This is a genomic window from Rhodococcus sp. 15-725-2-2b, assembly GCF_002259075.1.
Taxonomy (GTDB): Bacteria; Actinomycetota; Actinomycetes; order Mycobacteriales; family Mycobacteriaceae; genus Rhodococcoides.
In genome coordinates this window covers 112,701-170,371 of record NZ_NPFL01000028.1, presented here as the reverse complement: position 1 = coordinate 170,371, position 57,671 = coordinate 112,701, and the positions used below count along the sequence as shown (strand labels likewise).

The following is a 57,671-nucleotide window of genomic DNA, read 5'->3' as shown; positions in this document are numbered from 1 at the left end:
CGGCACGGCCACCGTGGACATCGCGTTGCCGATCCAGGCGACTGCACGCGCAAGGACGAAGCGTCGAAAGGCGGTCACAGGCTCGGAGGCGGAGCGAGCAGCAGCGTGTTCGGATCGGTCGGGTCGCAATCGGGCGCGTGCCGCCGAGCGATGTCGCGCCATCGGGGTAGCCCGAAGTAGGGAAATGCGGCCGGGGCGTTGGGAATCAAGCCAGAGGCACAGACCCGGGCCACCCTCAGTGGCGTCGACGCCACGTCCGAGGTGGTGATGTCGCAGACGACCACCTCGTGGCCCGCTACCGCGAGCGCGCTCCGGATACCGTCGGCGGTGCCGCGAGGAAGCTCGTCTATCGATACCGTCTCCGCCGGATTCGTGAAGCGGGGAAGATACGCGGCCTGAGTACGGGGGTCGAGCCACACCTGGGCTTGTGCGCCCAGGTCGCGGACGTGTTCACTGCGCGCTCCGGCGGCATCGAGGTAGCTGCGATCGACGCGGTGGTCCAGGTAGAGACCCGGCGACAGCACCCCGGCGCGCATCGACCCGAACACCCAGCCGTCTGCCTCGACCAGCCCTCGGGTGAAGACCCAACTGTGGATCGCTTCGAGAACGGCCTTGCGTGCCGTCTCGACCGGGTCCAGCTTCGCCGAGAAGCCGCCTGCGACGATTCCGAGTTCGAGATCGTGAACAACGGCCGCTACCACCGGAACTCCGAAGTACGATGGCAGCTCGAGGAGATGACACCGCAGTCGTGAATCGCCGAGGTCTGCCGTGAGTCCAGGCACCGATGCCGGATCTATACCCCGCGCAGGCAGGTTCAAGTGCCACCACAGCGACAGCGAATCTCGCTCCACGAGCTCGAGCAGTCCACGTGTGGCCGCGTCGTCGAGCCCCTGTCCGGTGGCGATGCCGGCGTAGTTCAGATGATGAATCCACGGGTCCTTCCTGCGAGATCCGCCGCGCCAGTTGAGGTACACGTACGAGGCCGGAACTGCGACACACGCCCCGTCGTCCGATGTCCCGTCGACCCAGGCGACTCGTGAGTTCTCGGTGAAACGCTCGAACGGAAAGCCTTCAGAGTTCAGCTGCCAGGGCGCGAAGAACTCGAATGTCTCGATCCCCCAATGGCGAACACCCTCGGCGCGCAGTTCTGCGGGAGTTGCGTAGCGCAGCGTGTTCGGTACGTAGTTTCCGCAGTACCGTTCCACTGCCTCGCCGATCGCCGCAATACGGGCCCCTGCGGGATCCGCGAAGGTGGTACCGAGCGACACCAAGTCGCACGGCCACTGTCCGAGCGCACGGGTATCGGCGATCTCCGCCGTCAGTCCGACGTACCGTTCCGGCATCCCGTCGAGCCTCTCGACCGGATGCAGCGCACGGATCAATCCGGTGAAGGGGTCGACCAGATCGTCTACGCGGAAGGAGACATCGCTCATACAGGCATCTCCAACTCGATGCCGCGCACGGTACGTTGCATCGGCACCGCTCGGGTTCCGTACAGATGATCGTCGTCGGTGTGCAGATCGCGGGCATATCGCGGGAAGGCGTGGGCCGAGATCATCAGTGTCAGTTCCTCTCCCTCGTGAATGTGTGTGGACAGCGGCGCGAGATGCACGACGGAGTCGAGGGACATGCCGTGAGTCAGTTGCTCCACCTCGCCGCCGCGCCGGTGGGCGACGAGTATCGCGCCCCAGTGCCGGTCGCAGTCGCCGCTGTCGACGCGCACCACGGGAGTTCCGACAACGGCTCCGGCTCGCCACGGCACCGGACGGGCAAGGCAATCCGAGCGTGTCGCCAGTCCACGAACATCGGTGCCGGGTGTACAGGAAGGGAAGGGCTGCAGAGGATCTGCGACGAAGCTGCCACCGGGCAGCTCGATCGTCGCTCGGGCAGTGGGCCACGTCTCCAGCCGCAACGGACCACCGGGGTGTCCGTACAGCTGCGCTCCGGTCCACGGCCGACCGTCGAGCGCCGCACCCAGCCATGCGCTCATGCGCTCGGCGCGACCCGACCCCCGCATCGAGTGATCCCACGGTCCGAGGGCGAGTGCCGACGGGCCACCCCACGACGACCAGAGGTCGACGGTGTCCTGGCCGAACCAGTCCGCAGTCCCACCCTGCGCCAGCAGCGGACAGTGTAGTGCTGCGGCGTGGTTCCTGCGTTCCGCATCCGACCTGCTGGCCTCCAGGACCGAGAGCCACGAGGGTATCGGGGGGCTCGACGAGCCTCCGATGTCGGACACCGGCAGCGTCTCCAGCAGATCCGCCGATGCCGAACTCTCGCGAGAGTGGGCAGCATCGCCGTGCTCGCACCACCAGCCGAGGCGCGACTGCAGGTAGAAGGCCCGGTCTCGATTTCGCGCCGTCTCCCCCATCCCCAGAGCGGGCACGACGACCGATACGCCGGCAATTCCCTCGACTTCAGCTGCAGCGAGAGCCGTTTCGGTGGCACAGTGCGCTCCGTAGGACGTGCCGTAGAGGAACAGGAAGGGGGCCTGCGACCACCACGCTTGTGCGGTGATCCACTCGATGCAGGCCAAGCCGTCGGCCCCTTCACCGTGATACGGGTGAAACGACCCGGTGGAGCCGTATCGGCCGCGCACGTCCTGGACGACGGTGGTGAATCCGCGCGCGGCCCAGCCCGCAGCCTCGGCGAGGTGAGCTTCGCTGTTGTACGGAGTGCGAATCGACAGCACGGCACGCGGACTCCGCGCCTTCACGACGAAGGTACGAAGTCCCCCGATCATGTACTCGCGCCCCGTCATCGAGGCGGTTCCGGTACAGGCAGAATCGGGTGCCGAGTCACCCGGAGCGTACGGAGGTCGATCGCCGTCACGCAATGGTCGGCCGTGGGATCGATGACCTCCGCCAGAACCTGAGCCGCCACGAATTCGGCCGCCGCGTCGGACACCGGATGGATCGACGAGATCAGACGCAGCCCGCCGGCGCGAGGGGCGTAGCCGTCCTCGATTCGTTGCCTGTTCCGACGGGAGGCGGCGCGCCGCATCGTCACATCGGTCAGCCGGACCCCTTCGGGCACAACGACGTAACGATTACCGTCACGGAAACAAGAGATCGACCCACCGGACCCCAGAAACTCGACGCCGTCGTCACTCACGGAGATCGATCGAGTCGCCGCATGCCCTGTGGACTTACCGACGCGTCCCAGCATTCCCACCAGCGCAGCCGCGACAGAGCCGCAGCCGAGCACCGCAACCTCCTCGGTCGACGAATCGGGAACGACATGGCCTGCGGTGAGTAGCGCGGACAGCGCCGTCTTCGGTTTCGCGGACACCGGTGCCACGGAGCCGGCCAAAGCTTGTGCCAGTTGGTCGAATTCGTCGCGGTCGAGCGCAAGAGCGAAGTGTTCGTCGTCGGCGGTGCGGAGCACGAATCCCGAATCGGATTCGTACAGTTCGGTTCTGGGTGCAAGTTTCATGGCGACGGCCCGGCCGGGGCCCGCACATCGTGGTGTGCAGACCCCACCGAGATCAGTCCTCGGCTTCCTCGAAGGGATTCTCGACCAGGGCGTTGCTGTGGCCCGCGGAGTGCGTCGCCAGGGATACCGGTGACTGGATCGAACGGAACAGCTCGTTGTCGTTCATGGTTCTCCTTCTTCGATGGGCAAATCGGTTGCGGTGCAACCGATCCATGGACTCGACATCGTCGAGGTGTCCAACCCTACGTCAAGTGATAATGATTTTCAATAAGGACTACAAGCTTTCGAGCTCATCGGTCACAGTGGCGAGCACCATGCGCAACGAGATCGTTCCGCGCCCTGTCGCCCATACTCCGGCGTCCACCTCGATCACCCGATCGTTGCGGGCCGCCGCCACACCCGACCACAACGGATTGCTCGCCAGCCGGTCCGAGAGAGGCTCATTGTCGGAGCCCGATGAAAACGCCTGCGCGAACACCACATCTGGATCCACCGACGCGATCTGCTCCACCGATACCGTCGCGAAGGCATCGGTTCCCGCCTGCCACGGATAGTCACTGACCTCCGCGAGAAGCGAGCCGACGGGGGTGTCGACGGAATCGACTCCGAGACTGCCCGGTTCGCCGTACATCGACAGCGTCGTGAGGCCACTCCACTTCCCCGCGGCCGCGTCGACCTCGGCGGTGAACGCCTCTGCAGCGGCGTCCGCCTCCTGCTGCCGGTCCGTCACACGGCCTATGGTGCGAAGGAATTCGACCGAATCCCGCCAGGATGTCGGGTTCACCAGGTACATCGGTGCCACTTCCTCGACGGCACCGCGCAACCCGTCCTGCACTCCCCCGAGTCCGATGACGAGGTCCGGTTCCGAGAGCGCGATGTCCTCGACGCTCTCTTCACCGAATCCGCCCGTGATCTTGCGCATGTCGGCATCCGGGCCGGCATAGCGGGGATCGGCCGCGAGTTCCTCACGGTAGGCGACGGGGGTCATGCCCACCTCCTTCAACGCGTCGACACACATGAGCGTCAGACACGCGATTCGCTCGACGGGTGCATCGAGCTCGATCACCGTCCCGCTGTCGTCGGTGACCGTGACCGCAGATGCCGCGTCGACGTCGCCCGCATCGGCAGTACCGCAGGCTGCGAGCGCGAACACCGAGAGTGCGAGTGCGCCGAACGATCGAGAAGAGCCGGACAACTTGCGCATGGGAACTCCTTTGCAGAATGATGTGTCCGAAATGATAACCATTACCGATAAAGGGGTCCACGCTGCGGGCACCTGCGCCTGCGTCGCCGTGATGGTGCTGGCCCTGTGCCTGGGTGAGCCGACTCTCGATCCGGCGCGCGCGCTGCACGCCGTGCTCGACCCGTCGAATGCCCTCCATCGGCACGTTGCGCTCGTTCGACTGCCGCGTGTGCTGTTGGGCCTGGTGAGCGGTGCGGCCCTCGGCCTGGCTGGCGCATTGATGCAGGATGTACTGCGCAACAGGATTGCCGGTCCGGAGATTCTCGGCGTGTCCTCCGGTGCAGCTGTCGCGATGACGGCCGTTGCCGTGTTTGCCATTCCGTTGCCGCTCACAGCTCTTCCCTATCTGGCATTGTGCGGCGCAGCTGTCGCCGGCATCGCGGTGATCACCACCGTCGGACCGACCAGCGACCCGCACCGAGTGGTACTGCTCGGCGCTGCGGTCAGCGCTCTCGCGTCGGGACTGGTCATCGCGCTGGTCAGCCTGGGCACCGAAGGGAACCTGCCACTGCTCTTTCGGTATCTGCTCGGCAGTCTCGGTGAGCGGGGGTGGACCCATCTCGGTGTCGCGGCACCCTGGCTCGCCGTCTTCATCCCGCTCGCTCTGCTCATGCGGCATCGGGTCGCTGCCCTTGCACTCGGCGACGATGTGGCTGCGGGACTTGGCATCTCCGTGGTACCGACCCGGTTGATCGCACTGGTGTGTGCCGCTGCGCTCACCGCCGCAGTGGCATCGGTGTGCGGTCCGGTTGCCTACGTCGCGTTGCTGTCCCCACATCTGGCTCGGTGGGCTCTGCACACGAGCAGTTCTCGGCGGGTATTTCTGCTCACGCCCGTCATCGGCGCATTCCTGCTCGCTGCCGCCGATCTGGCGTCGCGAATCATGCTGTATCCGATCGAGATTCCCGTAGGCATCACGACGACTCTTCTCGGGGTTCCGGTACTGCTGATCGCTCTGCACAGACAGGCCGCCACGCGATGAAGGCTCGTCACCTCGTGGTGATCGCGATGACGTGCGTCGCCGGCCTGGTGATACTTCACCTCGTCTCGGGGCGCAGCGAACTCGGAGCGGCCGAGGTGATCAGAGTACTGACCGGCACGTCGGAGGTACGGGCACACGAGATCATCGTCCGGAACTACCGCCTTCCACGGGTGCTCGTCGGATTGGTCGCCGGCGCACTCCTGGCACTGGCCGGCGTGTTGCTGCAAGCGGTCATGCGCAATCCCCTGGCCGAACCGTCGACCACGGGCGTGGGATCCGGTGCGGCACTGGGCGTTGTGTTGTCGATTCTGGTGCTACCTGCCTCCGGTGCCGCGCCCCTGGCGTCACTACTCGGTGCCGCAGGCGCCGGACTGGCTCTGTACCTCCTGGGCCGACGCTCCCTGGCGGTCGCGGGAATCCTGATCGGCGCTGTCCTGTCCGCGGTGACGTCACTGCTGCTCGTCGTCGATGCCCAACCGATGGGGGTGGTCCTTCGCTGGCTGATCGGCTCTCTCAATGCCAGGACTATCGACGATTGGAATCGACTGTGGCCCTGGGCAATCGTTTTGATACCGGCCGGGCTTCTATGTGCGTCACTCGCCAATGCGCTCATGCTGGGCGACGCGACGTCCACCGGCCTCGGGATTCGCCCCCACAGGACTCGAATGTTGCTGCTCGCCATCGCGGTACTGGCAACGGCAACGGCCGTCACGGCCGCGGGTGCCGTCGCGTTCGTCGGTTTGATCGCGCCTCACGCCGCGCGGGCCGCGCTCGGCGGCGACCACAGAGTATTGATTCCGGTCAGCGCGATCGGCGGTGCCGTGTTGCTGTCCTCCGCAGACCTACTCGCCTTCAGCGCGTCGATCGACATCCCAGGCAGCGGACCGGATGTATCAGGGCTTCCGGTCGGGGCCGTGACGGCACTCGTAGGCGCTCCCTATCTCATCTGGCTGATCAGAAAGGACGCCCGATGACGGGCTACGTCACCACACCGATTCTCGAGGCCGTCGACCTCGGGCTCGGGTATCGCAATCGGACGGTCTCGGAGCACCTCGACATCGCTATCGAGAAGGGAACGGTCACCGCGTTGGTCGGCCCCAACGGATCGGGCAAGTCGACGTTGCTGATGGGGCCTTGGCCAGGGTCTTGGCTCCTCGGCACGGACAGATACGGCTGGACGGCACCCCTCTTCGTGATCGGTCGTCGATCGAGACAGCCCGACGACTCGCGATCCTGCCCCAGACCGCAATCGCACCGCAGGGGCTGCGTGTCCGAGAGCTCGTCGAACAGGGTCGATACCCGAGGCTCGGTGCCCTGTCGATGCTCAGACGGCACGACGACGAGGCCATGCACACAGCGATGTCCTCGACCGGAATCCTCCACCTCGCCGACCGAACTGTCGATTCGCTCTCCGGCGGGGAGCGTCAACGTACTTGGATAGCAATGGCTTTGGCGCAGGAAACCGAAGTACTGCTACTGGACGAACCCACCACGTACCTCGACGTGCGTCATCAGATCGATGTGATGGAGCTGGTCGTCGATCTGGTCGCGAATCGGGGGAAGACCGTCGTGATGGTGCTACACGATCTCAACCAAGCAGCGCGGTATTGCGATCGAATCGTGGCCATGCGCGATGGTGTCATCGTCGCCGACGGTCATCCGCGCGACATCGTGACACCGACGCTGCTCGAAGTCGTATTCGAGATCCGCGCCCGAGTGGTGGCCGACCCGGTTGTCGGTAGGCCGATGTTCATCGCCGAGTGAGCTGCGGGTCAGAGCTTTCCCACGACGGCGATGATCAACTCGGTCAATTCATCGGTCGCGTCCTCCGGTGCGAGAGTGCCGGATACCGCCGCCTGAGAGAGCGCCTCCGCTGCACCGAAGATAGCGGTGATCGACGGTGCCGAGATACCCCCGGATCCGCTGTACGGGTCGAGAATCGACCGGCATCGTTCGGAGTACGCCCGTTCGGCCGTTCTCTTGACCTGTTCGAGTTCGGGCGAGCCCTCCAGTGCCGCCAGCACACCTGTCAGCTCACGCCCTTGCGCCAACGCGCAGCCGACGTACGAGTCGGCGATGGCCTGTGCACGTCCGTTCAACGAGTCGGGCGCGGATCGGAGCGATTCCTCGAGCATGACCGTTTGTCGGTCGTCGAATTCTGTGAACAGTGCGGCCAACAGTTCTGCACGCGAGGCGAAGTGGCTGTACACCACGGGTTTTGCGACGCCGGCATGTTCGGCGAGTCGGCCGAGCGTCAAAGCGTCGGCCCCCTCCGCTCGCACGAGAGCCCAGGAGACCGCCACCAACTGGTCGTATCGGTCGGAGCGAGACAGTCGCGTCCGGGCCATCGGGCACCTCCTTGCGCTATGTACGAATAGTAACCTACTGTTGGTACATAGCCGTTTCGCCTCGCAGAAGGAACCAGCCATGACCGCACTCGTCGTAGTCTCCCATTCCGACCCCGACTCACTGACCCACCACGTCGTCCGATCCGTGACCGACGCAATCCGCACTGCAGGTGACGCCGTCGAGACGGCCGATCTCGCCGCGGAGAACTTCGACCCACGGTTCGCCGATGGCGACCTCGATCTGTTTCGGGGAAAGGGAAACACGCCCGCGGACGTGCGGGCCGAACAGGACAGAATCGACCGCGCCGATCACCTGGTTCTGGTCTTCCCGATGTACTGGTGGTCCATGCCTGCCCTGCTCAAAGGGTGGATCGATCGCGTCTTCGTCAGCGGATGGGCCTACGATCTCACTGCCGACTACGGCATCGTCAAGAAGCTGGATCGACTCACCGTCCACCTGGTCTCCCTTGCCGGCGACGACGCCGACAGCTTCGAGCGCCACGGCGTGTACGACGCATTCCGCACGCAGATCGAACGCGGTATCGTCGAATACTGCGGTGCCACAGTGGGGTCGACGACTTTCCTGCACGAAACCGATACCAAGACCCCCGACGCTCTCGCTGCGGAGGTCGCCGAACTCGCGACCTCCCTGGCGGCCCGGATTGCCGACCGCGAGAAGGCCCTCACCCACTGAGCAGGGCCGCGCCCGGAGAGCACCACCGACGTGCGGCGCAGTGCACCGTCAGCTCCGAACGATTCGATCCCGTCGAGTGACTCGAGGTCGTTCGGCGGGATCGATGCGCCCGATGCCGTGCCAATCCCAATAGATTCGATGTCTCGAGATGAGGGGTCCGTCGAGCTCCACGATCTCGACGAGATCGAGTTTGTCGCCGTTCGCCGTCTGACGCGGGTGTTCCCAGACCAGACGGTGCCCGTCGAACGTGTAGATGCCCACGCGGTCCGGCGACGGCGATTCGTTCTCGTCGGATCGCCGTCGGGTGGTCTCCTGCAGAAAGCTGTCGAGTGCGATTCGTCCTTCGACTATTCCGGATCGCAGATCGAACAGCACCGGAACCAAGGGGCTTTCGAGAACCGCACCTGCGGCGTACAACTCGGACAGAGCGGGCGCGTCACGATCCCCGATGCGCTTGTGCCACTCACGAAAGACATAGGAGGCTTGCTCCACGGTTGCGGCCACGTCGAATCCTTCTGTGTTGCAGTATTGTCCGCGACGATTTTTCGCGGGTCGACCGAGGGGAAGCACGCCGTCTGGTGCCGGTGCCGGTCACGTTCGGCAGATGATCATGTTTCGCGAGCTGTCGACGAACGGCGCAGACGCCTGCGACACGAACCGACGAAGAGCCGCCACTGTGGCGACACACGTGGTTCCCACGACAATGTGCATATCTCGTCCCCGTCGTCGAGCAGTGCAGTTCGACAAGCATTGTGCACCAACAGAAGCCATTCGGCACCTTCCGGTCCGACGGTCCCGAACCGATATCCGAAACCCGCGAAACCACGGTTATCGCGACAATTCCGGTGCCCCCGGGCATGCGCGGCAGCGGATCCGCTGCGCGGCGACACGGCGTCCACCGAGACCGGCACCCGGAATCAAGCGCAACCACACCGACTGTTCACCTGTAGGTCGACAAAGATTCCGCGGCCGTGAGCCTGTGCCGCGAGCGGACTGGGTCGAACCGAGCGCTTCGCGAGCGCGGCGATCGACATCAGCACCGCGCCCGCACCGGCGTGATCGAGTCAGGCCGGCGTCAACCGAAAGATCGGGAACCGACGACCCTCCGCCGTCTCGACGTATTTCGCGAAGCCCTCGGACGCGTCCAAGAACTTCTGCCAGTTCGCGTCCCACTCGTCGTCGGGGAGTTCCGACACGGTCACCGCGATGGTTCGGACGGCACCGTCGCCGGGAACCTCGACGTCGATGGCGGGGTGTGCACGCAGGTTGTGCACCCACGCAGGATGTTTCGGTGAGCCGGCTGCCGAGCCCACGATCAGCCAGCTGTCGTCCTCCGGAATCGCCATGAGTGGGTTCAACCGGATCTCACCGCTCTTGGCTCCGATGGAGTGCAGCACGACGAGCGCATCACCGAACCCTGCCGTCGACACGTGTCCGCCGTTGCTCCGGAACTCGTCGATGATCATCTGGTTGAAGTCGGCCATAGGACGAGTATGCCGCCCACCACGTCGTTTCGGACCCGATCGAATGCCACGATTTCCATCGGCGCAAGACAAAGGTTAGCCTGTGCTCACACATACCTCGGTGTGTGCCGCCGTCGGGCAATCCCCGGCGGCTCGTTGCTGTCTGAACCCGAAGGACATTCCACGTGCTCAACGTTCGTCGCCGCGCAGGCACCCTCGCTGCCGCCGCCGCCCTGATCGGATCGCTCGTCGCCTGCGGAGCATCCGAGGAGGTCTCCGACGCCACCGCGGAGACCACCGACGGAGGGACGTCGTATCCGCTGACGATCGAGAACTGCGGCGAGTCGGTCACCTTCGACTCCGCCCCGCAGCGAGTGGTGTCACTCGACCAGAACTCCACCGAAATCCTTCTCTCGCTCGGTGTGCAGGATCGGATGGTGGGCACCGCGTCCTGGACCGATCCGGTCCGCGAGAACCTCGCCGACGCGAACGCCTCGGTTCCTCGACTGGCCGACAACGCCCCCACCTACGAGGTCGTGGTCGATACCGAACCCGACCTCGTCACCGCCTCGTTCGGACGCCACTTCGAGCAGGGCGGCGTCGCGCAGCGTTCGCGCTTCACCGAAACCGGTGCCGCCACGTATCTTTCCCCCACCGACTGCGACGCCGGCCGCAGTGTCAACGGAGGCAACACCCGAACGACGCCACTCACGATGGAGTCGCTATACCAGGAGATCACCGAACTCGCGGCGATTTTCGACGTCAACGAGCGCGGTGCCGAATTCGTCGAAGAACTGAAGACCCGCATGGCCGACGCCACCGCGCGAACCGCAAATGCCGATGTGTCCGTGGCCTTCTGGTTCGCGGACACCAAGAGCCCCTACGTCGCAGGCACACGCGGTTCGGCCAACCTCCTGGCCGATTCCGTCGGCACGACAAACGTGTTCACGGAGATCGACGACGACTGGTCCGCAGTCGGGTGGGAAACCGTGGTCGACAAAGACCCGACGGTGCTCGTCCTCGGGGATCTGGCCCGCAACCGTTTTCCCGGTGACCTGCTCGCCGACAAGATCGCATTCCTCGAGTCCGACCCCGTCACCAGCACGATGGCCGCCGTCCGCGACAAGCGCTACATCTCGCTGCACGGCGCGGAGATGAACCCGTCGATCCGGGCCGTAGACGGCGTCGAAAAGGTGTCGGCCGGACTGCGCGACCTGGGACTGTCGTCCTGACCGCGACCATCACCCCGCGGCGGACCGCCCAGCGATCGCACACCGACCTGTGGCGTTGGGGGTTGGCTCTGCTGGGCGGTGTCGTGCTGTGTGTGGTGTCTGTTCTCGTCGCCATCACGCTCGGGCCCGCGAACATCTCGCTGGTCAACGTTCGCGATGTGGTGCTCAACCATCTCGGCGTCACCGATGTGCCGGTGAAAGTGTCGAAGAACGCGATCGTCTGGGAGGAACGGCTCCCCCGAGCACTCGTCGCTGCGGCCAGTGGCGTCGGGCTCGGGATCTGCGGCGTCATCATGCAGTCGCTTCTGCGCAATCCGTTGGCGGATCCATTCGTGCTCGGGGTGTCCTCGGGTGCGTCGACGGGAGCCGTGGTGGTCGGCGTTCTCGGTGTCGGCGGTGCCGCACTCGGTCTGTCGGGCGGCGCGTTCATCGGTGCGCTCGTTGCGTTCGGGCTGGTGCTCTTCCTTGCCCGCATGTCCGGTAGCGGAAACGACCGCGTCATCCTCGCCGGTGTCGCGACCACTCAATTGTTCTCGGCGCTGACATCTTTCGTGATCTTCGCGTTCGCGGACTCCGACGAGACCCGCGGCGTGATGTTTTGGCTCCTCGGATCGTTCGAGGGAGTCCGATGGAACGACGTCGTGCTCTGTGTGACCGTGGCCGGTATCGGCGCAGTGGTCTGTTGCTACTACGCGTACGTGCTCGACGCATTCGCGTTCGGAAACTCGGTGGCGTCCTCGCTCGGCTTCGACGTCAAGAAGGTGCGCCTGGCACTGCTCGTCGGAACCGCCCTGATCACTGCGACACTCGTCAGCGTGGCCGGTGCCATCGGTTTCGTCGGCCTCATTCTTCCGCACGCGGCGCGACTGTTGGTGGGGCCCAACCACAGCCGCCTCGTGCCCACCACTGCCGTCATCGGCGCGATCTTCATGGTGTGGGTCGACGCCGTCTCCCGAGTCGCCTTCGCCCCGACCCCACTGCCGGTCGGCGTCGGAACAGCACTGGTCGGTGTCCCTGCCTTCATCGCAATCATGGCTCGCAAGAGAGGAATTCGATGACACTGCACGCGTCGAACGTCTCCTGGAAGCGCGGCGGCGCACTCGTGGTCGACGGAGTGACGCTGCACCCGGCACCCGGCCGAACGGTGGGCCTGTTGGGGCCCAACGGTTCCGGTAAGTCCTCGCTGCTCCACCTGCTGGCCGGGGCCGCGTCGCCCACCTCAGGCGTCGTCGAGTTGGACGGTGCCGAGCTCGGTTCGCTCAAACGCAAGCACATCGCTCGCGCCGTCGCGGTCGTCGGACAGCACGCGCACACGGACGTCGACGTGACGGTCGGCGATGTCGTGCGTCTGGGACGGATCCCCCATCGCGGGGCGTTCGGCGGTAGCGACCGCGACGACGACGCAGTGGACGACGCGCTCGCGCAGACCGGACTCACCGACAAAGCGGATCGGTTGTGGCGCACGCTCTCCGGTGGTGAGCAGCAGCGGGCGCACATTGCACGCGCACTCGCCCAGCAGCCTCGCGAGATGTTGCTGGACGAGCCGACCAACCACCTCGACATCCATCACCAGCTCGAATTGCTGGCCCTCGTCGCCCGTCTGCCGATCACCAGCATCGTCGCGCTGCACGACCTGAATCTGGCCGCGATGTTCTGCGACGAGGTGCTCGTGCTCCAGTACGGCAAGGTCGTCGCAGGTGGCGCACCTGCGGACGTGCTGACCGAAGAACTCATCGCCGAGGTGTATCGAGTGCGGGCGCGGGTGTCGGTGGACGACGAGAACGGACGGGTTCACATCCGCTTCGATGCGGCGGCCGGGTACGAGACCGTCGATGGGAAGCAGGACACCAGCGTGACAGCGGTTTCTCGCCTCTGATCGGCATCGGATTGCAGTCCCCCGGGGATTGGGTGCCACGATTCGTGGTACCCCTGAACCATGAGCGAATCCATCAGGCCTGAAGTGTCGACCACGAGCCTGCCCGCATTCGGGTTCGAGTCGACGTTGGCCGACGAGGTTCCCGGCGTCACCCTGCCGTGGCAGGGGGCCCACGCACCTGACCCTCGCGTGCTGATTCTCAACGACGGCCTGGCCCGGTCACTCGCGCTCGACCCTGCGTCGCTGCGCACTCCGGACGGGGCCGGCGTGCTGTCCGGATCCGTTTCTCCGACCGAGACCGCCACCGTGGCGATGGCGTACGCGGGTCATCAGTTCGGCAACTACCAGCCCTTGCTGGGGGACGGCCGAGCGCTGCTGCTCGGTGAGCTTCGCGACGATCAGGGCCGTCGGGTCGATCTGCATCTCAAGGGTTCCGGTGCCACGCCGTTCTCGCGCGGTGGTGACGGGCGTGCGGTGGTGGCAGCCATGCTGCGCGAGTACCTGATCAGCGAGGCGATGCATGCGCTGCACATCCCCACCACCCGCTCACTCGCCGTCGTCACGACCGGAGAACAGGTGGTGCGAGAGGGAGGTCCGCAGCCCGGCGCGGTACTGGCCAGGGTCGCGTCGAGCCATCTGCGGGTGGGCACCTTCGAGTTCGCTGCCCGACGAGAGGGACTCGCGCAGACCCTCGCGGACTACGCGATCGCCCGCCACTACCCCGACTTCGTCGAGCGAGCACCCGAGGATCGCTACCTCGCATTCTTCGAGGCCGTCGTCGATGCTCAGGCGTCCCTTGTCGCACAATGGATGTCGGTCGGATTCGTGCACGGCGTCATGAACACCGACAACACGACGATTTCCGGCGAGACCATCGACTACGGGCCGTGTGCCTTTCTGGACGCCTACGATCCCGCCACGGTGTACAGCTCCATCGACCACGGTGGCCGCTACGCCTACGGCAACCAACCCGCCGTTCTCGGGTGGAATCTGGCGAGATTCGGCGAAACACTACTGCCACTGGTGAATTCGACTCCCGATCTCGCGATCACCGCCCTGACCGCGGTCCTGGACACCTACGGGGATCGCTACCGACAGCACTACGGCGCCGCGATGGCCGCCAAACTCGGCCTGGACGAGGGTGCAGTCGATGGCGCTCTCGTCGACGATCTGCATCGGTTGCTCACGGATCACCGCGCCGACTGGACCCTGACTTTCCGCGCCCTCGCCGAGAACCTACGCGGAAACTCGGTGCCGTTCGACTCCCTCGTCCCACCCGACGCCTCCAGGAGTTGGCTCGAGAGTTGGAGGACTGCGGTTTCGGCTCGGGGACAGGACTTTTCATCCGTCGCCGACGGTATGGACCGCGTCAACCCAGCATACATTCCCCGGAACCACCTGGTCGACGCTGCGCTCCAGGCTGCGACGACCGGCGATCTCGGGCCCTTCGAGCGTCTTCTCGAGGTCGTCACATCGCCGTTCGACCGACACGATGACCGGGCGGATTACGCCCTGCCTGCTCCTGAGAACTTCAGTGCCGGTTTTCGGACCTACTGCGGAACCTGACTTCCTGCGCGCACCTGCCTGATCGTCACCGCGGCGGCTCCATGAATTCGATGGTCTCTCCATTCGGGCCCACTGCGTACATGACTCGGGTGCCCACCTTGGTGCCGCCGGCAATCGGTTGTGGAGTTCCCTGCGCCGTCCACCCGAACTCCGCTATGCGCGTCAGGGCCGCATCGATGTCGTCGACCTCGAAAGCAAGGTGGGCGAAACCCGGATCGTAGGGTCGAGACGACCCAGACTCTCCGCGAATATCGCGGTACTCCAGCAGCTCGATCGTCTGACCCGCAACGGTGACCACCGCCATCCGAACTGCCGCTCCGTGTGCTCCGGTGACCTCTCCCAGAAATTCCCCGCCCATCTCCGCCGTCCGTTCGAGGGTTGCTCCGAGACCGTCGATCCAGAATCGAAGGGCGTCATCGAGCGACCCGACAGAGAATCCGACATGGTCGGAGCGAAGAATTCTGAAGGACGTGGCGTCAGTCATGGAAACCAGTATCCCTCCGAGCATTTCCATCGAGCCGAACCGCGCTTACGAGTTACGCTTCTGTTCGGCCCGGATCAGGCCGCCACCGACGATCAGTCGCTGAATTTCGCTCGTGCCCTCGTACAGGCGCAGCAGTCGCACATCCCGATAGATGCGCTCGACCGGAACCTCACGCATGTACCCCGCACCACCGTGGATCTGGACGGCGAGATCGGCCACCTTGCCCACCATCTCGGTGCAGAAGAGTTTCACCGCGGACGGCGCGATACGCCGATCGGTCTCCTGCACCCACGCCCGCGCAGCCTCACGGACCATGGCCCGGCCCGCCATCACACCGACCTGCTGATCGGCGATCATGGCCTGCACCAGTTGGAAGTTCCCGATCGGCTCACCGCCCTGCGTGGACGCCGCGGCATACGAGACCGATTCGTCCAGCGCACGCTGCGCCTGACCGACGGCCAGCGCCGCAATATGTACACGCCCCCGCGCCAACGACGTCATCGCCGCCTTGTAGCCGATATCGATCATGAGTCGTTCCGCAGGCTCCACTCCCGCATCGCTGTTGCCGCCAACCAAGGCGTCGGCCTCGACGCGTACGTCGGTGAAGTTCACGTCGGCCGTGCCGGATCCCTGCTGCCCCATCTTCGCGTCCTTGACACCGACCTCGATTCCCGCAGCGTCGGCGGGAACCAGGAATACCGCAATACCGTTGCCGCTCAGCGGTTTCGGGTCCAGTTTCGCGAAGACGACGAACATGTTCGCGATCGGCGCATTGGTGATGTACCGCTTGCTGCCGTTGATGACCCACCCGGAGCCGTCGACCGTCGCGGTGGTCTTCAGGCCCGCCGGATTGGATCCGGCCCCGTCCTCGGTCAGCGCGAAGGAGGCAACGACGTCACCGGACGCCATGCCCGGCAACCATTTCGCCTTCTGTTCCTCGGTGCCGAATCCCACCAGCACCTGCCCGGCAATTCCGTTGTTGGTGCCGAACATCGATCGCAACGCCAGCGAGGTGTACCCGAGCTCCATCGCGAACTCGACATCCTGAATCAGATTCAGGCCCAGCCCACCCCACTCCTGCGGAAGCGCATAGCCGAACAATCCCATCTCGGCAGCCTGCGTGCGCAGATCCTCCGGGATGGCATCGGTGTTCATGATCTCGAGTTCGCGCGGGACGACACGCGACCGCACGAACTGCGAGACCTGCTTCAACACGTCGGCGAAGACGTCGTCGGGTACATCGGGATTCAGCGTGTCCATCGGACCACTATCTGTCAGAGCAACGTGATTCGTCCACTGCCGTGCGAGGGATCGAACGACTGGAGGGCCCGACGGTCGGGACTACTTCGGCCTCGTCGCGTGCGTACATCGGAGTCCTCGTGACTCTGTTGTCCATCAACGGCTTCCCAGTGCCGGGCCCTCGGTGCGTCCGACGGCCCTGCGGTGGCCGAGTGTGGGAATGTCCAGCGGCTTGGGATGCCGCGTTCCGAAGTGGTCGGACCAGGATCGGTGGGGCCGATGCGGGCGAACGCCCTGAAATGCCAGGTACGCACCGATCGCCGGCGGCACGACATGCCGATGGCCTCGGGACGGCTCGGGCAATCGATGTATCGCACGCAGGTCTTCGGTGAACACCGACAGCAGAATGCCGTCGGCGAAGCGCTTCGTCCGACCGGGGAACCATCGCTCCTGCCAATCGACGAACAATTGATCGACGATCTTGCGGGCACCGTCGGTGTGCTCGTACCGAGACTCGTAGTCGAAGGTCCAGCGCAAGAAGCGCTCTCGCGTCTGCGGAACATCGAGGCCCATGTACTCCCCGACCTGACGCCAGAAGTGAAAACGCGCTTCACGCTCGTTGTCGGTGAAGACGCTCAACCCGAGATGTTCGACGATGCGGTCCGGCTCGAAGGCCAGCGAACCCAATGTGTACAGCTTGTCGTCGTCGGTGATACCGAACCGCGAGTGGATCTGCTCCATGCGGTCGATGATCGATCGGCCGTATTCGCTGGAATGCCCGTGATGGAGCATCTCGCCGAAGAAAAGCAGCGTGTCGTCGTTGCGTCTGCGCACGTCGTGCATCATGTCGCCGGTACCGGTCCGGTACAGAATTCGCGCGATCGACGGAACCGCCACCTGTCGAGCGAATGCCACGGTGTACGCGGCATGGGCGAAAATGGCGTCGCCATAACGCACTTCGAGGCTCAGATGCGTGGCTTCCTCGTTGCCCACAACCGGGTCGAGTTCCTCGATCCGGCGACCGACCGCCCGCCCCGTCACCCACTTCCGAGACATCAGTGCCGCGTTCGTTGCCATGACTTACCTCCACGTTCCGTCATCGGCACCAAACAGGAACGGCACCGTTCTCAGTTCACCATGCAACTAGGAACGTCTTCGTGTCAATATGTCACCGGAGATTTGCGCCTCCGGTGGCAATTCCCCCCGTTCGCGCGCTGTGGGTCAGGACGAGGGGCGACTTTCCTGGCCCGCGGAGCTCATTCGCGGCGAAGGGCCGCACATCGTCGGCGCAGATCCTGCGTGACCGGTCAACGACGGGTTGCGGCGAACACGTCGACCGGGTGCGGCACCCGAAGTCTGCCGTCGGTGCCCGGCACCGAGACCGCGTCGAGATAGGCCCGCACGGTGCCGTACAACTCGGGAGTCAGCCGGGCCTGCACTGCGAAGTCGAGTACCTCGTCGCCGGCAGAGGCGAGGTCTACCAACGCGTCCAGAGTGGCCACGTCGTCCACTGCGATCCCGCCGTCGACGAAGGCTTTCTCGACGTCTGCACTGAACCACTGCCGGTGACCCTCCAGCGGCGGGGCGAGAACGCCCACCAGAGCGTTGAGCGCAGCCGACGGTGCAACGGCCACCCACAGCTCACCGCCGGGCCGCAGCAAGTCGAGAGCGCTTCGCAGCGTCGCCCCCACGTCGGCGACGTAGTACATCGAGTGCACGAACAACACGACGTCGAAAGTCTCGTCGACCGGGGCGTCGCCGAAGGACGCGACGTGCGCATCGACGCTGAGCTCGGCGTTCGTCAGCGCGGCCATCCTGGCGGTGAACAACTCCACACTCCCGGGCCAGGGGTCGATACCCACGTACCGCACCGGTTCGCCGGACAGCCGCTCCACCAGACCGGCGGCGAGCCGGACGTCGAGCGACCCGTCACCGCAGCCCACCGACAGCACCGAAATCGGTCCATCCCCCATCGCTGCCAGCCGGGCGGCGAGGTGCGCGGCGATCAGACCGCGCTGGTCGGACAGTCGCTCGAAAGCGGCGTGGTCTCGGGCGTAGGAGTCGGGCGCGAGACCGGGCAGAGGCCCGGAGTCACGCCGCAGGGCGCGTAACGCGTCGAGGAGCCCGGCTGCAGCGTCGCTCGACGGATACGGAGCTATGTTGGACACCACATCGAGTGAACCACGACGCACCCGGGAATGCGTTGCGGTTGGCTTCCCGAGAGGAGTGCCATGAGCAACGGAGACACGGCCGAGCGCAGTCTCGAGCACTGGAGCGAGGCCGGCCGCACGGGCATGGAGGCCTTCTACGCCCTGGCCACGGAGGACTACCACCAACTGGCACTGGCCGCCGACTGGCCCGCCCTGCTCGCCGAGCACAGCCGCGACGGCTGGTCGCTGCTCGACGTGGCCTGCGGCAGCGGCAAGTTCCCCACCGCTCTACGCCGCTACACCGATCTGTGGACGGTGCCCGAGCTGGCCTACGACCTGCTCGACCCGTCTGCCTTCTCGGTGGCCGAGGCTCGCGGAGCCCTCGGCACACCGTTCGTGCCTCGAGACGACCTGGTGATGACCCTGCAGGACCTGCCGGCGGATCGGACCGGGTACGACATCGTGTGGGCCACCCACGCGCTGTACGCCCTTCCGCCCACAGAATTGGATGCCGCAGCCGAACGATTCGTGGCTGCATTGGCCCCCGGCGGCCTCGGTTTGGTCGCGCAGGCCACGGCGAGCTCCCACTACCTGGCGTTCTACGACGCCTTCCGGGCAGGCGTGCGTGACGCGACCCCGTACACGACGGCCGAGCAGGTGCGCGACGCGCTGATCCGAGCCGGCGCGGATGTGCGCGACCAGCGCGTCACGTACACCACCGGGACATCCGATCGTGTTGTCGCCGAGGGCTTTCTGCAGCGCTGCGCCTTCGACGACTCCGTGTCGCTGGAGGAGATGGAGGCTGCACCGGTGCTGGGCGACTACCTCGCCTCCTGTCGCGACGAGTCGGGTTCCTACACCTTCTCGCACGAGGCGGCCCTGCTGTGGCTCTGAACGAACCTGCGGCTCCGACGAACGAACGGCTCCCCCAGCAGAATCGCGATGGCGGTATCGACCAGGACTGGGCAGGCGACGATCAGGACTGGTGGGATTGGTACGTCACTCTGGCTGCCAACGACCAGGTGCCCGCCGAGTTGGTCGACGGGCCGGGCCTGCCGGACGTCGACGCAGCGTCCGACGAGCAGGTCGAGCGTGAGCTTGCCGAGCCGTACGACCTCGACCCGGCCGCGGTCGGGTCCTTCGCCCGGGAGGCCTTCGTTCGGCTGCCCGCCGTGTTCTCCCCTGCCGTGGTACGACGCCTCGCCGAGCGCCTCGAGGAGCTACTGCGCGCCGAGCACGGCGAGAACGTTGCCGGTCGGTTCACCGCACTGGAGCAGATGTGGCTCCACGACGACCTGATGCGTGCCGTGGCACTCTCGCCCCGGATCGGCGGCCTGGCCGCGGCCTTGCTGGACGAACCGGCCGTGCGGCTCTACCACGACAACGCGCTGTCCAAGGAGCCCGGCTGTGGACGCACGCCCTGGCATCACGACGCGGAGCATTTCCCACTGCAGACCGTCCAGGCGGTCACTGCGTGGATGCCGATGTCGGCCATCCCCGGCCGAATGGGTCCGCTGTCGTTCGCGCGCGGAGCAGACGTGCTCGACGAGGTCGAAGACCTGGAGTTCGACAAGGTCGGCACGTCGTACGACGAGGCCGTCGCCCAGCGCTTCGTCGAGCGCAGCGTCGCGGTGGCATCGGAGCCATTCGAAGTGGGCGACGTGTCGTTCCACTCCGCGCTGTGCTTCCACACCGCCGGGCCGAATCGGACGACACAGCCGCGCCGAGCACTGGCCACCACCTATTTCGCCGACGGGGCTCGGGTCGTGGAATCGCCGACACTGATCAGTGGCACGTGGCGCGAGTTCCTCCCCGGTGTCGAGCCCGGCGGCCTCGCGGCCTCCGAACTGAACCCGGTGGTCGGCCGCCGAGACTGAACCGGACTGCTCGCCCGAGACCCCATGCGATGGGATCGGTCGACGCTGCCGTAGTGGCGCAACAGACCCTGGCACTACCGGCACCGATGCGACCGCTCCCTTCCGAATGAGGTGGGCTGCATCGCAGACGGAGGAACCGTCAAAGTTTCTCGGCGAGTACATCGAGGTAGCTTATTTCAGGCGGCGAGGCGAAGAGTTCGTCCGCCCGTTCGCCGAGAGCCTGGCCGACCGGTCCGTTGAGATGCGTTTCACGGGCGGCGTCGTCCGGGAAAGCATCGACGATGCCGAACGTCGATGGGCCGAACCGTACCGCCAACCAGGGTCGGGTGCCGGGCTCCTGTTCGACGAGCGGTTGGGCCGACCGGAGAAACTCCTCGACTGCATCTTCCTTGCCGGGCTTGGCTTCGAGTCGGACCAGCAGTGCCTTGGTGACCATGACGATTCTCCTGTTCGAAGTGGTGGACACGGCCAAGCATCACACCTCGGACCGGCAAAGGGAAGGGCCTGCAGTCCGCGCGCGATCGAATTTGGTTTTACCCCTGGTAATCTCGCAGCCGAGAGAGGAGACTCGACCGGTAGAGGGAATAAGCACGCCAGGTGCAGCGCCGGCCGAATTTCGGTCACGTCGCGAAACATGTTGATGTGCCAACATTTTGGGTTACCGGTCAGTTCAGTGTGCTGCTTCGAACTGCCCACACCGCGTATCGGCTCGAACATCACGATCTGTTGCACGGATACAGAATATCGAACGACCGACACTGGCCGACGTCGACAGTCGCGACCAGGGATTCAGGCGGTCGACCTCCGTTGTACGGTGAATAATGCTGTCTACCAGCCGCATTCGTTCTCATCCCATCATTTTTCACTGCGGGTGCGTCGGCCACCTTCTCGACCTGCATTTCCCAACAGGCGTGCCGATCTCGACTCGTACCAACCAGTACAACCACCTCACTACGAAGTCTTCGCCGATGTCGGGGTAACGGACGCCGCTGTCCACATGCTCACCGGCCGGACCGATCGAAAGGAACGAGTCATGGCGACTGCTGTGGGTATAGACCTGGGCACCACCAACTCCGTCATCGCCAGCTGGCAAGGCGGCGAGCCGGTGGTGATCTCCAATATCGAGGGAGCGCGGACGACGCCGTCGGTGGTGGCCTTCACCGAGAGCGGAGAACGGCTGGTGGGTCAGCTTGCCCGACGGCAGGCGATCTTGAATCCGAAGGGCACGATCTACTCGGCGAAACGCTTCATCGGACGCCACTACGACGAGATCTCCGATGAGGCAAGAGCGGTCAGCTTCGACATCGTGGCCGGTGACAACGGCGAGGCCCGAATCGATGTGCGGGGCAAGAAGTATGCGCCGGAGGAGATCAGTGCCCTCGTACTGCGCAAGCTCGTCGACGACGCGAGCAAGTTTCTCGGCGAGAAGGTCAAGGAAGCGGTCATCACAGTTCCTGCGTACTTCAACGACGCGCAGCGCAACGCCACCAAGGACGCCGGCCGTATCGCGGGCCTCGAAGTCCTGCGGATCATCAACGAGCCGACCGCTGCGGCGCTGGCGTACGGCATGGACAAGCAGGTCCACGAAACCGTACTGGTCTTCGACCTCGGCGGCGGCACCTTCGATGTGAGCTTGCTCGACGTCGGCGAGGGCGTCGTCGAGGTTCGGTCGACGGCCGGCGACTCTCACCTGGGCGGGGACGACTTCGATCGACGCCTGGTGGACTACCTCGCCGACGACTTCCAGCAGGTGGAGAACATCGATCTGCGCAAGGACGCACAGGCGTTGCAGCGCCTTTTCGAGGCCGCAGAGAAGGCCAAGGTCGAGTTGTCCTCGGTGACCCAGGCCCAGGTCAACCTGCCGTTCGTCACCGCCGATTCGGACGGTCCCAAGCACCTCACGACCACCGTCATGCGATCGAAGTTCGAGGATCTGACGGCGGATCTCGTGGAGCGCTGCCTCGACCCGGTGAAACAGGCAATGAGTGATGCCAAGGTCACCGCCAACGACATAGACGAAGTGATTCTGGTCGGTGGTTCGACGCGCATCCCGGCGGTGCAAGCCCTGGTTCGGCGGCTCACCGGCGGCAAGGACCCCCACATGGGCGTCAATCCGGACGAAGTCGTGGCTCTCGGCGCGGCGGTTCAAGCCGGCGTGCTCAAGGGCGAGGTCTCCGACGTGCTGCTGCTCGACGTCACCCCGCTGTCTCTCGGCGTCGAGACACAGGGCGGGGTGATGACCAAGATCATCGAGCGCAACACGACCATCCCGGCCCGCCGCAGCGAAGTGTTCTCCACCGCGGAGGACGAGCAGTCCGCCGTGGATGTCGTTGTGCTGCAGGGCGAACGCGAGCGGGCCGCCGACAACCGTTCGCTCGGACGTTTCCGTCTGGAAGACATCCGGCCCGCACCGCGCGGCGACGCCCAGGTCGAGGTCACGTTCGATATCGACGCCAACGGCATCCTCAATGTCACGGCCAGGGACAAGGACACCGGCAAGGAACAGAGCATCACGATCAGTGAGCAGAGCAATCTGGACCCGAGCGAGGTCGAACGCATGCTGGCCGAGGCCGAACGGAATCGGGGCGATGACGAGGCGCTGCGCAAAGCTGTCGACGCGCGCAACGAACTCGATTCCGTTGCGTATCAGGTGGAACGGCGACTCGCCGAACTCGGTGACAGCGCGCCACCGCACGACAGGGCACGGGCCGAGATGCTGATCGCCGATGCCAGAAAGGCAGTGAAGGACGGCGCTTCGCCTGCAGATGTACAACCACTCGCCTCCGAGCTCCAACAGCTCCTCTACGGGCTCGTGCCGGTACAGGACGGCGGTGACGGACGTCAGGTCGGTGGCGCGGACGCGGCCTCGACCGATGACGACGACGTGATCGACGCCGAATTCGATCGAAGCTGAGGCACGAGATGGAAAGGGCTGCAGATCATTCGACACCCGAACCAGCGGCCGACGTCACGGAAGGCGATCGAACCGAGACGGTACCGGATCACGCCGCCACGAGTGCCGAGGAGGCTCGACTCGACGACCGCTGGCGCAGAGCCCTTGCCGATCTGGACAACCTGCGCAAGCGGTATGCCAAGGACCTGGAGCGAGAACGGGCCGCGGAGGTGACGAAGGTGTCCGCGGCGTGGCTGCCGGTACTGGACAATCTGGAACTTGCGTTGGCACATGCGGACAGCGATTCGCAGACCGTTGTCGACGGCGTCAAGGCGATCCGCGATCAGGCGGTGCAGGTGCTGTCACGGTTCGGTTTCGAGCGTCACGACGAGGTCGGAGTTCCGTTCTCCCCGCAATTGCACGAAGTGGTCAGCGTGGTGGTCCGGCCCGACCTTCCGTCCGGGACCGTGATCGACGTCGTCCGTCCGGGTTACGGAGAGGACGGACGGCAACTGCGGCCGGCGTCGGTGGTCGTCAGCCGCCCCGAGGGGTGAGCACCGATGGCGCGTGACCACTACGAATCGCTCGGAGTCCCGCGGGGTGCGAGCACCGACGAGATCCAGCAGGCCTACCGCAAGCTGGCTCGCAAGTATCACCCCGACGTGAACAAGGACCCCGCAGCGGAAGACACGTTCAAGGAGATGAACGAGGCCTACCAGGTGTTGTCCGACCCGGACACTCGGAAACGCTACGACCGGTTCGGTGCCGACTTTCGGCGTGTCCCCGAGGATTACGACGAACGGACCCGCACCCACTCGGGTGGATACCGCGGTGGCGGGAACAGTGGCGGAGGATACGACCGCGGGAGCAGACGCGTGCACTTCGGTCCCGGTGGCGACGGTGGTGTCGATCTCGACGACCTCTTCGGGCAGATGTTCGGCGGCGGTGGCGGGTACGGGCCGATTCCCGGTGCCGATCAGGAAGCGGAACTGGCCTTGACGGTCGAGGAGGCGTACCGGGGCGGCACACGCACGCTCGGACTGGACGGACGGCAGTACGACGTCGACATTCCGGCCGGGGTCGTGGACGGCCAGCGAATTCGGTTGGCCGGACAAGGCGGACGGAGCAACGGCGGCGCGCCGCCGGGGGATCTGTACCTCGTGGTGCGGATCGAGCCACATTCCCGGTTCCGAGTACAGGGCCGAGACATTCACGTCGACCTCCCGGTATCGCCATGGGAGGCGGTCCTCGGGGCGACCGTCGCCGTTCCCACCCCGGGTGGCGAGGCGAAAGTGAAAGTGGCTCCGGGCTCGTCGACTGGAAGGAAGCTGCGACTGCGCGGCGAAGGAATGCCGAATCCACGTGGCACCAACGGCAACCTGTACGCCGAGATCAAGGTGATGGTGCCGTCGAAACCGACAGCACGCGAACGCGCACTGTTCGAGCAGTTGGCCGCAGAATCGAACTTCGATCCGAGGACAAAGACATGAGCGACCCGAACCCGGTGGTCCGGTACGTACTGGTTCGACGCACCGAATTGTCGACCGACGCCTTCGCCGAACGTACGGGGCTGCATCCGGAACTTGCACGGAAGCTCGTGGTCCTCGGTCTGCTCGACGCCGATCGCGTCGTAGGTGGCGAAATGTTCTTCGCATCAACCGAAGTGGCCCATGCAGCCCGCATTCGACGACTGCGGACCGGTCTCGGCCTGAACTACTCGGCAATCGGGCTCGTGCTCGACCTGCTGGAACGAATCGAGACACTCGAAGCATCTTCCCGCAGAAGGAGGACAACCACATGGACATCAGCAACCTGACCGAGAAGTCGCGCGAAGCACTGCAGGAGGCCCAGAGCCTTGCGACCAGAATGGGTCACACCGAGGTCGACGGAGAGCACCTACTGCTCGCCTTGGTCGGTCAGCAGGATGGCTTGGTGCCCCGATTGCTCGAGCAGGCCGGTGCCGAGGTCGATGCCCTGCAATCCGATCTGGAACGTGAACTCTCGCGAAGGCCCAAGGTCAGCGGCCCCGGTGCCGGGACCGGTCAGGTGACGATCACCCGACGCTTGTCCGTGCTCCTCGACGCCGCCGATCGAGAGGCGAAGCGGCTCAAGGATTCCTACGTGTCGGTGGAGCATCTCCTGATGGGCCTCGCCGAAGAGGGTTCGGCCACTGCGGCAGGGCGAGTACTCGCCCGTCACGGAATCACCAGGGACTCCTTCCTCACAGCGCTGACGAAGGTGCGCGGCAATCAACGCGTCACCTCGGCCAGCCCGGAAGGTGCGTACGACGCGCTGGAGAAGTACGGACGCGATCTGGTCGCCGAGGGGCGGGCGGGCAAACTCGATCCGGTGATCGGACGAGACGCCGAAATCCGCAGGGTCACGCAGATCCTGAGCCGCAAGACCAAGAACAATCCGGTTCTGATCGGCGACCCCGGCGTCGGGAAGACCGCGATCGTCGAGGGCCTTGCCCAGCGGATCGTCCGCGGCGACGTTCCGGAAGGCCTGCGCGACAGAACGATCTTCTCACTCGACATGGGTTCCCTGGTGGCCGGCGCGAAGTACCGCGGGGAATTCGAGGAGCGTCTGCAGGCGGTGCTGGCCGAGGTGAAGGCAGCCGACGGGCGGATTCTGTTGTTCGTCGACGAGTTGCATACCGTGGTCGGTGCGGGATCAGTGGGCGGTGAGGGGTCTCTCGACGCCGGCAACATGCTCAAGCCGATGCTCGCCCGAGGCGAGCTGCACATGATCGGTGCCACCACGCTCGACGAGTATCGCAAGCACATCGAATCCGATGCGGCACTGGAGCGACGGTTCCAGACCGTCCTCGTCGACGAGCCGAGCGCCGAGGATGCCATCTCGATCCTGCGCGGACTCCGCGAACGCCTCGAGGTGTTTCACGGCGTGAAGATTCAGGACGGCGCTCTCGTCGCTGCCGTCACCCTCTCGCACCGCTACATCACCGACCGCTTTCTCCCGGACAAGGCCATCGATCTGGTCGACGAGGCGTGCGCTCGGTTACGCACCGAAATCGATTCGATGCCGGCCGAACTCGACGAACTCACCCGGAAGGTGACCCGGCTCGAGATCGAAGATGCCGCGCTGTCCAAGGAGACCGACGGAGCGAGCAAGGCACGTCTCGACGAGCTGCGCAAGGAGCTGGCCGATCTGCGGGCCGAGGCCGATGCCCGGCACGCTCAGTGGGAGGCGGAGCGACAGGCGATCCGCCGGGTGCAAGAGCTACGGAGTGAGCTCGAGCGCTTGCGCCACGAGGCCGAGGAGGCGGAGCGCGCCTACGACCTCAATCGGGCCGCCGAGTTGCGCTACGGCGAGATCGTCGAGCTCGAACGCAGGCTCGAGTCGGCAGAGGAGCAGCTGGTCACCAGACAAGGCCGGAGCCCGTTGTTGCGCGAAGTGGTCACCGAGGACGAGATCGCCGAAATCGTGGCTGCGTGGACTTCGATCCCGGTCGCTCGGCTGCAGGAAGGCGAGCGACAGAAGTTGTTGCAGCTCGACGAGATTCTGCACGAGAGGGTCGTGGGTCAGGACGAGGCGGTGCAGCTGGTCGCGGACGCGGTGATCCGGGCGAGGTCCGGCATCCGTGATCCACGCCGGCCGATCGGGTCGTTCATCTTTCTGGGCCCGACGGGCGTGGGAAAGACCGAGCTCGCAAAAACATTGGCCGGCGCTCTCTTCGACAGCGAAGACAACATGGTGCGCCTGGACATGAGCGAGTACCAGGAGCGGCACACGGTGAGCCGGCTCATCGGGGCACCTCCCGGATACGTGGGGTACGACGAGGGCGGACAGCTCACCGAGGCGGTGCGCCGAAAGCCGTACTCGGTTGTGCTTTTCGACGAGATCGAGAAGGCGCACGCAGATGTGTTCAATACCCTGCTACAGGTGCTCGACGACGGCCGGATCACCGATTCACAAGGCAGGCAGGTCGATTTCAGGAACACGGTGATCATCATGACCTCCAACATCGGTTCCCAGCATCTCCTCGAAGGAGTCACACCCGACGGCGAGATCGAGCCGAACGCCCGCGAGCGGGTTCTCGCGGAACTGCGTGGGCATTTCCGTCCCGAGTTCCTCAACCGGGTCGACGACATCGTGCTGTTCACCCCACTCACCCTGCCCCAGATCGAGCACATCGTCGGGTTGCAGCTCACCGATCTTCGAAACCGGTTGTCGGAGCGCAGGATCGATCTGGACATCACCCCGGACGCGCGCAGGCTCGTCGCCGAACGCGGATTCGACCCGGTCTACGGTGCACGGCCATTGCGTCGGTACATCGCCCACGAGGTCGAGACCAAGATCGGTCGCGCGTTACTGCGAGGGGACATCGAACCAGGCGGCACCATCACCGTCACGGTGGTCGACGGAGAACTCGTCGTCGCGTATGCGGAACCCGCCGTCGCGGCGGCCTGAGAGGAGATGTCGCCATGGAATCGGACAAGGTGAAGTGCGCGCACTGCGGCAAGGTCAACAGGGTGCCTGCCGCAGCGGGCGGGACACCCCGGTGCGGGAACTGCCACGAGCCGCTGCCGTGGATCGCCGCAGCACGGGACGAGGACTTCGCGGAGATCGCCGAACACCCCTCGGTGCCCGTACTCGTCGATCTCTGGGCGACCTGGTGCGGACCGTGCCGCATGGTCAGCCCGGCGCTCGAACAGCTCGCCGGAGAACGCGCGGGCCGGATCAAGCTGGTCAAGGTCGACGTGGATGCCGCACCCCTGACGTCCGAACGATTCACCGTCAGGGCCGTGCCGACCCTGCTGGTGATGGATCGAGGTGAGGTCCTCGCTCGGCAGGCCGGTGCAGCCCCGGTACCCCAGCTACGCGCATGGCTCGATCGAGCGCTTTCGGAGAATGCAGGCAAGGAGGCGACATCATGACGTTCGTGCCAGTGGACCCGCACGTCGATGCAATCCGGTCCGTGGTGCCCAGAACTCCGCAGGGCTGCGAAGAATGCCTGCGTCTCGGCACCCCGTGGGTGCACCTGAGGCTGTGCCTGACATGCGGGCACGTCGGGTGTTGCGACTCCTCGCCGGGCAGACACGCGAGCGCGCACGCACATGTCGTCGGTCATCCGATCGTTCGGTCGATGGAACCCGGAGAAGATTGGAGGTGGTGTTATGTCGACCGAAATTTCGTCTGAGGACGCCGGACCAGCGGTCGTCGACGAGACCACGGACGAGCACGGCGCGTTCCCGCGGCTGACGGACGATCAGGTCGCAGTGCTCGAGGTCGGTGGCACACGTCGATCGGTTCGTACCGGAGAAGTGCTGATACGCGAGGGTGCGCCCAGCAATGACTTCTTCGTCGTTCTGTCCGGCAAGGTCGCCGTTCTCGACGAGGGTGACCGGGACGGTGAACGTCGAATACTTCGCGTGCACGGACCCGGCCGCTTCTTGGTTGAGCTCGGACTGCTCGAAGGTCAGGTGGCGTTCTACACCGCCGAAGCGATCGAAGACGGCGAGCTGCTCGTCACTCCCGCCGAACGGGTGCGCGAACTGGTTGCCCACGATCCAGTGCTGAGCGATCTGATCCTGCGGGCTTACCTGCTGCGTCGACACCTGCTGATCGGGCTCGGCTCGGGGTTCCGGATCATCGGGTCCTGCTATTCACCGGACACGTTGCGGCTTCGAGAATTCGCAATGCGAAATCGATTGCCTCACAAATGGATCGATCTGGAGCGGGACGAGCGGGCGGAGCAGCTGTTGCGCAGCCTGGACATCGCCCCCGAGGACGTTCCCGTCGTCATCTGGCACGGCGAGAAGGTACTGCGCAATCCGACGAACACAGAGCTCGCCCGCATCGTCGGACTTTCCGTGCCGAACGCTGCCCAGGACGTGTTCGATCTCGTCGTCGTGGGTGCAGGACCGGCCGGACTGGCCGCATCCGTATACGGAGCGTCGGACGGGTTGAACACGGTGACACTGGAGACGATCGCCGCAGGGGGACAGGCCAGCACCTCCTCCCGAATCGAGAACTATCTGGGATTCCCGGCCGGAATCTCCGGATCCGAATTGGCCGAGCGGGCTGTGATCCAGGCCGACAAGTTCGGTGCCCGCATCCTGGTCTCGGCAGAGGTGACCGGATTGACGTCCGAAGCCGGGTACCACGTGCTCCGGCTCTCTGACGGCGGCACGGTTCGCGGCCGGTCCATCGTGCTCGCCACCGGTGCGCGCTACCGCAAGTTGACCGTTCCCGGTATCGCGGAACTGGAAGGCACGAGTGTGTACTACGCCGCCACTCATCAGGAAGCCCGCATGTGCGGGACCGACCCGGTGGCCATCGTCGGCGGCGGTAACTCCGCAGGCCAGGCGACAGTGTTTCTCGCCGAACATGTTTCGGACGTCCACTTGCTCATCCGCAATGACGATCTCGGAAAGAGCATGTCCCGTTACCTGGTCGACCAGATCGAGCACCACCCGCACGTGACCGTGCACCGCCACACCGAGGTTCGCGAGGTCCGCGGCAAGAAGTACCTCGACGAAGTCGTGGTCGAGAACAACCGCACGGGCGAACAGGCCACGATCAGAGCGCACGCCCTGTTCGTGTTCATCGGAGCGACGCCTTACACGGGGTGGCTTGCCGACGCCATCGCACTCGACGAACACGGGTTCGTCGTCACCGGTACGGACGCAGCTCTCGCTCGTGGAGACGGCGCCCTACAGATCGGAGCAGCGCTGTGCGGGACGCTCGAAACGAGCCGACCCGGCCTGTTCGCCGCGGGCGACGTCCGCAGCGGATCGGTGAAGCGAGTCGCATCCGCAGTCGGTGAAGGAGCGATGTCGGTACGCCAGGTCCACGAGTATTTCGAGCGACGGTGACGTGGGACAACCGCAACCATCGCAGCCCTGACGGATCCAGTGGACACACGTACACTGAATCGAGTGGGGAAGAGAACTCAGCGCACACAGGAGTTGGGTGAACTCGCAGAAATCGCGCTTCGCGAGCTGGCATCGGCCACGGGTGGTGTTCGCGCAGTTCACTCGGCCATTGCACGACGCACATTTGCCGCCGTGAAACTCGGCGTCGGGCCGGCCGCCGTGCCGACGCAGCTGATGCACGACGCGATCGCCGCCGGAACCTACGCGACCATCACAGCCGCCTGCACCGGCGCAGCCACAGCAGTCGGTGCACTGACCGGCAGTTCCGACGTGACCGGCGACGAGGTCACCGAGGACGATGCGCGGCCGTCACCGTCGCACACCACCCGCGGCGCTCAGACCATCGCCGTCCTGCACGGTCTCATCGGCGACGACATGGAGCGCAGTTCCCGGGTCCTCGCCTACCCGATGTCGATACGTGTCGACGGACGCCCGGTAGTTACCAAGTACCGCGCCCTGGCCACGGCGTTTCCCGACGCGGGAGCGCACCTCGTGGTGTTCCTGCACGGGCTCGTGGAGACCGAATCGGCATGGCGGCTCGGTGGGCGACCCACGTACGGGGAGCGCCTGGACTCAGAATCCGGAACGACCTCGATCTTTCTGCGCTACAACACCGGTCGTCGAATTGCCACCAACGGTGCCGACCTGTCGGACCTGTTGGAACAGCTCGTGCTGGCCTGGCCCGTCAGGGTTCACCGCATCACCCTGGTCGGTCATTCCATGGGCGGGCTGGTCTCGCGCAGCGCCGCACACCACGCTGCGGAGAGCGGCCGCCGATGGGTGGAGCTGTTGACGGACGTATTCACCCTGGGGACACCACATCTGGGTGCGCCGCTTGCGCGCGGCGTTCACGTCGCCACGGCAGCGCTGGCAATAGCGCCCGAGACCCGTCCGTTCGCGAACCTGTTGGCGCGTCGAAGCGCCGGAGTCCGCGACCTGATTCACGGATCGATCACCGAGGACGAGGGACATGCCAGCTACGCCGACGGATTCGACGTCGGAGCGGCCGCGGACATCTCGGTTCCGGAGGGGGTGCGGCATCATCACGCGTCCGCCGTCATCACAGGAAACCCGCGACACCCGATCGGAATCTTCGTGGGCGACGGCCTGGTCCGTACGGACAGCGCCGGAGGGCGGAACAAGCTGCGTGACATAGGACTTCGTCCGGACGACGGTCTGGCGATCAACAGCGCACACCACTTCACCCTCCTCAACGACGAGAGAGTGTACGAATGGATGCGACGCGCACTGGTCGGCCCATCTTCCGAATCGTCCCCCTGACTGTCGATTTCGGCCTACTCGGTCCATCGATAGTCGAGGAACTTCCCGTCGAACGTCACCACGACACGATCTCCGTCCTCGTGCGGGCGTCGTTCGATGTTCATCGTGAAGTTGATGGCACTCATGATGCCGTCGCCGAACTCCTCGGCGATCAGTTCTTTGAGCGCAGGGCCGTACACCTGCAGCGCCTCGTGGAATCGGTAGACCGTGGGGTCCGAGGAGATGCCGAGCGACCCGCGATAGGGGGCCAGGGTCAGCTCGAACAACGAACCGTCGGGCATGCCCAGTTTTTCGGCAAGGAGGTCGGCCTGGGCGAGGCTGAGGGGATGCTGTCCGTAGAGTGCCGACACCGTCCATGCCACCGGCATGTCGATGGCCTCGGCCACAGCGGCCCAACTCAATCCGGCTCGAGCTCGTGCAAGCCGAATCTCGCCGATCAATGGCTTACCTGAAAAATCGGTCAACAGCTCTCTCCTTCGTGGCCGTACTGCAGGCGCACACCGAGTGCGCCCCGAGTTCACAGTCTCAGCTCGATGATCCTGCCTCGCAACATCTGGTATCGATCACGCGAGCACGGTCCGATCGCAGATATGGTGGTTGTTTCCGCCACGGCACAACGAAAGTACTGACGACATGACCCAACTCGGTCTCGGCCTTGCCGCCCTCGGACGCCCCGAGTACCTGACGGTCGGGCACTCCGATGCCGTCGACGGGCGATTCGATCCGGCAGCCCTCGAGCAGCTGTGCCACGCAGTACTCGACGCCGCATGGGACAGCGGAATCAGACACTTCGACGTCGCGCGCTCCTACGGCTTTGCCGAGCGCTTCCTCGGCAGCTGGTTGTCGCGACACCCTTCTCGGCGAGACGAGCTGGTGATCGGCTCCAAATGGGGATACGCGTACGTCGCCGATTTCCAGCGGGGTGCCGAGGTGCACGAAGTGAAAGAGCACTCGGTTGCCCGCTTGGCCGAGCAGTGGCCGCAGACTCTGCGCGACCTCGGCGGTGCACCGGACCACTACCTGATCCACAGCGTCACCCCGGACAGTCCAGCCCTGAGCGACACTGCCCTGCTCGACGACCTACGTGCCCTAGCCGAGAGTGGTACCCGAATCGGCATCAGCACCAGCGGGCCACATCAAGCCGACGTGGTGCATGCAGCGCTGGAGATCGGGGTGTTCAGCTCGGTGCAGTCGACGTGGAACCCCCTCGAGCCGTCCGTCGGCCCGGCGTTGGCACGAGCACACGAAGCCGGCTGGTTCGTCGTCGTCAAAGAGGCCATGGCCAACGGCCGACTGGTGGCCGAAGATTCTGCACTCGCCCGCGTCGCGGACTCCGCCGGAATCGGCCGCGACGCACTGGCGCTGGCACGTGCACTCGCCCAACCCTGGGCCGATGTCGTGCTCTCCGGCGCGGCCACAGCGGCACAACTCGAGCAGAATGTCGCTGCTCTGTCGATCGACCGCGAACTGATCGCAGCGAGCGATCCGGATCTTGCAGAATCGCCAGAGATGTACTGGGACAACCGCTCTCGACTGGACTGGACGTGATCGGTTCTGGCACGAGCTGATCGTCCGCTGAATACTCGGATCCACGCCGATGTTCGCGGAGGCCGTCTCTGCGACCGACGACCTCGGATCGGCTCCTCCGTTTCGGATACCCGACTCCGATCGGCGTCGGGTTCACAAGAACGGGGAGCTGATTCGTGACGGCGGTATGGGGAGGGCGGATCGAACCGTCGAACGCTCGCAAGCGGGTGCGATCACACCCGAGCTTGTCGAGCCGGTGTCGAGCGGCATTGCGGCGTTTGGGACGATTCGGGCATGACGACGAACCGGCAGACGCCCTCCGAACATGGTGACAAGGAGCAGGATCGACCCGGACTCGATGACGTTGTCAGGGGGCGGCCGCCGGCGACGGAATTGGCGGCCAACGTCGTTCGCGGCGGTCTGATCGGTCTGGCGGAAACGGTTCCCGGGGTCTCCGGCGGCACGGTCGCCCTGGTCACCGGGATCTACACCAGGGCTATCGCGTCGGCGAAGCATCTGACGGACATCCCCAAGGCCGTGCTCACGCGGTCCGACGTGCGTGCCGAGGTCCGCCAGGTCGATTGGTGGCTGCTCGTCACGGTCGGCGTCGGCATGCTGTTGATGGTGTTCTCGGTGGCGGGGATCATGGCGGATTTCGTCACGGATCAGCCCGTCTACTCGAAGGCACTGTTCATGGGCATGATCGCGATGTCGGTGGCGATCCCGTTCATGGAGATCAGTCGTGGAGCTTTCCCCACCATCAGGTCCCGACTGTCCGCCGTGGTTCTGTTCGTCGTTCTCGCTGTCGCGGTCGTCGTTCTCACGTCGCTACCCGGGGTCGAGGCGTCGAATCCGTCGTTGATTCTGGTGTTCTTCGCCGCGACGATCGCAATATGTGCGCTCGTGCTGCCAGGTGTATCTGGCTCGTTCTTTCTGCTGGTCATCGGCCTGTATGCGCCGACGCTCACGGCCGTCGACGAGCGGAACCTGACGTACCTGGCCGTGTTCGCCCTAGGTGCTCTGGTGGGGTTGGTCAGCTTCGTTCGAGTGCTCGAACGGTTGCTGGCGAACTACCACGACCTGGCGATGGTCGCCGCTGCCGGCCTGCTGTTGGGGTCGTTGCGTGCACTGTGGCCGTGGCAGGGCGAGAACAGAGAACTGCTGGCTGTCGGCAACGAATGGCCCGCCGCCGCGGGCCTCTTCGCCGTCGGAGTTGCGGTCGTGGCTGTGGTCGCCATCGTTCAGCATCGACTGGCCGCCACGCGTACGCCCTGACCGAAACGGTCGGCGTAGCCGGCAATCCACTCCCCTCGTCGGAATTCGCACCTCCTACAGGCACCGTGAATTCCCACGAGGGGCGTATGTGCGCGCGAGCCGTCCGCACCGGCCACCACAGACAAAAACTCCGACCCCAGCAGCGGGATCGGAGCAGTGGAGCCTCCCAACGGGATCGAACCGTTGACCGCTCGCTCACAAGTATGTTGCGAGACAACCGGATACGTCCGCATGGAACCACCACAGAGGCTCTGACCTGTGTCAATCGTCCAGGCAGCACCACCCGAATCCAGGTCCGTTCGTACCGACATGTGACACGCTCGTGACACCGAAGAGCAAGGCATCAGCGACCCCACCCCGCACGCAACTACCGACTCACCCATCGTCAACGTGCCATTAGTGCGAAGGTCAAATCGTCAGGAGGAGCAATGCGCATCGGAGAGCTGGCGAGCACGACAGGCGTCCCGCCGAGAATTCTTCGCTACTACCAAGAACAGGGCCTGATCAGCCCGCGTCGACTCGACAACGGGTACCGAGAATACGACGAGTGTTTGATAGACCGGGTAAAGAAAATTCGCGAACTCATCGACACCCCGGCACCGACCTCAGGAAATGGCGAGTCGCAGACTGCCCAGAACACTTCTGTGGCGGCTTCGGACGATCCTCAGCGTCGTTTTCCGGCGTTACCAATCCTCAGGACCGACGCTCGACACGGATGCAGCCGCGCTCTCGACGTTGCTCAGCGCGCGCAGACCCAATTCGATGGTGTTGGCCGAAAAAGGAATGGTAAGGGCAACTGCAGCAACGATTTCCGAATCTGTAGCGCCATAGCGTCGGGCATTGTCGATGTGAAGCTTCGCACCGGCACCGTACAAGTGGGTGGTCGAGAGATCGGCAACCACCAACGTCAATTCGCGCCACTTCGGTGCGAGCCCGTCCTTTCGCCACAGCACCTTTCCCATCGAGCGATAGGCAGAAAACAGGCGTGGAGTGTGCGTGCTCATCATCCCGTGTACACCGGGAAATGGGGCCTCGAATGCGTCCCAATACCCTCCGCTCGTCGATTCTGGAACACCGTAGTCCTCTGGGTCGAAGGCGAGCGGTAAGCCGATAGCGAGGCTGTGCGTGGAAATCATCGAAAGAAGCTCGAGGACATCGAGTATCTCGCGTCGACTCGCTCCGAGTTGGAGTGCTCTCCGAATTCGCTCGTCGACCCCGTGCTGGTCAAGCACTGTCATCGATGCGTCGTGGGCCAGCAGCAGAAGCTCGCGAATGTGAGGATCGAGCTCAGCGGCCGAGAACGCAGCGTCCAGGTACTCGGCATAGGCCTCGGCGAATACGAGGTCCAGTTCGATCAGCAGTTCCCATTGCCGACTGACGCTCCCGTACACCCGTTCGACTTTGCCGCGGACATCGTCGGCGCTCACAGTGCAGTGACCGGGAGCGGAAGGCCGGTGTGAATGGCAGGGATCGATACGACGGTTCCGCCTTTTGCGATGGTCACGATCATCTGGTCGAGCGCTGCGCCTGCGAAGCACACGCTGGTCACGAGCACGCGGTTGCCGAACAGAATTTCATGACAGATCTCGCCTTGATCATCAACGGCCACAACGTTGTCGCCGGAGCTGCCGGCGATCCAGAGCCAACCGGCGGAATCGACTGCCATGCCGTCCGGGCGGCCTCGCTCAAGGGTAACGGCCCATCCGTCCGGCGTGCATCCTTTCTCGGTGACGTCGTAACGGCGAACGGAGTCGGTTGCCGTTTCGGCGACGTACAACTTGCCACGGGTGCTGTCGAAAGCCAGGCCATTGGGAAACATGAGTCCATCGAACTGCGTTTCGAGATCGCCGGTCTTCGGATCGTATGCGTGCAGCCGCCCGGGCTTGACCTCGCCGATTGCATGCTCGGCGGTGTCGGTGAACCACAGTCGACCATCAGGACCGATAACGCAGTCGCTGGGCGCAGACACCGTTCCCGACAGTTCGACGCTCAGAGTGCCGTTTGCCCATCGCTGCAGCGAAGGCGCGGCCGGGAGTTTCGAGCGCGAAGGCATCGCAGTTCCGCCGTTCTGGGTGATCCACAATTCACCGCTGGGGCCAAGGGCGAGTCCGTTCGGACCACCTCCGGTTTCGCACAACAGTGTGGGCCCGGATCCATCCAAGGGAACCTGATAGACGTGACCGCGATTGATGCTGGTCACCGCAATCGAGGTGTCGTCGATCTTGACCGGTCCTTCGGTGAATCCGACACCGCTTGCGAGCACAATCGCGCCATCGGGAAGTTCGAGCGACGCTGGCGCTTCCTGCATCGTCATCGGGTCCTACTTTCCTTGGGGTCGGTGCCAACCTGGTCGCGCTCGAACCGGACGGCCGTGTGGCCGTCTATGTCCACGAATGCAGCGCGGACACGCATGCCTATCGTCAGTTCCGTGTTGTCCAATCCGACGATGTTGGTGATGAGTTTGGTTCCTTCGTCGAGCTCGACCACGGCCACGTTGTACGGCAGCGGACCGAAATTCGGAAAGTACATTTTGTGAAATACACCGAAAGTCCAGATCGCTCCTCTCCCTGTCGATTCGATCCACTCGAATGAACCGAAAGCCCCGCAACTGCTACAGGCCGCCCGAGGGGGAAACTGGGTCACCCCGCACCCGAAGCAACGAGTGGTCATCAGTTCGTGCCGATCGAGAGCCTCGAAGTACGGTTTCAGCAGTTTGGATGCCGGAGTGAAAGGCACTGTTGGAGAATTCATTCTAATAATCCGATCCGTAGATTATCGAGGAAACGACCGGCGAGGGGCAGACGTACTGGATGATCGAGGTCCGTTCCAATTGACGCGCACCGCACGTCCGCCGTATTTGACGCACTGCCTCGACCGTGAGTCCCCATCCCTGCATATAACTTTCGGAGAGATGGCCGCCGCTGGTGTTGAGAGGTAGCTCGCCTCCGATACCGATTCGGCCGCCCTGGATGTAATCGCCACCTTCGCCCTGTTCGCAGAATCCAAGCCCTTCGAGCGCGAACAACACATTGGGGCTGAAGTTGTCGTACACCATCAATGCATCCACGTCGGCGCGCTTCACATCCGCCATGCGGTAGGTGCGCTCCCCGACGGCTCGGGTGGCATCACACCAATTGTCCCCGGGAGGGAAGTCGGAATTGATCAGCTGCCCTTGCTGTCCATAACCCAGGACATAAGCGGGTGGGTTCGGGTAGTCGGCGGCTTCGTCTGCGGCGCACATGATCAAGGCCACGCCGCCGTCGTTGATGAGGCAATAGTCCATGACGTGCAGGGGTTCGACGATATAGCGGGAATTGTGGTACTCGTCGAGACTGAGCGGCCTCCGCATGACGGCATTCTCGTTCAGTGAGGCATTGTGACGGAATGTCATCGCCACTGTCGCCAGCTGATCGTCGGTGGTGCCGTACAAGTATTTGTGACGCTGGTACATCATGGAGTAGAACGCGCCGGGGGATGTGAAGCCGTACGGGGCAGTCAGATCCGCAGACGTTCCGTAAGCTTCGCCGACAACGCCTCCGTAGGTGGCACCTGCCGACCGCCCGTTGTTGCCGTACACCAACGCAACACGCCTGCACAGACCGGTAGAAATCGCCATGGCTGCCATCTCGATCGACGTGCCGGACATCCTTCCCTCGGATGGGAGTTGAGCCATCCAGCTGGGCTGGATGCCGAGATTGGCGGCGACAGCCTCGTATGAACTCACGCGGTTCACTATGAGTCCATCGATGTCCTTGACCGTCAACGCTGCATCACTGAGCGCTTCGTACAGAGCCCAGCTGCCGAGGTCGTCGGCGGAGTATCCGGGTAGTTTGCCGAAGGGCGTGGTGCCGACGCCAACGATGGCGCTTGTTCCCTTCGGTCCGTTGGCTGATGTCATTTTTCTCGCATCTCTTCTCTCGTAGTCGACCGGACCGACCAAGTGATCACGGAGCTCAGTAAAAATATTATATATAATAATCCCCAGGAGCGTAACCTTTCGAAGCCTGCGGCGAAGCTTTGAGCGATGATCCCTCCTTTTGTATAGAATGCCTCCTGAGCGCGCTTTCGATGGCGCAAGCCCGAAGAATGTGTCGCCGGAGCGCCGAGGAGGCCGAGTGTGAACAGCGAGAAAGTGTCGCCCGCCGCAGCGCAGGTGGGTGGGAGGAAGCAACTCTCCGCCGAGGTCGAGGCCTTCGTGCGCGAGGAGATCATGACCGGGAAATTCGAGGCCGGCCGGTACATTCGAACGGAGACTCTGGCGGCGCACTTGGGTGTCAGTCAAACGCCGGTCAGAGAAGGGCTGCAGGCGCTGCGAGGTCAAGGTTTCCTTCGCCTCGAACCACGGAAGGGCTTCAGGGTATTGGAGCTGCGCCGGTCCGACATCGACGACATCTTCGGCGTGCAAGCGGATCTCGCCGCCGAGCTCGCCAGGCGTGCCGCGACGCGTCTGAGCTGGGAGCAGGTGAACGAACTCGCGCGGGTACACGACGAGCTCGTGGTCGCCGTCGACGCTAGCGACGGGGTCGCAGTGCAACGGCTCAACAGCGACTTCCATCGCCTCATCAACCACAGTGCCGACTCGCCGAAGATCGCCATGCTGCTCGCTGTCGCTCTGTCCTACGTCCCCAACAGGTTCTACGAGACGACCGGACTGTACCCACCGACCGACGAGCGGACCGAAATCCTCGAGGCGATGAAGACCAGGGACCCCGAGCGGGCAGCGGCCGCGATGCGCGTCCACATCGAGCGCTCGGGCGTGGTTCTCCAGAAATTTCTGGACGACAAGGGAATTCTCGGCAGCTGACTTCATGCCGTCTCGGGCGGCCCGATGGTTGTCGACTCGATATGTGACTCGAGCTTCTCAAGGCATTCGGTGCGGTCGAGCGTCGGTGAACTACACAACAGCAAGTCGTTGCCGCTCGGTCCGCCCACCACACAAGCAAGGCAGAGCTGTTGAGTCGGAACACGTTCGAGTAACGTTCCGGCCGCGGTGACGCGTTGGGCTGCATTGCCGAAGACATCGGACACCCAGATACACCCCCACCCGTCCAGGCCGATGCCGTCGGGAGCGAACCCGAGCGGAAGACGCACCCTATCGATCAAAGTCCCGTCGGGCGCAATATCGAACCTGCTCAGTTGCGAACCGAACGACTCGGCGACGAACAGCTGTCGGGTTCGATCATCGATGACGATTCCGTTCGAGAATGCGATTCCGGACGCCGCTTCTCGGTAGCTCCCGTCCAGGTCCACCACGAACACTCGACTGAGGACTGGACATTCGAAGGTGCCTGCCGATACCCGTGCGATGTCGTCGGGGCCGGAGAGATGGTCGTGGGGATCGAATCCTGTTTCGCCGACGTAGCAGCGTCCGGAAGCGTCGACCACCATATCGTTCAGCGTGGTCGGCACGGTGGCCGACAGGTCCGCGTGGATAGCCCAGCCGTCGTTCTCGCGCCGAAGGATCTGCCGTTGCTCCATCATCACCACCAGAAGTCGACCGTCCGGGAGCCAGTCGATCCCACCGGGTGATCCGGGCACCTCGATGACCGTGTGGACACCAGTTCGCACGTCCGCGACAACGATTTGTTCGAGATGCATGTCGACGAACCAGAGTCGGTCTTCGTGCCATCGTGGACACTCGGTGAAGGCGAACCCGCTCACGACGGTGGTGGATGTTGTCGGTGTGTTCACTGTGCGCTACTCCTTTTGTCGGTTGTCGCCGGTACTGCCGAGACCTGTCGGGCAGCGGGCTGCCTGCGGCGGCTCAGCAGGGCGGTGAGGAATGCACCCACGACTCCGAACGCGGCGAATACGAAGAAGCTCGTGGATGTGCTGCTGCCGCTGGCGATCAGAAATCCGATCAGTGTCGGACCGCCCAACGCGCCGATTCTGCCTGCGATCGAGATCCAGGACAATGCTGCGACGCGTGTGGAGTGCGGGTAGTCGGTGGCAACGAATCCTGGCAACAGGAGTTGTGCACCAAGGGTTCCCGCGCCAGCGATGAACACCAAGCAATACACGATCAGAATGGGCATGGGAATCGACAACGCCAGAATGCTGGCCGACGCGGCCAGAAAAACACTGATTATCACGATGCCCGGGCCGGAGATGTCGGCACGTTTTGCGAGCAGGGGTGGCATCACCGCTGCGCCGAGGTTCAGTGCGATGAGAAAGGTGAGGGCGGAACCGAGTTCGTACCCGTTGGCGCGCATCAGTTGCGGAAGCCAGGTGTTCAGTCCATAGGTCAGGATCAGACCCGCTGCACTGACCGCGCCGAACAAGGCGGTACGCAGTCGGACGGTACGGGTGAACAAGCCTGACACCACCGTCGATATGGGCTTGGTTGCGCCGGAGTCGAATTCGCGACTCACGCCGAGAGCTACGTCACCTTTCGGTAGGCGAGCAATCATCAGCGGAACGATCGTCAGCAACGGCAACCCTCCGAGTGCGAACAGGAATCGGGCACCGAGGGGTTCGAGAACGAAATAGCCGATCAGTGCGGCGATGACACCGCCGACAGGGTAGCCGGACCACGCGATCGCACTGTAGCGGTTACCTTTTCCTACAGGCGCGCACTGCACGGCCAGTGCGGCAACCAACGGTACGAACGCCCCTACTCCGAGTCCTACGAAGAATCGCATTCCGCCGAGGACCTGCGCATTCGGTGCGATGGACGATGCAAGCATCCAGATCGAAAACCACACGCAGGAGACGATGGTGAGCCTGCGTCGCCCGAGCATGTCGGACAGAGTGCCCGAGATGATGGATCCGATCAGCATCCCGATCACGGTCATGGTGCCGATCAGTCCGGCCTGTGTCGGGCCGATGTTCCATTCGTCGGATGCAATCAGCTGGGGTAGGACCGTTCCGTACACGACCAGGTCGTAACCCTCGAACGCGAGCCCTAGAAAGCAGATCGCCAGTATTGTCTGCCGTTGTCCACGATTCGTCATGCGATACCGTCCGCTTCGCCGGATTCGATCCGAACACGCCTGGAGTTTGCCCGTGCCGCGGACACCGGCGACGCGGTGAGGTCGTCGTCCAAATGCGAGGGGCGGCCCCCGAGTACCGATATGCATCCGAGGGCGATCACCGACAAAAACGCGATGTACCAGGCAACCGAGGTATTCGATCCGGTTACTCCGAGCAGATACTGCGCCACGAATGGGGCGGTTCCAGCGATAGCAGCGGCTGGAATAGCCTGAGACAGCGCAGTTCCGGTGTATCGCGACAGTGCTGGGAACTGTCCCGCATACAACGCGAACTGTGGTGCATTGACCGGTGCCATAGTGAAGCAGAGGTACACCGACATCGCGACGAACACGCCGATCGGGCCGGCCTCGAACAGCAGGAAGAATGGATACACGAAGACGATCGAGAACGTCAGGCCGAACAGGACAACAGTGCGGGCGCTGGATCTGTCGGCCAGCCAGCCCGCAAAGGGAACGGCGATCGTATAGAGCAGAGCAGCCACGATCAGGGCATTGAGAATCGAGTTTCTGTCGTAACCCAGTGAGCCCGTTGCGTATCCCACGCTGTAGGTGAAGACGGTGTAATAGACGACACCACCGGCTCCGGTGATCCCTGTGGCCAACAGTATTGGCTGCCAATATCGAACGAAGGTGGCGGAGAGGCTCAGGCGGGGCTGCTGTACCGAATCGGTGTTGGACGCGATGAACTGTGGGCTGTCGCTGATGGACCGGCGGAGCCAGAACGACAGACCGAACAGAACGGCACTGAGAAGAAACGGTATGCGCCATCCCCAGTCGAGAAATGCATCGCCGGATATGTGGGAGAAGAACGAGGTTGCAACCGATGACAGGATGAGCCCGAGAGCGCCCATGTGGACGATGCTTCCAAGAAGGTTGCGCGTGGACTTGCCCGAATGCTCGACGAGAAGCAAAGCAACACCTGCCACTTCGCCACCGAGAGCAAAACCCTGAATGAACCGCAGCGTCACCAGGATCAGTGGTGCAGCGATGCCGATGCTCTCGAAACTGGGTATCAGACCGATGGCGACGGTGGCACCGCCCATCATCAGGAGTGTGAGCATGACGGTCTTCTTTCGGCCCACACGGTCCCCGATCCGGCCGAGCACAATGCTGCCGATCGGACGCGCAACAAAGCCGACCGCGAAGGTTGCGAATGCCGCGAGCGTGCCTGTCGCGGGGCTGTAAGACGGAAAGAAGACCTGGTTGAACACGAGCGCGGCCATGGTTCCGTACAGCATGAAGTCGTAGAACTCGATCGTACTTGTTGCTAACCCGGCTACGACCAGTCGACGTCGGTCTGCTGTCGTGGCGGGCGGATTCGGTGGCTGTGATCCCATAGGAGGTCCCCTTGAGCAGGATGGTTCGTGGCAGATGATGCTCGGCTGGCCGAGGTCGAGGAGGGCAGCGGTCCGGAGGTGAATGCCGCTTCGGAGCTACGATTCTATATAGTGGTGTGTATCACTATGCTTGTCAAGCACTGCTTTGAGCGGGACTGGATGAGGTTTATGTCCAAAATGACCTCGCAACTGGTTTTATTATATAGAATCGCTGAGTATGGGAGCCAAGAAGTTTCCCGCAGATTTCCGATGGCCCGGCACGACGCCTCCCGCGCGTGATCCGTTGACCGATCTCTTCAGAAAGATGACGACTATGAACACCGGACACGTCAGCGAGGCGCTGACTCCGTACGAGCTCACGAGGTCGGCGACCCTTCCTGCAGTGCTTGACGCGTATGCGGGGGCGTACCCCGGTCGCACACTGTTGGTGACCAAGGACCGAACCATGACCGCTGCCGAATTCGCCGAGAGCGTCCGCAGCCTGGCCGCGTCGTTCCACGCTTTGGGATTGCCGAGGGGTTCGGCGGTGGGCATCTTGATGCCCAACGGCTGGAAGATGACGGCGGCGATGCTGGCCTTGAATTACGCAGGGCTCGTTGCTGCGCCACTGAACACCTGGTACAAAACCGCGGAGCTCGCGACAGCGCGTCGGAAGGCGAAGTTGACGGCGATCGTGGCGTCACCCGAGTTCTACGGCACCGACTATCGCGGGATGTTGGCCGATGCCGACCTACTCGAAGCCGATGTTTCCCACGGCTGGCTCGGAACATTCTTCTGGACGAAGGGTGAGTTGCCCGACGGGTTCGAGCAGCTCCCGCGCCTGACTCCGGAACATTCGACGCTGGTGTCACCCGGTGATGTATCGATGTACGTGTTCACCAGCGGCAGCAGTGCTGAGCCGAAAGTTGTCGTCGTCAATCATGACGGCCTGGTTGCCAATCCGTATCAGATGGGCCGCCGGTGGACGTTGACGCCCGAAGACAAGATCTGGTTCGCGGCTCCGATGTTCTTCGGGTTCGGATGTGTCAATGCACTGCCGGTGGCGCTGACACACGGAGTGCCGTTGTGTCTGGAGGAGCGGTTCGATGCCGCGGCATCGGCACAGTTCATCGAAGACCACAAATGTACCGTGTACTACGGGCTGGGGCCGATGACCAGGGCCCTCGTCGCCGCGGACGCTCACAACAAATTCGATATCTCTTCGTTGCGGACCGGGCCGGTGGGGTTCAGTGCGGAGGACAAGCGCCTTGCAGTCGAAACTCTGGGCGTCACAGGCGCTTCCAGCGTGTACGGACTCACAGAGTCGTACGGGAACTGCAACGTCACCGAGCCCGGCGATCCTCTGGATGTCGTTCTGCACACTCAGGGCACGATCAACTCCACACACAAGATTCGCTGCATCGATCCCGTGACCGACATGGAGGTGGTGCCGGGTGACTCGCAGCTACTGGGCGAGATCCAACTGTCAGGATGTGTCACGCCAGGCTACCTCGACGACGACGTCGCCAATTCTTCGTCGTTCTCGGCGGACGGGTGGTTCAGAACCGGTGATCTGGGTTGGATCGACAACGATGGTCGCCTGCACTTCGCCGGGAGACTGAAAGAAGTCCTCAAGATCAACGGGATCACCATTTCCCCCGCCGAGGTGGAGGGGTTCGTCGAGAGCCACCCATGGGTCGACGAAGCCTACGCGTTCGGCTGGACCCTGGAGTCGGACAGCGAACAAACCCTCTGCTGCGCAGTCGTTCTGAGCGGGAAAGCTGGAGACTCGGAGGGCGCAGAATCGATGTTGCGGTCTTGGTTGCGCGAACGCGTTTCGTCCTACAAGGTGCCAGGGCTCTTCGTGGTGATGGCACCCGGCGAGGTGCCGTTGACGGCGACCGGCAAGGTGAGCAAACGGTTGATCGGAGAGCGCCATGTCGACAGTCGACAGACCGCCGACCAGTCGCGCTGACATCTGCCTCCCAGCGAGAACATGCCTCCAAGAAGAAATGAAGGGAGAGATGACATGCATGCTGTCGTCATGACCGGTAACGGTGGTCCGGATGTGCTGAGTTATCGCACGGTGGCCGACCCGACTCCCACGCCCGGTCAGGTGGTCGTGCGCGTGTTGGCCTGCGGAGTCTGCGGCCATGACGTGGCCGACCGCGCCGGCTTGACGAAAGTGGGCGCGGGAGTAGTTCTCGGTCACGAAATTGCGGGAGAGGTGGTTGCAACCGGCGCCGCTGTCCGTGGTTTCACTGCCGGTGATCTCGTGGCCGGCAAGCAGCATCATACGTGCCGCACCTGTCGGGAATGCCGCTCCGGAGACGAATTGGCCTGCTCCGAAGCAAATTTCGTCTACGGCGGGTACGCCGAATACGTCGCGCTGGAACAGGACGTCCTGATGAAGGTCCCGGACGGCGTCGATATGGCTGCGGCTGCGGTCTCGGCCTGCGCGGTCGGAAGTTGTGTCCAGGCGCTCGAGGACGTCGCCCGTGTGCAGCCGGGTGAAACAGTCGTGATCACCGGCGCGGGGGGTGGACTGGGCCTGCACGCCATGCAGATCGCACGGCATCTCGGTGCCCGGGTGATTGCAGTGACCTCCTCCCCCGCCAAATCCGACCTACTCACGGCATACGGTGCCGACGACGTGGTGGTCGCGTCTGCCGGTATCGCAGAACAGGTGCTCGAACTCACCGGCGGTGCGGGTGCCGAGGTGGTTCTGGACAACGTCGGACTCGCGAACGTTTTCGACGGCTGCTTCAGGTCATTGCGCCGGCGTGGTCGGTATGTGTTCACCGGGCAACTGGAACGAGAGAAGATTTCGCTGTATCCCGCGTTTGTGTTCTTCAAGGAAGCGGTTGTCACGGGGTCCGCATCTACCACTACGGCGAGCTTCCGTCGGGCACTGGATCTGGTAGCCGCCGGGGCGGTGCGGCCTGTGACCCGAACGTTCGCACTGGCGCAGACCGACGGGGCGCACAGAGCAATCGGGAATTCCGACGTTGTCGGTCGCGCTGTTCTCGTTCCGTTCTGACCTCGGTCGTATCGAGGCGCACTTCCCACGGTAAGCGCTATCGGTGCGGGTTGCTTCGCCGGAGCAACCCGCACCGAAGCGTTATCGGTGTTCGGACCACCGTGACAGCACCGTGTCCACTGTTTCATCGGTTCGTGGCGGCTGTACCGTGCTCGGCGTTCGATCGAACCGGGGAGCGGGTGCCGGTTGCAGTACACCGTCGATCTCGAGGAAAGTACCACGAGCGACGTTGTGCGGATGTGCCGCAGCTTCTTTCATGTCGAACACTCCTGTCGCACAGGCCTGGTGCCCTTGAAAGGCTTCGGTCCATTCTTCGAGGGTTCGTTGTGCAACCGCATTGGCAAAAACGAGCTTCATTGCGGGCCAACGCGATCGATCGAATTGAGGTGAGAGCACCTCGGGGTCTATGTCCAACACTTGCACCAATTCCCGATAGAACTTGGGCTCGACCGAACCGAAGGCCATGTGGCGGTTGTCCTTGGTGGTGTACACCTCGTAGAACGGTGCCCCTGTATCGATGACGTTGGTGCCGGGTGGTTCGACCCATGAACCGCGATTCATCCACCCCATGATCGAGGTCATCAGCAGTGCCGACCCGTCCAGCATCGCGGCGTCGATCGTTTGTCCCATGCCCGATCGGTTTCGTTCGATCAGCGCGGACAGCACCCCGACGGTCAACAGCATTCCGCCGCCCCCGAAATCGGCCAATAGGTTGAGTGGTGGGAGCGGACGCTCGCCCTCGCGAGCGATGTACCGGAGAACCCCGCTGAGGGCCAAGTAGTTCACGTCATGGCCTGCAGCATCCTTCATCGGTCCTGTCTGTCCCCAGCCTGTCATGCGGGCGTAGATCAGGCCTTCGTTGCGAGCATGGCAGTCGTCCGGTCCTATACCCAGCCGTTCCATGACGCCCGGACGAAATCCTTCGAGGATCACGTCGGCGTTCGCTATGAGTTCCATCGCGCGCTCTCGATCGCCAGTGGTCTTGAGGTCGAGTTGAACAGCCGATCTACCGCGCCAGATTGGGGTTTCTTTGTCTCCCATCCACGCGATGTCCTCGGTGTCCCCCGACGGAGGTTGGGTCGGGGGATCGATTCTGACGATGTCCGCGCCCATGTCGGCCATCATCATGGCCGCGAAGGGAACCGGGCCGAGGCCCGCCAACTCCACGATCTTCACACCATCGAGCGTGCCCATCAGCGTTGTCCGTTCATCCATTTTGTCCGATTGTCGTCGAGTCGGTCATCACTGACCGACCATCGCCGAACTGGCGAAGATCGACTTGTATTCGAGGTAGTTGCTCAGCGCTTCGGGACCGAGCTCCCGTCCGATACCGCTGTCTTTCATTCCCCCGAACGGAGCACCCAGATCGAGGCTGTAGTAGTTGATTCCGATCGTTCCGGTACGTACTCGTCGGGCCACGTCGAGGCCACGGCTTTCGTCCGTGGTCCACACCGAGCCCGCAAGCCCGTAGTTGCTGTCGTTGGCGATCTTCACCGCCTCGTCGTCGCCATCGTAGGGAATGATCGCCAGCACAGGACCGAACACTTCCTCCCGAGCCAGCTCGTCGGAGTTCTGCACGTCTGCGAACACGGTCGGCTCCACGAACCAACCGCGGCCATCGCCGCGAGGTGTCCCGCCACCGGTGATCAGACGAGCGTCGCTGGCGATTCCCACGTCGATGAAGTGCCGCACGCGAGCCAATTGCGACTCACTCGCCATCGGCCCACAGGTGACAGCGGGGTCGAGGGGGTTGCCGACGGTCATTGCAGACGCGTAGCCGGCGACGGCATCGACGACCTCTTCGTAGCGGGATCGGGGAGCGAGGATTCTGGACTGCGTGGTGCATGTCTGGCTGTTGTTCATGAACGACGCACCATCCAAGCCCTGCACGAAGGTGCCGAGGTCGGCGTCATCGAGGACGATGGATGCCGACTTACCGCCGAGTTCCAGCGTCACACGGCGGATCAGCCGACCGCACTCAGCTCCGATGACTCGGCCTGCGGCAGTCGAGCCGGTGAAGGCGACCTTGTCGACTCCCGGATGCGATACCAAATAGCTTCCGACTTCTCTGCCTGCCAGCACGATGTTCAGAACGCCGGGTGGCAGCTCCGCTTCGACTGCGGCGTCGGCAAGGAGGTAGGAGTCCAGTGCTGTTTCCGGGGAAGGCTTCAGGACGACCGTGCAGCCGGCTGCCAGCGCGGGGGCAATCTTTGTCATGGCCAGGATCTGAGGATAATTCCACGGTGTGATCGCGGCGACGACGCCAACAGGTTCACGCCGGACGATCGTCGAACCGGCTGCACTCACCCGAACTTCCTCGAGCGGAAAGTCGGTGATCCAACCGGCGTACATCCGCAGAAGTCCCGCGGGCGCTGCGCCATTGAACGCCGAGGACAGTGCGATCGGCATTCCATTCTCGCGGCTGACGAGGGCGCTGATCTGATCGGCACGTGCATCGAGTGCGTCTGCAAATCGATTCATCGCAGCGGCCCGCTCTGCAGCGCTGGTTCTACACCATGGACCGTTGTCCAAGGCTGCTCGCGCCGCGCCGACGGCTGCGTCCATATCGGATTCTGTTCCGAGACTTGCCGTTCCCAAGGCATCGCCGGTAGCGGCCTCGATAGCGACGTGCGACCGGTCCGACGCCGGCGAGGCCCACTGGCCGTCGATGAAGAATGCGGTGCGATCCGTCTCGACAGTCGAGTCGAACGTTGCGGACATGGTTCCTCCTGTGTGGGATTTTCGGGAGTTGTATAGAAACTAGACAACACGCTCACCCTCTGCGGGGTTAGAGCTGGCACTTCCAGGGTTGCGAGGGCTAGATTCTATATGATTGTATCATTCTAGTAGTGATTCAAGACACAGTGCCGTCGTTGACTTCACGGACCGATTTGTCGGTACGGGTCACACGACTGGCACATGCCGTTTCCGCGTGGACGCCGCTGATGGAAGGCCGGGCCGATAAATGAACGAATTGCACGCCGACAATTGCCTGCTGGAAGGGCTCGAAATCATCGAGCTCGGAGAGGGGCTCGCAAGTTCGCTCTGCGGTCGAATACTGGTGGATCTAGGAGCGAGAGTGGTGAAGATCGAACCTCCGCAGGGAGATTGGCTTCGCCGATTCGAGCCACGTCACGAAGATGTGTCATTGGCCCACCGCCACTGCTCGATGGGCAAGGAGATCGTGACGACGCGGTCGGAAGTCGAGTACCAGAATGCTGTCACAGCGGCAACGGCCACTGCGGATGCTGTGTTCGACCATCCGCAGTCCCATCAGGATCCGACATCGCTCGCGTGGCTTCGCAGCCGTGAGGATCTGGTGCTGTGCGACATCCACGATGGCGCATTCGGGGAAACGACGAGACTGGGAGAGAACGGAATACAGGCGACAACCGGCCTGTGCGGGTACTTGGGTTCGGTGGAGGACTCCCCCCGCAGCGTACGTGCAGATGTCGCCTCGCTGGCGGTGGCGTCGTTCGCCGCCCAGGCCATCCTCGCCGCGCTGTTCGCGCGAGAGCGGACCGGAGTCAGAACCGTCGTCGACGTGTCCGCTACCCGATCGATCGCGTCGATCAAATCGTTGACGTGGGCAGCACAACATTGTCCCGACGCGTGGACCGGATTTCACTGCAACGCAGAGACGGGACCGGTGCAAGTTCCGTATCGAGCCGCTGATGGTCCGATCTCGTTCGATCTGGGCGCCGTGTCGATGCCCGCCTACGATCTGCTCGAAGGCGAGCTTGGGCTCGACATCGACATGACCGATCTGACACCGTCGGACATTGCCGGCTTCGGTGACGATGCAACTCGATACCGGGACGCGATCAACGCTGCCATAGGGACGATGAGTGCACACGACGTGGGTCTGGCGGTCCAGCGGGCAAGGGGTATCTCGGTTCCGTATACCCAGCTCTCTCACATTCCCGATGTTGCGCAAGTACAGTGCCTGAAGCCTTTTCACACAACGACCGACTCAGTGGGCGTGGCCGTCAAGACGCCGATTCGCAGCGCTTGCGCGACGGCACCGGTTGAATCCGGCAGACACACGAGTTCCGAGCCACTCGATTCGGCGGGGGCCGGGGGGCCTCTTGCCGGCGTGAAGGTCATCGATCTCGGCATTGCGGGCGTGGGCCCTTGGGGTGCCACGCTGCTCGCGTACCTGGGTGCAGATGTGGTCAAGATCGAGTCCCCGTCCGGTGACATGATTCAGCAGGTCGAACCCGACCAAAACGGGCGCCGCACCACCTACGCTGCGCTCAATCTCGGCAAACGAGTACGAGTTCTCGACCTCAAGACGGCCGACGGCCTGGCGGCACTCGAAAGCGCCATAAGGGAATCCGATGTCATCACCGAGAATTTCAGGCCAGGTGTCATGGCGAGGTTCGGTCTGACCCCGGCCGACATCGTGGCCTTGAATCCTCGGATCGTCACCTTCAGCTCTACCGGCTACGGCACCGAGGGACCATTCACCGAGCGGCGGGCAACGGACGGCCACATTCAAGCGCTCAGCGGATTCGCAGCGGCGAACGGACGCGGATCCACGCCGGAAGTGCTGCGCTACAACGGCTTTCTCGATCTATTGACGTCAACGATGAACGCGGTGGCAATGATCGCGGGATTGGTTCACAGCGCCCGCACCGGCAATGGCACCACGGTGTCCAACACCATGCTCGGTACCGCACTGTTCGCCGAGCAGGTCGCCATGGCCTCGGCGCTCGCGGGTGCCGAGGAACCGACGAATCTCAGCGAGCGAGCCGAGTACGCCCCCGCAGGGGCATACCGGACCAAGGATGGGTGGGTGGCGCTCGACGTGCGGAACGATCACGAGTGGGCCGCACTGCAATCCGTGCTGGAACCTCACGGGAACTCGGCGGCCCCCATCGAATTCGTCACCAATGCCGAACGAACGGCGAATCGGGATTTACTGCGACGATGGATCGAGGATCGCACACGTCGTCTCCCCACTCGTGCATGGACACTGATGTTCCATCGATCCGGAGTACCGGGTGCGGCGTACATCCGCGATGCGGAGAACCTCTGCCGCGCCGAGGCGGGTGACATCAGCCTGATCACCTCTACCCGAGGAGATGGGCACGATCCACTGTTCGTCGGAGCCTCACCGTGGGCCTTCGCTGCGTTCGGTTGCCCGGTGCCACCACCACCGCAGGCATATGAGACTGACGAAGACACAGTCGGTGTCCTTCGATGAGCGTCGACGTTGCTCGAGACGTAGAAGCGATCGATGCGCTGACGGCAACCCTGCCGGCCGGCCGCGTCATCGACGATGCCGACGTGATGAACGCCTACGCGCACGACGAAGCACAGTGGGCACCGTTCGTGACACCGTTGGCAGTGGTTCGCCCGCACACCGAACTCGAAGTACAGCAGGCGGTGAAAGTGTGTCTGCAGTACTCGATTTCCATCGTGCCGCGTGGGGGAGGAACGGGTTTGTCCGGTGGCGCGAACGCCACACCGGGATGCATCGTGCTGGTCCTGGACAAACTCGACGACATCAAAGAGATCAACGTCGACGAGCGACTGGCCGTAGTGGGTCCCGGAGTTATCAACAACGATCTACGTCGAGCATGTCTCGAGCAAGGTCTGTGGTACCCGCCGGACCCGGCGAGTGCCGCCTGGTCGAACATCGGCGGTAATGTCGCGACCAACGCCGGCGGGATCTGCTGCGTCAAATACGGAGTCACCCGTGACTACGTTCTCAGTCTTCGAATGGTCACAGGTACAGGTGATGTGGTCAGCGTCGGTAGACGAACAGCGAAAGGCGTTGCCGGGTACGACCTGGTGGGTTTGCTGGTGGGGTCGGAGGGGACGCTCGGCATCATCACCGAGGTGACGGTCCGGCTGTTGCCGGCTCCTCCTCCCTCTCGCACCGTTGCGGGGTACTTCGATTCACTGGTCGACGCAGGACGCGCAGTCGCTGCCATTGCGACTTCAGGGCTGACGCCGGCGGCGCTCGAACTGATCGACCGCCAATGCCTGGTCGCCGTCGACGAGTGGAAGAAGATGGGATTGTCCACCGAGACAAACGCTATCCTGTTGGGCCGCAGCGACACTCCCGGAGTCGAAGGAGACCAGGAGGCACAGGCGATACTCGAGTGCTTCGAGAAGTCCGGTGCGACCTGGGCAGCGGTGTCCACCGATCCCAACGAAGCCGAGGCGCTGTTCGAGGCGCGGCGGCTCGCGTACCCGGCGATGGAACGGTTGGGGCGTGTGATGACCGAGGATGTGTGCGTCCCGAAAATGGCGTTGCCCGACATGTTGGCGAGGATCGAAGCGATCGCACAGCGACATGACACCGTCATCGCGAACGTCGCCCATGCGGGCGACGGAAACCTTCATCCGATGCTGTTGGTTCGGCACGGTGACGAACACGGGAGGACCCGCGCCGAAGCCGCGTTCTCCGACATCATCACCGAAGCGCTCGAGCTCGGGGGTACCGTAACCGGTGAACACGGCGTCGGGCTGTTGAAGAAGGACGGTTTGGCGCAGGAGCTGCCCGGCCCAGTGATGGACATTCATCGCGCGATCAAAACCGCCATGGATCCCCTCGGACTTTTCAATCCGGGCAAAGTCTTCTGATCCGATCTCTTCGGCATCGAGCCCGCTTGCTGCTCACAGCGAGCGGGCTCGATGCCGGAAAGTACATCTCAGCCGGCGGCGAGAGCGGCCAGAGCAGGGACGGAAGTTGAGAGCGACGTGAGCAGTTCTGCGCGGGCGCTTCGGTAACGCGCGACATTGTCGGTCTTGATGCTTTCATATCCGCGCACCATGTCCGGCAACTCGGCGATCGCGACCGCAGTGGCCAACGATTCTGGGGTGAGATGACGAGCAAGCTCGAGCACGGTGTCGGTGTACTCGACAACGAGTTCACGTTCGAGCCGCCGAACGTGTGCGTAGCCGAACACATCGAGCTTGGTTCCTCTGACGCGTCGCAGTGCGACGAGCGTTCGCAGTGCCGGGCGGAAGTTGCGTCCGAGAGAGAGTTTGTTCTTCATTCCCAGGGCACGAAGAACGGGCGGGTGCAGCCTGATGGCGGCCTTGTTGCCACGCCCGAAACCGGCAGCAAGCTCGGCATCGAACTGTGGATCCAGTGCCAGGCGCGCCACCTCGTACTCGTCCTTGTACGCCATCAGCTTGTACAGGTAGCGGGCGACGGCCCGGGTCAGATCTTCCGAGCCAGACACGGCCGCGTTCTCCAGGGTGCGTACCTGCGCAATCGTTGTGCAGTAACGAGTTGCGTAGTCATGGTTCTGGAATGCCACGAGATCATCGACACGGGCCTCCAGAAGATCGACCAGTGGACCCGTTCGTTCCTGCGTGATCGAGCCGATCGCCTCGAGGGCGAAATTCGACAACGCCATCGGGATGCTCGAAGCCGCGCTGTGCGTGCGAGCATCGAGATCACGGCGCAGAGCATCCGGATCGGCAACGGCTTGCCGTCCCCGCCGAAACGCCTGCAGATTGACCGCGACCGATGCACCGTTGAGGGTGATCGCCTGTTCCACGGCCTCGGTGCTCAACGGCATCGTGCTTGCTTGAAATGCTGCACCGACAGCAATCATGTTGGAGTACTGCTCGTCGTCGAAGAGCTCGATTGCGAGTGTGCCTGGATCGAGGTAGAACGTTCGCGCACAGGCATTCTCGATTGTCGACCGAATGGTCGACTGCTCCGGAAACGACACCAACGTGTCTACGATCATCTTACCGGTGGGGATCTCGGTGGTGGAGACCACGGCCGATGTTCGCAGCCGCGACGCCACTTTGAGATTTCCCGGTTCGGTTCCGACAAGAGAATCGCACACCAGATACAGGTCGCACGATTCCGCACCGACTTTGTTGGAGCGTTCGTGCGCCGTCGCCGACATCTTGATGTCCGAGATCACCGCACCACCTTTCTGCGCCAAACCCGTCTGATCGAGGCTCCGCACATCGAGCCCGTCCAGCACGGCTGCAGTGGCCAGAATCTGGGCCACGGTGATGACGCCCGTTCCACCGACGCCCATAATGCGCATGTCGAATTCGTCGATTTTCTCTTTGCGCTCGGGTGAAGGAAGGTGGCCTGCATCGAGGTCGGCCACCGGTGCTTTCTGTTCGGCCACACCCGGAACGACGGTGACGAACGATGGGCAATCACCGTCCAAGCAGGAGAAGTCGAGATTGCAGGACGACTGGTGAATCTCGGTCTTGCGGCCGAACTCGGTGGCAATCGGTCGAACGGACAGGCAGTTGGACTTCGCGCCGCAGTCGCCGCAGCCCTCGCAGATCCGTTCGTTGATGACGACGCGTTCCGCCGGGGTGTCGATGGTCCCACGCTTACGCTTACGGCGCTTTTCAGCAGCGCATTCCTGATCGTGAATAAGTACGGACACACCGCTGACCGTCGCCAATTCGCGTTGGACCTCGGCGAGATCGTCTCGATCGCGAACACCGACGTCCTTGGGTAGCTTGAAGGATTTCACTCGGCGTCGATCTTCGGTTGTCACGACGATTTTCGACACGCCCTCGGCCTTAAGCAACTGGACCAAACGATCCAGCGGCATACCACCGGTGGGGTCCTGACCTCCGGTCATGGCGACGGTGGCGTTGAACAGAATCTTGTAGGTGACATTCACTCCGGATGCGACAGCGGCGCGAAGCGCAAGGCTTCCCGAGTGCATGAAGGTACCGTCACCGACGTTCTGAACGAAGTGATCCTCTTCCAGGAAGGGTGCCATCCCTATCCATTGGGCACCCTCGCCACCCATCTGGGTGACTCCGAGAACGTCGCCCGCCTGGCTCTCGTCCATGACCAGAACCATTGCATGACAACCGATTCCGCCACCGACAATGGTGTTTTCATTGACTTTGGTCGACGAGTTGTGTGGGCACCCCGAACAGAAGTACGGCGTCCGGTTCATGATCGGCAGCATGATCCTGCGGTTCCGTGGTCTGTCCCGCCACTTCGATACCGGCTCGATCTCGTACTGTTTGCCGAGCCTTCGGGCGAGTCCGGTGGTCACCGAGTCGACATCGAGTTCACCATTGGCAGGGAAGAGGGTGAGACCGGAGGAATCGATCTTGCCGGTGATGGCGGGCGCGTTCACGCGACCGTAGAGAATCTCTTTGACGCCCGTTTCGATGAAGGACCGCTTCTCCTCCACCACGATTATTTCGTCGAGACCGTCGGCGAACTCGCTGACCACTCGAGGATCGAGTGGGTAGATCATGCCCAATTTTAGAATGCGAATACCGAACTTGTTCAGAGCCCCATCGTCGAGACCGAGTATTGTCAGTGCATCGCGCACATCGAGGTACGTTTTGCCGCTGGCAATGATGCCGATTCGGTCCGAGGCACCTTTCACGACGACACGATTGAGGTCGTTCAGACGCGCGTACTCGACTGCTCGGGGCAATCTGGTCGAGATCTGACTCTCTTCCAGAGCCGCGAGGTTTGTGCCCATGAGCTTGGCCGATGGGACATGGGTGCTCGCACCGAGTTCGCCGAAGGTGGGGTCGAGTCGAAGCGGATGTACATCTGCAGTACTGGCACCGTCTGCCACCGCAGTGGCAACTTTCAGCGCCGACCACAGGCCGGTGAACCGAGAGAGAAACACCGAGTGCACGGCGAGGTCCAGCATGTCCTGGGAATCAGCCGCATACAGCGTAGGGATGTACAGATCCGCAAGAGCAGATTCGGACGAGCAGGGATAGGTGGACGACTTCGCTGCCGGATCGTCGCCGACGAGCGCGACCACGCCGCCTTTCGAATCGGTCCCGATCAAGTTCGCGTGGCGAATGGCATCGCTGGCGCGATCGAGCCCGGGCGCTTTCCCGTACCAATATCCGGTGACGGAGTCGACTTTCAACGTACCGGCTTGTCGTGCAAGTTGGCTTCCGGCGACGGATGTCGCCGCCAGCTCTTCGTTCACGGCCGGTCGATGCACCACTCGCGAGTCGGCGAGGAACTTCTGTCGTCGCATGATCTCGAGGTCGTATCCGGCCAGAGGTGAGCCCTCGTACCCGGAAACGAAGCTCGAGGACACCAGGCCGCGCCGACTGTCGAGTAGTGCACGGTCGCGAAGTGTGCGTACGAGAGCTTGGATTCCGGTGAGGTAGATACCTCCTTCCTGGCGAAGATAGCGATCGTCGAGGGAGAACTGGCGCATGGTGTCGGTAGGCATTGTCAAAGTTCCTGATCTTGTATGGGTCGGAGCGCGAGAGCGCTGGGCAAGTTACTTCGACCCGGGTCGAGTCGTATGTTCAGGACCGAACTGATCGACGACGCTTTCGATGATCGCGTTCGCAGATTCTCCTGCCCTGGTCGACAGGTCGTTGAAGACGCCGAAGATGGGATCCCAAGGCACTACCGTCAAATTCGCCACCTGTCCGCGTATCACGTACGGGTCGGTCCGAAGCAATCGATCGAGGGCTTCTTCGTCCTCGCTGCGAAACAGCAACGCGGCAGTGCGGGACGAATCATCGTCCGGCGGTGTCGGCCCCGACGCCAGAACAGTTCCCTCGCTGACTTGTTCGGCTATCCACTCCAGATGTGGAGCGAGATGTTGTCGCCAGCCCTCTGGGTCGGGGTGCGCGTACGTGACTATGAACAGCGTCAAGGAAATCTCCTTCTGGTCGACTCGAGAACGCAACGGTACTGTACGACATTGTATAGAATCGTACTGAGGTTTCGAGGCAGATGAGTCGCCTCCTCCGTCCAAATGACCGTCGAACCACAGCCAGACAGCGGGTCTCGATGTCTGAGCAAATTATATTTTCTGTTGAAAGGGTCACCAATGTTCACGTTGAATGCCGAGGAATCCGCCTTGGTCAAGACCGTCAAGGACTTCGTCGAGAAGCAGGTCAAGCCCACTGCGCATGACCTGGAGCACGCCAACGAGTACCCGGAAGAACTCATCGACACGATGAAGGCGATCGGTATCTTCGGTCTCGCGATCCCCGAACCGTACGGCTACGGCACAGTGTCGATGCCCTGCTACGTGCAGGTCACCGAGGAACTCGCCAGAGGGTGGATGAGCCTGGCGGGCGCAATGGGTGGACACACTGTTGTGGCCAAGCTGATCGTGCAGTTCGGGACCGAGGAACAGAAGCAGAAGTATCTGCCGCGCATGGCAACTGGGGAATTGCGAGCCACGATGGCGCTCACCGAGCCGAGCGGAGGATCGGACCTGCAGGCGATGCGTACCGTCGCCAGACCCGAGGGTGACGGCTACGTCGTCAACGGAAGCAAGACATGGATCACCAATGCCCGTCGCGCCGGCTTGATCGCCCTGTTGTGCAAGACCGATCCGTCGGCCGAACCGGCGCACCGAGGAGTTTCCATTCTGCTGGTCGAGAAGGTTCCCGGCTTGACCGTCTCCAAGGACCTTCCCAAGCTGGGCTACAAGGGCGTGGAGAGCTGCGAGGTGAACTTCACCGACTGCAGGGTGCCTGCCGACGCGCTCCTCGGCAGCGAAGAAGGCAAGGGCTTCGCCCAGATGATGAAAGGTCTCGAGGTTGGCCGGATGCAGGTAGCAGCGCGTGCAACCGGCGTGGCACGCGCAGCGTTCGAGGATGCGCTTCGATATGCGCAGGAACGCGAAAGCTTCGGAAAGCCCATCTGGCAGCATCAGTCGGTCGGAAACCTTTTGGCCGATATGGGAACCAAATTGTATGCCGCACGCAGCCTCCTCTTCGATGCCGCCGAACGTGTGGACTCCGGCGAGCGCTGCGACATGGAAGCCGGCATGGCCAAGCTGTTCGCGTCCGAAACCGCCATGGAGATTGCGCTCGGCGCCGTTCGCGTTCACGGTGGATACGGCTACTCGACCGAGTACGACGTCGAACGATACTTTCGGGACGCGC

Annotated in this window: 53 protein-coding genes and 2 pseudogenes (2 of these 55 cut by a window edge); 29 read left to right on the top strand and 26 right to left on the bottom strand. The window is 63.5% G+C overall.

Translation table 11 applies throughout. The features are described from left to right. The 6 genes from CH306_RS28580 to CH306_RS28560 form a co-directional block, all read right to left on the bottom strand. Positions 1-78: the start of an MFS transporter gene (locus CH306_RS28580; protein WP_179272985.1), read on the bottom strand. 1,149 nt of this gene lie to the left of the window's left edge; 78 of the gene's 1,227 nt are visible here — the first part of the coding sequence; the start codon lies at positions 76-78; its stop codon lies off the left edge, out of view. Continuing rightward, positions 75-1,433: a YcaO-like family protein gene (locus tag CH306_RS28575; protein ID WP_094648473.1), complete on the bottom strand. Its 1,359-nt coding sequence runs from the start codon at positions 1,431-1,433 to the stop codon at positions 75-77. The genes CH306_RS28580 and CH306_RS28575 overlap by 4 nt, the downstream gene beginning before the upstream one ends. Continuing rightward, positions 1,430-2,761, bottom strand: a complete 1,332-nt coding sequence (locus CH306_RS28570; protein WP_094648474.1) for a CocE/NonD family hydrolase — start codon at positions 2,759-2,761, stop codon at positions 1,430-1,432. The genes CH306_RS28575 and CH306_RS28570 overlap by 4 nt, the downstream gene beginning before the upstream one ends. After that, positions 2,758-3,435 (bottom strand): hypothetical protein, encoded by a 678-nt coding sequence (locus CH306_RS28565; RefSeq protein ID WP_094648475.1) that lies wholly within the window; start codon positions 3,433-3,435, stop codon positions 2,758-2,760. The genes CH306_RS28570 and CH306_RS28565 overlap by 4 nt, the downstream gene beginning before the upstream one ends. 52 nt (positions 3,436-3,487) lie before the next feature. After that, complete coding sequence (amiA, locus tag CH306_RS29725) at positions 3,488-3,601, bottom strand: streptamidine family RiPP (RefSeq protein ID WP_254924168.1); 114 nt, start codon at positions 3,599-3,601, stop codon at positions 3,488-3,490. Positions 3,602-3,709: 108 nt separating this feature from the next. Then, positions 3,710-4,639, bottom strand: coding sequence for an ABC transporter substrate-binding protein (locus CH306_RS28560; protein WP_179272986.1), 930 nt, complete (start codon positions 4,637-4,639; stop codon positions 3,710-3,712). A 31-nt stretch (positions 4,640-4,670) separates the two neighbouring features. Between CH306_RS28560 and CH306_RS28555 the strand changes: the two genes are divergently transcribed. The 4 genes and pseudogenes from CH306_RS28555 (at position 4,671) to CH306_RS28545 (ending at position 7,424) form a co-directional block, all read left to right on the top strand. After that, positions 4,671-5,660 carry a FecCD family ABC transporter permease gene (locus CH306_RS28555; protein WP_179272987.1) on the top strand — a complete coding sequence of 330 codons (990 nt, stop codon included), beginning with the start codon at positions 4,671-4,673 and terminating at the stop codon, positions 5,658-5,660. Continuing rightward, the gene (locus CH306_RS28550) at positions 5,657-6,634 is read left to right on the top strand and encodes a FecCD family ABC transporter permease (protein WP_094648478.1); all 978 of its coding nucleotides are present in this window, start codon (positions 5,657-5,659) and stop codon (positions 6,632-6,634) included. Before CH306_RS28555 ends, CH306_RS28550 begins: the two co-directional genes overlap by 4 nt. After that, positions 6,631-6,753: pseudogene (locus tag CH306_RS29720) on the top strand (hypothetical protein); the annotation flags it as partial. The gene CH306_RS28550 and the pseudogene CH306_RS29720, both read left to right, overlap by 4 nt. Before the next feature lie 41 nt (positions 6,754-6,794). Further along, complete coding sequence (locus CH306_RS28545; RefSeq protein WP_256981294.1) at positions 6,795-7,424, top strand: ABC transporter ATP-binding protein; 630 nt, start codon at positions 6,795-6,797, stop codon at positions 7,422-7,424. Positions 7,425-7,432: 8 nt separating this feature from the next. Here CH306_RS28545 and CH306_RS28540 read toward each other — a convergent pair whose 3' ends face one another. Then, a complete protein-coding gene (locus tag CH306_RS28540; protein WP_094630367.1) occupies positions 7,433-8,008 on the bottom strand; it encodes a TetR/AcrR family transcriptional regulator in 576 nt (191 codons plus the stop codon). Between the two features lie 79 nt (positions 8,009-8,087). Between CH306_RS28540 and CH306_RS28535 the strand changes: the two genes are divergently transcribed. Next, positions 8,088-8,702 carry an NAD(P)H-dependent oxidoreductase gene (locus CH306_RS28535; protein WP_094648479.1) on the top strand — a complete coding sequence of 205 codons (615 nt, stop codon included), beginning with the start codon at positions 8,088-8,090 and terminating at the stop codon, positions 8,700-8,702. A 48-nt stretch (positions 8,703-8,750) separates the two neighbouring features. Here CH306_RS28535 and CH306_RS28530 read toward each other — a convergent pair whose 3' ends face one another. Next, complete coding sequence (locus tag CH306_RS28530) at positions 8,751-9,206, bottom strand: hypothetical protein (protein WP_094648480.1); 456 nt, start codon at positions 9,204-9,206, stop codon at positions 8,751-8,753. 560 nt (positions 9,207-9,766) lie between these two features. After that, complete coding sequence (locus tag CH306_RS28525) at positions 9,767-10,186, bottom strand: nitroreductase/quinone reductase family protein (RefSeq protein ID WP_045196834.1); 420 nt, start codon at positions 10,184-10,186, stop codon at positions 9,767-9,769. A 164-nt stretch (positions 10,187-10,350) separates the two neighbouring features. Between CH306_RS28525 and CH306_RS28520 the strand changes: the two genes are divergently transcribed. The 4 genes from CH306_RS28520 (at position 10,351) to CH306_RS28505 (ending at position 14,839) form a co-directional block, all read left to right on the top strand. Further along, complete coding sequence (locus CH306_RS28520; protein ID WP_094648481.1) at positions 10,351-11,397, top strand: ABC transporter substrate-binding protein; 1,047 nt, start codon at positions 10,351-10,353, stop codon at positions 11,395-11,397. 92 nt (positions 11,398-11,489) lie between these two features. Further along, complete coding sequence (locus CH306_RS28515; RefSeq protein WP_032396341.1) at positions 11,490-12,455, top strand: FecCD family ABC transporter permease; 966 nt, start codon at positions 11,490-11,492, stop codon at positions 12,453-12,455. Beyond that, on the top strand, positions 12,452-13,273 hold the full coding sequence (locus CH306_RS28510) for an ABC transporter ATP-binding protein (protein ID WP_094648482.1): 822 nt from the start codon (positions 12,452-12,454) through the stop codon (positions 13,271-13,273). The genes CH306_RS28515 and CH306_RS28510 overlap by 4 nt, the downstream gene beginning before the upstream one ends. Before the next feature lie 60 nt (positions 13,274-13,333). After that, positions 13,334-14,839 carry a protein adenylyltransferase SelO gene (locus CH306_RS28505; RefSeq protein ID WP_094648483.1) on the top strand — a complete coding sequence of 502 codons (1,506 nt, stop codon included), beginning with the start codon at positions 13,334-13,336 and terminating at the stop codon, positions 14,837-14,839. Between the two features lie 25 nt (positions 14,840-14,864). Here the strand turns inward: CH306_RS28505 and CH306_RS28500 are convergent, their stop codons facing one another. The 4 genes from CH306_RS28500 to CH306_RS28485 form a co-directional block, all read right to left on the bottom strand. After that, a complete protein-coding gene (locus tag CH306_RS28500; RefSeq protein ID WP_094630451.1) occupies positions 14,865-15,323 on the bottom strand; it encodes a VOC family protein in 459 nt (152 codons plus the stop codon). 45 nt (positions 15,324-15,368) lie between these two features. Beyond that, positions 15,369-16,583 (bottom strand): acyl-CoA dehydrogenase family protein, encoded by a 1,215-nt coding sequence (locus tag CH306_RS28495; RefSeq protein ID WP_094648484.1) that lies wholly within the window; start codon positions 16,581-16,583, stop codon positions 15,369-15,371. Between the two features lie 135 nt (positions 16,584-16,718). Beyond that, complete coding sequence (locus CH306_RS28490; RefSeq protein WP_094648485.1) at positions 16,719-17,639, bottom strand: oxygenase MpaB family protein; 921 nt, start codon at positions 17,637-17,639, stop codon at positions 16,719-16,721. Positions 17,640-17,869: 230 nt separating this feature from the next. After that, the gene (locus tag CH306_RS28485) at positions 17,870-18,730 is read right to left on the bottom strand and encodes a class I SAM-dependent methyltransferase (RefSeq protein ID WP_143545430.1); all 861 of its coding nucleotides are present in this window, start codon (positions 18,728-18,730) and stop codon (positions 17,870-17,872) included. Positions 18,731-18,793: 63 nt separating this feature from the next. On the opposite strand from CH306_RS28485, the gene CH306_RS28480 reads away from it, so the two are divergent. Together CH306_RS28480 and CH306_RS28475 are read left to right on the top strand one after the other, a co-directional pair. Next, positions 18,794-19,606: a class I SAM-dependent methyltransferase gene (locus CH306_RS28480; protein WP_179281807.1), complete on the top strand. Its 813-nt coding sequence runs from the start codon at positions 18,794-18,796 to the stop codon at positions 19,604-19,606. After that, a complete protein-coding gene (locus CH306_RS28475; protein WP_094648488.1) occupies positions 19,597-20,589 on the top strand; it encodes a phytanoyl-CoA dioxygenase family protein in 993 nt (330 codons plus the stop codon). Before CH306_RS28480 ends, CH306_RS28475 begins: the two co-directional genes overlap by 10 nt. A 139-nt stretch (positions 20,590-20,728) precedes the next feature. On the opposite strand, the gene CH306_RS28470 is transcribed toward CH306_RS28475, so the two are convergent. Next, complete coding sequence (locus CH306_RS28470; RefSeq protein WP_032376247.1) at positions 20,729-21,025, bottom strand: putative quinol monooxygenase; 297 nt, start codon at positions 21,023-21,025, stop codon at positions 20,729-20,731. 597 nt (positions 21,026-21,622) lie between these two features. Here CH306_RS28470 and dnaK point away from each other — a divergent pair. From dnaK to CH306_RS28425, 9 genes are all read left to right on the top strand, one after another. Continuing rightward, a complete protein-coding gene (dnaK, locus tag CH306_RS28465; protein WP_032396347.1) occupies positions 21,623-23,503 on the top strand; it encodes a molecular chaperone DnaK in 1,881 nt (626 codons plus the stop codon). An 8-nt stretch (positions 23,504-23,511) separates the two neighbouring features. After that, positions 23,512-24,036, top strand: coding sequence for a nucleotide exchange factor GrpE (locus CH306_RS28460; RefSeq protein WP_032396037.1), 525 nt, complete (start codon positions 23,512-23,514; stop codon positions 24,034-24,036). Positions 24,037-24,042: 6 nt separating this feature from the next. Continuing rightward, positions 24,043-24,972, top strand: coding sequence for a DnaJ C-terminal domain-containing protein (locus tag CH306_RS28455; protein WP_068055997.1), 930 nt, complete (start codon positions 24,043-24,045; stop codon positions 24,970-24,972). Then, positions 24,969-25,298: a chaperone modulator CbpM gene (locus CH306_RS28450; RefSeq protein ID WP_094648489.1), complete on the top strand. Its 330-nt coding sequence runs from the start codon at positions 24,969-24,971 to the stop codon at positions 25,296-25,298. Before CH306_RS28455 ends, CH306_RS28450 begins: the two co-directional genes overlap by 4 nt. Continuing rightward, positions 25,280-27,913 carry an ATP-dependent chaperone ClpB gene (gene clpB / locus CH306_RS28445; RefSeq protein ID WP_094648490.1) on the top strand — a complete coding sequence of 878 codons (2,634 nt, stop codon included), beginning with the start codon at positions 25,280-25,282 and terminating at the stop codon, positions 27,911-27,913. The genes CH306_RS28450 and clpB overlap by 19 nt, the downstream gene beginning before the upstream one ends. Before the next feature lie 14 nt (positions 27,914-27,927). Further along, positions 27,928-28,380: a thioredoxin gene (gene trxA, locus CH306_RS28440; protein ID WP_094648491.1), complete on the top strand. Its 453-nt coding sequence runs from the start codon at positions 27,928-27,930 to the stop codon at positions 28,378-28,380. After that, positions 28,377-28,643: a ubiquitin carboxyl-terminal hydrolase 14 gene (locus tag CH306_RS28435; protein ID WP_082898839.1), complete on the top strand. Its 267-nt coding sequence runs from the start codon at positions 28,377-28,379 to the stop codon at positions 28,641-28,643. The genes trxA and CH306_RS28435 overlap by 4 nt, the downstream gene beginning before the upstream one ends. Then, on the top strand, positions 28,621-30,321 hold the full coding sequence (locus CH306_RS28430; RefSeq protein ID WP_094648492.1) for an FAD-dependent oxidoreductase: 1,701 nt from the start codon (positions 28,621-28,623) through the stop codon (positions 30,319-30,321). Before CH306_RS28435 ends, CH306_RS28430 begins: the two co-directional genes overlap by 23 nt. Positions 30,322-30,384: 63 nt before the next feature. Next, positions 30,385-31,662: an esterase/lipase family protein gene (locus CH306_RS28425; RefSeq protein ID WP_143545431.1), complete on the top strand. Its 1,278-nt coding sequence runs from the start codon at positions 30,385-30,387 to the stop codon at positions 31,660-31,662. A 14-nt stretch (positions 31,663-31,676) separates the two neighbouring features. Here the strand turns inward: CH306_RS28425 and cynS are convergent, their stop codons facing one another. Beyond that, the gene (cynS, locus tag CH306_RS28420) at positions 31,677-32,126 is read right to left on the bottom strand and encodes a cyanase (RefSeq protein ID WP_094648494.1); all 450 of its coding nucleotides are present in this window, start codon (positions 32,124-32,126) and stop codon (positions 31,677-31,679) included. A 169-nt stretch (positions 32,127-32,295) separates the two neighbouring features. Here cynS and CH306_RS28415 point away from each other — a divergent pair, with 169 nt between their 5' ends. From CH306_RS28415 to CH306_RS28400, 3 genes and pseudogenes are all read left to right on the top strand, one after another. Further along, the gene (locus CH306_RS28415; RefSeq protein WP_094648495.1) at positions 32,296-33,210 is read left to right on the top strand and encodes an aldo/keto reductase; all 915 of its coding nucleotides are present in this window, start codon (positions 32,296-32,298) and stop codon (positions 33,208-33,210) included. Positions 33,211-33,483: 273 nt separating this feature from the next. Beyond that, complete coding sequence (locus tag CH306_RS28405) at positions 33,484-34,464, top strand: DUF368 domain-containing protein (RefSeq protein WP_094648497.1); 981 nt, start codon at positions 33,484-33,486, stop codon at positions 34,462-34,464. A gap of 428 nt (positions 34,465-34,892) precedes the next feature. Next, positions 34,893-35,042: pseudogene (locus CH306_RS28400) on the top strand (MerR family transcriptional regulator); the annotation flags it as partial. A gap of 105 nt (positions 35,043-35,147) precedes the next feature. Here the strand turns inward: CH306_RS28400 and CH306_RS28395 are convergent. The 4 genes from CH306_RS28395 to CH306_RS28380 are packed head-to-tail and all read right to left on the bottom strand — an operon-like array spanning position 35,148 to position 38,362. Further along, a complete protein-coding gene (locus CH306_RS28395) occupies positions 35,148-35,891 on the bottom strand; it encodes a carboxymuconolactone decarboxylase family protein (RefSeq protein ID WP_094648498.1) in 744 nt (247 codons plus the stop codon). Continuing rightward, on the bottom strand, positions 35,888-36,778 hold the full coding sequence (locus CH306_RS28390) for an SMP-30/gluconolactonase/LRE family protein (protein ID WP_094648499.1): 891 nt from the start codon (positions 36,776-36,778) through the stop codon (positions 35,888-35,890). Before CH306_RS28390 ends, CH306_RS28395 begins: the two co-directional genes overlap by 4 nt. Continuing rightward, complete coding sequence (locus CH306_RS28385) at positions 36,775-37,215, bottom strand: Zn-ribbon domain-containing OB-fold protein (RefSeq protein ID WP_256981295.1); 441 nt, start codon at positions 37,213-37,215, stop codon at positions 36,775-36,777. Before CH306_RS28385 ends, CH306_RS28390 begins: the two co-directional genes overlap by 4 nt. A 1-nt stretch (position 37,216) precedes the next feature. Further along, a complete protein-coding gene (locus CH306_RS28380) occupies positions 37,217-38,362 on the bottom strand; it encodes a thiolase family protein (protein WP_094648500.1) in 1,146 nt (381 codons plus the stop codon). Positions 38,363-38,581: 219 nt separating this feature from the next. Between CH306_RS28380 and CH306_RS28375 the strand changes: the two genes are divergently transcribed. After that, a complete protein-coding gene (locus CH306_RS28375; RefSeq protein ID WP_256981296.1) occupies positions 38,582-39,268 on the top strand; it encodes a GntR family transcriptional regulator in 687 nt (228 codons plus the stop codon). A gap of 2 nt (positions 39,269-39,270) precedes the next feature. On the opposite strand, the gene CH306_RS28370 is transcribed toward CH306_RS28375, so the two are convergent. From CH306_RS28370 to CH306_RS28360, 3 genes are read right to left on the bottom strand one after another with little or no spacing between them, the layout of a single operon-like run. Further along, complete coding sequence (locus CH306_RS28370; protein WP_094648501.1) at positions 39,271-40,155, bottom strand: SMP-30/gluconolactonase/LRE family protein; 885 nt, start codon at positions 40,153-40,155, stop codon at positions 39,271-39,273. Next, the gene (locus tag CH306_RS28365) at positions 40,152-41,417 is read right to left on the bottom strand and encodes an MFS transporter (protein WP_179272989.1); all 1,266 of its coding nucleotides are present in this window, start codon (positions 41,415-41,417) and stop codon (positions 40,152-40,154) included. The genes CH306_RS28370 and CH306_RS28365 overlap by 4 nt, the downstream gene beginning before the upstream one ends. Beyond that, positions 41,414-42,793 (bottom strand): MFS transporter, encoded by a 1,380-nt coding sequence (locus CH306_RS28360; protein ID WP_094648503.1) that lies wholly within the window; start codon positions 42,791-42,793, stop codon positions 41,414-41,416. The genes CH306_RS28365 and CH306_RS28360 overlap by 4 nt, the downstream gene beginning before the upstream one ends. Before the next feature lie 217 nt (positions 42,794-43,010). Between CH306_RS28360 and CH306_RS28350 the strand changes: the two genes are divergently transcribed. Next, a complete protein-coding gene (locus CH306_RS28350) occupies positions 43,011-44,747 on the top strand; it encodes a class I adenylate-forming enzyme family protein (protein WP_256981297.1) in 1,737 nt (578 codons plus the stop codon). Positions 44,748-44,801: 54 nt separating this feature from the next. Next, a complete protein-coding gene (locus CH306_RS28345; RefSeq protein WP_179272990.1) occupies positions 44,802-45,812 on the top strand; it encodes an alcohol dehydrogenase catalytic domain-containing protein in 1,011 nt (336 codons plus the stop codon). Positions 45,813-45,893: 81 nt separating this feature from the next. Here the strand turns inward: CH306_RS28345 and CH306_RS28340 are convergent, their stop codons facing one another. Both CH306_RS28340 and CH306_RS28335 read right to left on the bottom strand, forming a co-directional pair. Further along, on the bottom strand, positions 45,894-47,027 hold the full coding sequence (locus CH306_RS28340) for a CaiB/BaiF CoA transferase family protein (RefSeq protein ID WP_094648507.1): 1,134 nt from the start codon (positions 47,025-47,027) through the stop codon (positions 45,894-45,896). A gap of 27 nt (positions 47,028-47,054) precedes the next feature. Next, positions 47,055-48,533 (bottom strand): aldehyde dehydrogenase, encoded by a 1,479-nt coding sequence (locus tag CH306_RS28335; protein WP_094648508.1) that lies wholly within the window; start codon positions 48,531-48,533, stop codon positions 47,055-47,057. A 244-nt stretch (positions 48,534-48,777) separates the two neighbouring features. Here CH306_RS28335 and CH306_RS28330 point away from each other — a divergent pair, with 244 nt between their 5' ends. Both CH306_RS28330 and CH306_RS28325 read left to right on the top strand, forming a co-directional pair. After that, positions 48,778-51,021: a CaiB/BaiF CoA-transferase family protein gene (locus CH306_RS28330; RefSeq protein ID WP_094648509.1), complete on the top strand. Its 2,244-nt coding sequence runs from the start codon at positions 48,778-48,780 to the stop codon at positions 51,019-51,021. Further along, positions 51,018-52,409 (top strand): FAD-binding oxidoreductase, encoded by a 1,392-nt coding sequence (locus CH306_RS28325; protein WP_094648510.1) that lies wholly within the window; start codon positions 51,018-51,020, stop codon positions 52,407-52,409. The genes CH306_RS28330 and CH306_RS28325 overlap by 4 nt, the downstream gene beginning before the upstream one ends. A gap of 68 nt (positions 52,410-52,477) precedes the next feature. On the opposite strand, the gene CH306_RS28320 is transcribed toward CH306_RS28325, so the two are convergent. Beyond that, a complete protein-coding gene (locus tag CH306_RS28320) occupies positions 52,478-55,990 on the bottom strand; it encodes an indolepyruvate ferredoxin oxidoreductase family protein (protein WP_179272991.1) in 3,513 nt (1,170 codons plus the stop codon). Positions 55,991-56,041: 51 nt separating this feature from the next. Then, complete coding sequence (locus CH306_RS28315; RefSeq protein ID WP_179272992.1) at positions 56,042-56,425, bottom strand: YciI family protein; 384 nt, start codon at positions 56,423-56,425, stop codon at positions 56,042-56,044. 177 nt (positions 56,426-56,602) lie between these two features. On the opposite strand from CH306_RS28315, the gene CH306_RS28310 reads away from it, so the two are divergent. Next, positions 56,603-57,671 carry the 5' portion of an acyl-CoA dehydrogenase family protein gene (locus CH306_RS28310; RefSeq protein WP_094648512.1) on the top strand. It continues 89 nt past the right edge of the window, so the window shows 1,069 of its 1,158 coding nt (coding positions 1-1,069); the start codon lies at positions 56,603-56,605; the stop codon falls past the right edge of the window.

What these genes read in the sequence shown, in the direction of transcription:
- CH306_RS28575 (WP_094648473.1), bottom strand. Translation starts at nt 1,433, where the DNA reads ATGAGCGATGTCTCCTTCCGCGTAGACGATCTGGTCGACCCCTTCACC.
- CH306_RS28570 (WP_094648474.1), bottom strand. Translation starts at nt 2,761, where the DNA reads ATGACGGGGCGCGAGTACATGATCGGGGGACTTCGTACCTTCGTCGTG.
- CH306_RS28565 (WP_094648475.1), bottom strand. Translation starts at nt 3,435, where the DNA reads ATGAAACTTGCACCCAGAACCGAACTGTACGAATCCGATTCGGGATTC.
- amiA (WP_254924168.1), bottom strand. Translation starts at nt 3,601, where the DNA reads ATGAACGACAACGAGCTGTTCCGTTCGATCCAGTCACCGGTATCCCTG.
- CH306_RS28560 (WP_179272986.1), bottom strand. Translation starts at nt 4,639, where the DNA reads ATGCGCAAGTTGTCCGGCTCTTCTCGATCGTTCGGCGCACTCGCACTC.
- CH306_RS28555 (WP_179272987.1), top strand. Translation starts at nt 4,671, where the DNA reads ATGATAACCATTACCGATAAAGGGGTCCACGCTGCGGGCACCTGCGCC.
- CH306_RS28550 (WP_094648478.1), top strand. Translation starts at nt 5,657, where the DNA reads ATGAAGGCTCGTCACCTCGTGGTGATCGCGATGACGTGCGTCGCCGGC.
- CH306_RS28540 (WP_094630367.1), bottom strand. Translation starts at nt 8,008, where the DNA reads ATGGCCCGGACGCGACTGTCTCGCTCCGACCGATACGACCAGTTGGTG.
- CH306_RS28535 (WP_094648479.1), top strand. Translation starts at nt 8,088, where the DNA reads ATGACCGCACTCGTCGTAGTCTCCCATTCCGACCCCGACTCACTGACC.
- CH306_RS28525 (WP_045196834.1), bottom strand. Translation starts at nt 10,186, where the DNA reads ATGGCCGACTTCAACCAGATGATCATCGACGAGTTCCGGAGCAACGGC.
- CH306_RS28510 (WP_094648482.1), top strand. Translation starts at nt 12,452, where the DNA reads ATGACACTGCACGCGTCGAACGTCTCCTGGAAGCGCGGCGGCGCACTC.
- CH306_RS28505 (WP_094648483.1), top strand. Translation starts at nt 13,334, where the DNA reads ATGAGCGAATCCATCAGGCCTGAAGTGTCGACCACGAGCCTGCCCGCA.
- CH306_RS28500 (WP_094630451.1), bottom strand. Translation starts at nt 15,323, where the DNA reads ATGACTGACGCCACGTCCTTCAGAATTCTTCGCTCCGACCATGTCGGA.
- CH306_RS28495 (WP_094648484.1), bottom strand. Translation starts at nt 16,583, where the DNA reads ATGGACACGCTGAATCCCGATGTACCCGACGACGTCTTCGCCGACGTG.
- CH306_RS28490 (WP_094648485.1), bottom strand. Translation starts at nt 17,639, where the DNA reads ATGGCAACGAACGCGGCACTGATGTCTCGGAAGTGGGTGACGGGGCGG.
- CH306_RS28480 (WP_179281807.1), top strand. Translation starts at nt 18,794, where the DNA reads ATGAGCAACGGAGACACGGCCGAGCGCAGTCTCGAGCACTGGAGCGAG.
- CH306_RS28470 (WP_032376247.1), bottom strand. Translation starts at nt 21,025, where the DNA reads ATGGTCACCAAGGCACTGCTGGTCCGACTCGAAGCCAAGCCCGGCAAG.
- dnaK (WP_032396347.1), top strand. Translation starts at nt 21,623, where the DNA reads ATGGCGACTGCTGTGGGTATAGACCTGGGCACCACCAACTCCGTCATC.
- CH306_RS28460 (WP_032396037.1), top strand. Translation starts at nt 23,512, where the DNA reads ATGGAAAGGGCTGCAGATCATTCGACACCCGAACCAGCGGCCGACGTC.
- CH306_RS28455 (WP_068055997.1), top strand. Translation starts at nt 24,043, where the DNA reads ATGGCGCGTGACCACTACGAATCGCTCGGAGTCCCGCGGGGTGCGAGC.
- CH306_RS28450 (WP_094648489.1), top strand. Translation starts at nt 24,969, where the DNA reads ATGAGCGACCCGAACCCGGTGGTCCGGTACGTACTGGTTCGACGCACC.
- clpB (WP_094648490.1), top strand. Translation starts at nt 25,280, where the DNA reads ATGGACATCAGCAACCTGACCGAGAAGTCGCGCGAAGCACTGCAGGAG.
- trxA (WP_094648491.1), top strand. Translation starts at nt 27,928, where the DNA reads ATGGAATCGGACAAGGTGAAGTGCGCGCACTGCGGCAAGGTCAACAGG.
- CH306_RS28435 (WP_082898839.1), top strand. Translation starts at nt 28,377, where the DNA reads ATGACGTTCGTGCCAGTGGACCCGCACGTCGATGCAATCCGGTCCGTG.
- CH306_RS28430 (WP_094648492.1), top strand. Translation starts at nt 28,621, where the DNA reads ATGTCGACCGAAATTTCGTCTGAGGACGCCGGACCAGCGGTCGTCGAC.
- CH306_RS28415 (WP_094648495.1), top strand. Translation starts at nt 32,296, where the DNA reads ATGACCCAACTCGGTCTCGGCCTTGCCGCCCTCGGACGCCCCGAGTAC.
- CH306_RS28405 (WP_094648497.1), top strand. Translation starts at nt 33,484, where the DNA reads ATGACGACGAACCGGCAGACGCCCTCCGAACATGGTGACAAGGAGCAG.
- CH306_RS28390 (WP_094648499.1), bottom strand. Translation starts at nt 36,778, where the DNA reads ATGACGATGCAGGAAGCGCCAGCGTCGCTCGAACTTCCCGATGGCGCG.
- CH306_RS28385 (WP_256981295.1), bottom strand. Translation starts at nt 37,215, where the DNA reads ATGAATTCTCCAACAGTGCCTTTCACTCCGGCATCCAAACTGCTGAAA.
- CH306_RS28380 (WP_094648500.1), bottom strand. Translation starts at nt 38,362, where the DNA reads ATGACATCAGCCAACGGACCGAAGGGAACAAGCGCCATCGTTGGCGTC.
- CH306_RS28365 (WP_179272989.1), bottom strand. Translation starts at nt 41,417, where the DNA reads ATGACGAATCGTGGACAACGGCAGACAATACTGGCGATCTGCTTTCTA.
- CH306_RS28360 (WP_094648503.1), bottom strand. Translation starts at nt 42,793, where the DNA reads ATGGGATCACAGCCACCGAATCCGCCCGCCACGACAGCAGACCGACGT.
- CH306_RS28350 (WP_256981297.1), top strand. Translation starts at nt 43,011, where the DNA reads ATGGGAGCCAAGAAGTTTCCCGCAGATTTCCGATGGCCCGGCACGACG.
- CH306_RS28345 (WP_179272990.1), top strand. Translation starts at nt 44,802, where the DNA reads ATGCATGCTGTCGTCATGACCGGTAACGGTGGTCCGGATGTGCTGAGT.
- CH306_RS28340 (WP_094648507.1), bottom strand. Translation starts at nt 47,027, where the DNA reads ATGGATGAACGGACAACGCTGATGGGCACGCTCGATGGTGTGAAGATC.
- CH306_RS28335 (WP_094648508.1), bottom strand. Translation starts at nt 48,533, where the DNA reads ATGTCCGCAACGTTCGACTCGACTGTCGAGACGGATCGCACCGCATTC.
- CH306_RS28330 (WP_094648509.1), top strand. Translation starts at nt 48,778, where the DNA reads ATGAACGAATTGCACGCCGACAATTGCCTGCTGGAAGGGCTCGAAATC.
- CH306_RS28325 (WP_094648510.1), top strand. Translation starts at nt 51,018, where the DNA reads ATGAGCGTCGACGTTGCTCGAGACGTAGAAGCGATCGATGCGCTGACG.
- CH306_RS28320 (WP_179272991.1), bottom strand. Translation starts at nt 55,990, where the DNA reads ATGCCTACCGACACCATGCGCCAGTTCTCCCTCGACGATCGCTATCTT.